This window comes from Beijerinckia indica subsp. indica ATCC 9039 (assembly GCF_000019845.1).
GTDB classification, from domain to species: domain Bacteria; phylum Pseudomonadota; class Alphaproteobacteria; order Rhizobiales; family Beijerinckiaceae; genus Beijerinckia; species Beijerinckia indica.
In genome coordinates this window covers 3,417,501-3,475,171 of record NC_010581.1, presented here as the reverse complement: position 1 = coordinate 3,475,171, position 57,671 = coordinate 3,417,501, and the positions used below count along the sequence as shown (strand labels likewise).

At 57.3% G+C, this 57,671-nt stretch carries 47 protein-coding genes, 2 tRNA genes and 2 rRNA genes (2 of these 51 cut by a window edge); 28 read left to right on the top strand and 23 right to left on the bottom strand.

Annotated elements, in window-relative coordinates; translation table 11 throughout:
* On the top strand, positions 1-222 hold the 3' portion of the coding sequence (locus BIND_RS15455) for an alpha-E domain-containing protein (RefSeq protein ID WP_012385962.1). Its footprint begins 738 nt before the window's first position; 222 of the gene's 960 nt are visible here — the last part of the coding sequence; the start codon falls outside the window, past its left edge; it ends in the stop codon at positions 220-222.
* A gap of 189 nt (positions 223-411) precedes the next feature.
* On the opposite strand, the gene BIND_RS15450 is transcribed toward BIND_RS15455, so the two are convergent.
* Both BIND_RS15450 and BIND_RS15445 read right to left on the bottom strand, forming a co-directional pair.
* A complete protein-coding gene (locus BIND_RS15450) occupies positions 412-1,086 on the bottom strand; it encodes a class I SAM-dependent methyltransferase (RefSeq protein ID WP_012385961.1) in 675 nt (224 codons plus the stop codon).
* A gap of 10 nt (positions 1,087-1,096) precedes the next feature.
* Positions 1,097-2,356, bottom strand: coding sequence for a BtaA family protein (locus BIND_RS15445; RefSeq protein WP_012385960.1), 1,260 nt, complete (start codon positions 2,354-2,356; stop codon positions 1,097-1,099).
* A 388-nt stretch (positions 2,357-2,744) separates the two neighbouring features.
* Between BIND_RS15445 and BIND_RS15440 the strand changes: the two genes are divergently transcribed.
* Positions 2,745-2,990 (top strand): septal ring lytic transglycosylase RlpA family protein, encoded by a 246-nt coding sequence (locus tag BIND_RS15440; RefSeq protein ID WP_341872306.1) that lies wholly within the window; start codon positions 2,745-2,747, stop codon positions 2,988-2,990.
* Positions 2,991-3,085: 95 nt separating this feature from the next.
* On the opposite strand, the gene dnaN is transcribed toward BIND_RS15440, so the two are convergent.
* The gene (dnaN, locus tag BIND_RS15435; RefSeq protein WP_012385958.1) at positions 3,086-4,201 is read right to left on the bottom strand and encodes a DNA polymerase III subunit beta; all 1,116 of its coding nucleotides are present in this window, start codon (positions 4,199-4,201) and stop codon (positions 3,086-3,088) included.
* A 216-nt stretch (positions 4,202-4,417) separates the two neighbouring features.
* On the opposite strand from dnaN, the gene BIND_RS15430 reads away from it, so the two are divergent.
* Together BIND_RS15430 and BIND_RS15425 are read left to right on the top strand one after the other, a co-directional pair.
* Positions 4,418-6,580 (top strand): transglycosylase domain-containing protein, encoded by a 2,163-nt coding sequence (locus BIND_RS15430; protein ID WP_012385957.1) that lies wholly within the window; start codon positions 4,418-4,420, stop codon positions 6,578-6,580.
* Complete coding sequence (locus BIND_RS15425) at positions 6,577-7,104, top strand: gluconokinase (protein ID WP_012385956.1); 528 nt, start codon at positions 6,577-6,579, stop codon at positions 7,102-7,104. The genes BIND_RS15430 and BIND_RS15425 overlap by 4 nt, the downstream gene beginning before the upstream one ends.
* Positions 7,105-7,534: 430 nt before the next feature.
* Here BIND_RS15425 and BIND_RS15420 read toward each other — a convergent pair whose 3' ends face one another.
* From BIND_RS15420 to BIND_RS15395, 5 genes are all read right to left on the bottom strand, one after another.
* Positions 7,535-8,278 (bottom strand): hypothetical protein, encoded by a 744-nt coding sequence (locus BIND_RS15420; RefSeq protein ID WP_012385955.1) that lies wholly within the window; start codon positions 8,276-8,278, stop codon positions 7,535-7,537.
* A gap of 1,024 nt (positions 8,279-9,302) precedes the next feature.
* Complete coding sequence (gene rplT, locus BIND_RS15410; protein ID WP_012385954.1) at positions 9,303-9,668, bottom strand: 50S ribosomal protein L20; 366 nt, start codon at positions 9,666-9,668, stop codon at positions 9,303-9,305.
* A 45-nt stretch (positions 9,669-9,713) separates the two neighbouring features.
* Positions 9,714-9,914 (bottom strand): 50S ribosomal protein L35, encoded by a 201-nt coding sequence (rpmI, locus tag BIND_RS15405; protein WP_012385953.1) that lies wholly within the window; start codon positions 9,912-9,914, stop codon positions 9,714-9,716.
* Positions 9,915-10,100: 186 nt separating this feature from the next.
* Positions 10,101-10,967 (bottom strand): C40 family peptidase, encoded by an 867-nt coding sequence (locus tag BIND_RS15400; protein ID WP_012385952.1) that lies wholly within the window; start codon positions 10,965-10,967, stop codon positions 10,101-10,103.
* Between the two features lie 13 nt (positions 10,968-10,980).
* A complete protein-coding gene (locus tag BIND_RS15395) occupies positions 10,981-12,456 on the bottom strand; it encodes a leucyl aminopeptidase family protein (protein ID WP_012385951.1) in 1,476 nt (491 codons plus the stop codon).
* Between the two features lie 712 nt (positions 12,457-13,168).
* Between BIND_RS15395 and BIND_RS15390 the strand changes: the two genes are divergently transcribed.
* A complete protein-coding gene (locus BIND_RS15390; RefSeq protein ID WP_012385950.1) occupies positions 13,169-14,203 on the top strand; it encodes a putative bifunctional lysylphosphatidylglycerol flippase/synthetase in 1,035 nt (344 codons plus the stop codon).
* 94 nt (positions 14,204-14,297) lie between these two features.
* Here the strand turns inward: BIND_RS15390 and sciP are convergent, their stop codons facing one another.
* Positions 14,298-14,573 carry a CtrA inhibitor SciP gene (gene sciP, locus BIND_RS15385; protein ID WP_012385949.1) on the bottom strand — a complete coding sequence of 92 codons (276 nt, stop codon included), beginning with the start codon at positions 14,571-14,573 and terminating at the stop codon, positions 14,298-14,300.
* A gap of 616 nt (positions 14,574-15,189) precedes the next feature.
* Here sciP and mnmA point away from each other — a divergent pair.
* The 4 genes from mnmA (at position 15,190) to BIND_RS15365 (ending at position 18,218) form a co-directional block, all read left to right on the top strand.
* Entirely contained in the window at positions 15,190-16,485 is a 1,296-nt protein-coding gene (mnmA, locus tag BIND_RS15380; RefSeq protein ID WP_012385948.1) for a tRNA 2-thiouridine(34) synthase MnmA, read from the top strand.
* Between the two features lie 2 nt (positions 16,486-16,487).
* Complete coding sequence (locus BIND_RS15375) at positions 16,488-17,177, top strand: class I SAM-dependent methyltransferase (RefSeq protein WP_012385947.1); 690 nt, start codon at positions 16,488-16,490, stop codon at positions 17,175-17,177.
* Between the two features lie 331 nt (positions 17,178-17,508).
* Entirely contained in the window at positions 17,509-17,718 is a 210-nt protein-coding gene (locus tag BIND_RS15370; RefSeq protein ID WP_012385946.1) for a cold-shock protein, read from the top strand.
* 269 nt (positions 17,719-17,987) lie between these two features.
* On the top strand, positions 17,988-18,218 hold the full coding sequence (locus BIND_RS15365; protein WP_012385945.1) for a hypothetical protein: 231 nt from the start codon (positions 17,988-17,990) through the stop codon (positions 18,216-18,218).
* 116 nt (positions 18,219-18,334) lie between these two features.
* Here BIND_RS15365 and BIND_RS15360 read toward each other — a convergent pair whose 3' ends face one another.
* From BIND_RS15360 to gltB, 3 genes are all read right to left on the bottom strand, one after another.
* A complete protein-coding gene (locus BIND_RS15360) occupies positions 18,335-19,261 on the bottom strand; it encodes a glycosyltransferase family 2 protein (RefSeq protein ID WP_012385944.1) in 927 nt (308 codons plus the stop codon).
* A gap of 272 nt (positions 19,262-19,533) precedes the next feature.
* Complete coding sequence (locus BIND_RS15355) at positions 19,534-20,952, bottom strand: glutamate synthase subunit beta (protein ID WP_012385943.1); 1,419 nt, start codon at positions 20,950-20,952, stop codon at positions 19,534-19,536.
* Positions 20,953-21,090: 138 nt separating this feature from the next.
* Complete coding sequence (gene gltB / locus BIND_RS15350) at positions 21,091-25,752, bottom strand: glutamate synthase large subunit (RefSeq protein ID WP_012385942.1); 4,662 nt, start codon at positions 25,750-25,752, stop codon at positions 21,091-21,093.
* A 417-nt stretch (positions 25,753-26,169) separates the two neighbouring features.
* On the opposite strand from gltB, the gene BIND_RS15340 reads away from it, so the two are divergent.
* From BIND_RS15340 to recO, 4 genes are read left to right on the top strand one after another with little or no spacing between them, the layout of a single operon-like run.
* Entirely contained in the window at positions 26,170-26,640 is a 471-nt protein-coding gene (locus BIND_RS15340; RefSeq protein ID WP_041778151.1) for a hypothetical protein, read from the top strand.
* Positions 26,641-26,697: 57 nt separating this feature from the next.
* A complete protein-coding gene (locus BIND_RS15335; protein WP_012385940.1) occupies positions 26,698-27,771 on the top strand; it encodes a threonine aldolase family protein in 1,074 nt (357 codons plus the stop codon).
* A gap of 27 nt (positions 27,772-27,798) precedes the next feature.
* A complete protein-coding gene (locus tag BIND_RS15330) occupies positions 27,799-28,773 on the top strand; it encodes a quinone oxidoreductase family protein (RefSeq protein ID WP_012385939.1) in 975 nt (324 codons plus the stop codon).
* A 16-nt stretch (positions 28,774-28,789) separates the two neighbouring features.
* Positions 28,790-29,542 (top strand): DNA repair protein RecO, encoded by a 753-nt coding sequence (gene recO, locus BIND_RS15325; protein ID WP_012385938.1) that lies wholly within the window; start codon positions 28,790-28,792, stop codon positions 29,540-29,542.
* Positions 29,543-29,641: 99 nt separating this feature from the next.
* Here recO and rpmG read toward each other — a convergent pair whose 3' ends face one another.
* The 5 genes from rpmG to BIND_RS15300 all read right to left on the bottom strand — a co-directional run bounded on the left by rpmG (position 29,642) and on the right by BIND_RS15300 (position 33,303).
* Positions 29,642-29,809 (bottom strand): 50S ribosomal protein L33, encoded by a 168-nt coding sequence (gene rpmG, locus BIND_RS15320; protein WP_012385937.1) that lies wholly within the window; start codon positions 29,807-29,809, stop codon positions 29,642-29,644.
* A 144-nt stretch (positions 29,810-29,953) separates the two neighbouring features.
* Positions 29,954-31,183 (bottom strand): MFS transporter, encoded by a 1,230-nt coding sequence (locus BIND_RS15315; protein WP_148210666.1) that lies wholly within the window; start codon positions 31,181-31,183, stop codon positions 29,954-29,956.
* Between the two features lie 231 nt (positions 31,184-31,414).
* Positions 31,415-31,864: a DUF983 domain-containing protein gene (locus tag BIND_RS15310; RefSeq protein ID WP_012385935.1), complete on the bottom strand. Its 450-nt coding sequence runs from the start codon at positions 31,862-31,864 to the stop codon at positions 31,415-31,417.
* Between the two features lie 254 nt (positions 31,865-32,118).
* Positions 32,119-32,910 carry a CbtA family protein gene (locus tag BIND_RS15305; protein ID WP_012385934.1) on the bottom strand — a complete coding sequence of 264 codons (792 nt, stop codon included), beginning with the start codon at positions 32,908-32,910 and terminating at the stop codon, positions 32,119-32,121.
* Between the two features lie 168 nt (positions 32,911-33,078).
* Positions 33,079-33,303 carry a CbtB domain-containing protein gene (locus tag BIND_RS15300; protein ID WP_012385933.1) on the bottom strand — a complete coding sequence of 75 codons (225 nt, stop codon included), beginning with the start codon at positions 33,301-33,303 and terminating at the stop codon, positions 33,079-33,081.
* Positions 33,304-34,084: 781 nt separating this feature from the next.
* On the opposite strand from BIND_RS15300, the gene BIND_RS15295 reads away from it, so the two are divergent.
* Both BIND_RS15295 and BIND_RS15290 read left to right on the top strand, forming a co-directional pair.
* A complete protein-coding gene (locus tag BIND_RS15295) occupies positions 34,085-34,684 on the top strand; it encodes a GyrI-like domain-containing protein (RefSeq protein ID WP_244395903.1) in 600 nt (199 codons plus the stop codon).
* Positions 34,685-34,955: 271 nt separating this feature from the next.
* Positions 34,956-35,453: an Hsp20 family protein gene (locus BIND_RS15290; RefSeq protein ID WP_012385931.1), complete on the top strand. Its 498-nt coding sequence runs from the start codon at positions 34,956-34,958 to the stop codon at positions 35,451-35,453.
* A gap of 160 nt (positions 35,454-35,613) precedes the next feature.
* Here the strand turns inward: BIND_RS15290 and BIND_RS15285 are convergent, their stop codons facing one another.
* The gene (locus BIND_RS15285) at positions 35,614-35,997 is read right to left on the bottom strand and encodes a PRC-barrel domain-containing protein (protein WP_012385930.1); all 384 of its coding nucleotides are present in this window, start codon (positions 35,995-35,997) and stop codon (positions 35,614-35,616) included.
* 191 nt (positions 35,998-36,188) lie between these two features.
* On the opposite strand from BIND_RS15285, the gene BIND_RS15280 reads away from it, so the two are divergent.
* From BIND_RS15280 to BIND_RS15265, 4 genes are all read left to right on the top strand, one after another.
* A complete protein-coding gene (locus BIND_RS15280) occupies positions 36,189-37,022 on the top strand; it encodes a universal stress protein (RefSeq protein WP_012385929.1) in 834 nt (277 codons plus the stop codon).
* A 294-nt stretch (positions 37,023-37,316) separates the two neighbouring features.
* Positions 37,317-38,300, top strand: coding sequence for a beta-ketoacyl-ACP synthase III (locus BIND_RS15275; protein ID WP_041778150.1), 984 nt, complete (start codon positions 37,317-37,319; stop codon positions 38,298-38,300).
* A 201-nt stretch (positions 38,301-38,501) separates the two neighbouring features.
* Positions 38,502-38,711, top strand: coding sequence for a hypothetical protein (locus BIND_RS15270; RefSeq protein WP_012385927.1), 210 nt, complete (start codon positions 38,502-38,504; stop codon positions 38,709-38,711).
* Positions 38,712-39,009: 298 nt separating this feature from the next.
* Positions 39,010-41,298, top strand: a complete 2,289-nt coding sequence (locus BIND_RS15265; protein ID WP_012385926.1) for an ATP-binding protein — start codon at positions 39,010-39,012, stop codon at positions 41,296-41,298.
* Positions 41,299-41,326: 28 nt separating this feature from the next.
* Here the strand turns inward: BIND_RS15265 and treS are convergent, their stop codons facing one another.
* From treS to BIND_RS21425, 3 genes are all read right to left on the bottom strand, one after another.
* Positions 41,327-44,611 (bottom strand): maltose alpha-D-glucosyltransferase, encoded by a 3,285-nt coding sequence (gene treS, locus BIND_RS15260; RefSeq protein ID WP_012385925.1) that lies wholly within the window; start codon positions 44,609-44,611, stop codon positions 41,327-41,329.
* Between the two features lie 242 nt (positions 44,612-44,853).
* Positions 44,854-46,383, bottom strand: coding sequence for an alpha,alpha-trehalose-phosphate synthase (UDP-forming) (locus tag BIND_RS15255; protein WP_012385924.1), 1,530 nt, complete (start codon positions 46,381-46,383; stop codon positions 44,854-44,856).
* 192 nt (positions 46,384-46,575) lie between these two features.
* Positions 46,576-46,764: a hypothetical protein gene (locus BIND_RS21425; RefSeq protein WP_148210665.1), complete on the bottom strand. Its 189-nt coding sequence runs from the start codon at positions 46,762-46,764 to the stop codon at positions 46,576-46,578.
* A gap of 705 nt (positions 46,765-47,469) precedes the next feature.
* Between BIND_RS21425 and BIND_RS15245 the strand changes: the two genes are divergently transcribed.
* Entirely contained in the window at positions 47,470-48,696 is a 1,227-nt protein-coding gene (locus tag BIND_RS15245) for an aminotransferase class I/II-fold pyridoxal phosphate-dependent enzyme (RefSeq protein WP_012385923.1), read from the top strand.
* A gap of 84 nt (positions 48,697-48,780) precedes the next feature.
* On the top strand, positions 48,781-49,911 hold the full coding sequence (locus BIND_RS15240; RefSeq protein ID WP_012385922.1) for a hypothetical protein: 1,131 nt from the start codon (positions 48,781-48,783) through the stop codon (positions 49,909-49,911).
* A gap of 41 nt (positions 49,912-49,952) precedes the next feature.
* Here BIND_RS15240 and BIND_RS15235 read toward each other — a convergent pair whose 3' ends face one another.
* Positions 49,953-50,432: a Fur family transcriptional regulator gene (locus BIND_RS15235; protein ID WP_012385921.1), complete on the bottom strand. Its 480-nt coding sequence runs from the start codon at positions 50,430-50,432 to the stop codon at positions 49,953-49,955.
* Positions 50,433-50,607: 175 nt separating this feature from the next.
* On the opposite strand from BIND_RS15235, the gene BIND_RS15230 reads away from it, so the two are divergent.
* Entirely contained in the window at positions 50,608-51,393 is a 786-nt protein-coding gene (locus BIND_RS15230; RefSeq protein WP_012385920.1) for a 3-hydroxybutyrate dehydrogenase, read from the top strand.
* Positions 51,394-51,639: 246 nt separating this feature from the next.
* Complete coding sequence (locus BIND_RS15225) at positions 51,640-52,704, top strand: patatin-like phospholipase family protein (RefSeq protein WP_012385919.1); 1,065 nt, start codon at positions 51,640-51,642, stop codon at positions 52,702-52,704.
* 143 nt (positions 52,705-52,847) lie between these two features.
* On the opposite strand, the gene BIND_RS15220 is transcribed toward BIND_RS15225, so the two are convergent.
* Positions 52,848-53,318 (bottom strand): GNAT family N-acetyltransferase, encoded by a 471-nt coding sequence (locus BIND_RS15220; RefSeq protein WP_012385918.1) that lies wholly within the window; start codon positions 53,316-53,318, stop codon positions 52,848-52,850.
* Between the two features lie 142 nt (positions 53,319-53,460).
* Between BIND_RS15220 and BIND_RS20820 the strand changes: the two genes are divergently transcribed.
* The 5 genes from BIND_RS20820 to BIND_RS15190 form a co-directional block, all read left to right on the top strand.
* Positions 53,461-54,404 (top strand): IS630 family transposase gene (locus tag BIND_RS20820; RefSeq protein WP_012385917.1). Its coding sequence is split into 2 segments (ribosomal slippage): positions 53,461-53,800 and positions 53,800-54,404, totalling 945 coding nucleotides; the frame shifts between segments, so codons are not numbered across the junction.
* Between the two features lie 804 nt (positions 54,405-55,208).
* A 16S ribosomal RNA gene (locus tag BIND_RS15205) occupies positions 55,209-56,695 on the top strand.
* 185 nt (positions 56,696-56,880) lie between these two features.
* Positions 56,881-56,957 (top strand) — tRNA-Ile (locus BIND_RS15200).
* A gap of 150 nt (positions 56,958-57,107) precedes the next feature.
* Positions 57,108-57,183 (top strand) — tRNA-Ala (locus BIND_RS15195).
* A gap of 409 nt (positions 57,184-57,592) precedes the next feature.
* A 23S ribosomal RNA gene (locus BIND_RS15190) occupies positions 57,593-57,671 on the top strand; it runs 2,725 nt beyond the window's last position.
* The 16S and 23S rRNA genes sit together here with 2 tRNA genes alongside, the layout of an rRNA operon.

The following is a 57,671-nucleotide window of genomic DNA, read 5'->3' as shown; positions in this document are numbered from 1 at the left end:
ATTTCTTGCTATGACAATATCTGTCATTTCCTCGATCAGATTTCTAGCGCCTATGGCCATAATGGGGCGGCCCAAAGGCAGGCGCATCTCGTGATGGAACGGCTATCGAAAGCGACGACCAAAGAGATTTTCCAGATGGGTCTGCATGAATTCATCACGGCTTTCGTCGAAGATAATAGTCTTCTTGGTCAGACGATCAGCGAGCAATATTTGTTCAATTAGAACATTGGCCGAAAAGCTAAGATCAAGGGTCGCGGATCGTGACCCATGGCCCCTTCCTTGTGTCTTCGCTTTTTCAGTGTGAGCGACAATTCAAGAGTGGCCCATCAGCGAGCGCGTTCTTTCTCTATTCTCGCATCGGTGACGCAGAGACCCATCACGGCGAAGGGCCTATAAGCTCTGAAACAGGGCTTATAGGCTGTTCGGTGAGCGATTGAACGCGGTGTTCTGTTGCAGCACGGCCTGGAAGGCATAGGAGCGCAATGGCCGCGAAAATTGACAGCCAAGGCCGCGCGTTCGGGCCAAAGCGCGCATGTCGTCTTCCAGCGTCAGGCGTGGTGTGACGGAGAACCAGGAAAGCCATTGGCGTAACGCCGCACCGAACCAGGAGGGCAGGCCCGCCTGATCACCGAAATCGACGACATGCAGCGAGCCGTTTTCGGTGAGGACGGAACAAGCACTGGCAAGCACGTCGCGCCAAGGCGGGATCATCGATAAAGCATAGGAGATGAACACCCGGTCGAAACGGGCGACACCGAAGAGGTGCAAGGGATCGAAGGCTGTGGCATCGGCCTGCGCGACCTCGATGCGCGAGGAGAATCCAGCCCGCCGGATCGATTGACGCGCCGAGACCAGCATCTCCTCGGAGACATCGAGGCCATAGCAGCGCGTATGCGGGAACATGCGCGCCGCCTTGATGAGATTGCGACCGGTGCCGCAGCCGATCTCCAGGATCGTGCCTTGATCGGGGGGAGCGAGACCGGCGATCATGCCGTCGCGGCCAAGAAGGTAGAATTTGCGGCTGGCGTCATAAATGTGACGCTGATGGCGATACATGCGATCCATCAGCGTCGCGGCTTCGGTCATGGCCATGCTGCTATGCTTTGCGTCGATAAAGATGGAAGCCGCCATAGATCGAGGATCTGTCGCGCGCGCCGAGGCTGCGGCAGAGCGTTTCATCATAATCGAAGGCGTCGAGGATTGAAGCCGGCACGCGGCCAGGCAGCAAGCGTTCATCCGCCGCGGTACGGAAGATGATGCGCGCGCCGGGGCGCGCGGTGCGCAGGATCTCGCCCCAGAGGGCGGTCAGATCCTCATCATTCATCCAATCCTGCGCATCGAGCAGCACATAACAGTCGAGGTTTTGCGCGGGGCGGGTGCGGAGAAAAACGGTCATCGATTCATGGCGAACATCGACGCGGTCAACACGTGTGTGCAATGCGTCGAAAGAGTCCGGCATCAGATACGGCGGCAGGCAGGCCTGCTTGATGGCCTGCGCCTTTGGCGGATAGCTGCGCGCAAAGGCCTGCCAGGCGAAATAATTGCTCTCAAGGTCGAAGTCACAGGTGAGCCGGCGTAGCCTTTCCTTCACGACATCTGCCATGCTGCCGCCGGGAAGATCACCCGACAAGGCTTTGTATTGGGATGGCGGGATACCGAGACCATAGAGCGAGGCTGGCTGTCGCAACAGCCAGCGAATGAAGGTTTTTTCAAACAAAGGCGCGAACAGGGTGTCGAACAATTCGCGCTGTTCATTGCGATCCTTTGCCGTCACGATTTTGCGTGGATCGCAGCCATAGAGCCGCGCGAGCCTGTGCGCGCCGCCGATAAAACAGCCGAGCAGGCCATGGCGGTAGAAATTATCGGTGAAATTATCGATGCGCTTCCGCCCCATGGGGCCGCGGCTATCCCAATAGGCTCTGGATTCGAGATCGAGATAAGGCCGGATCTTCTCGCGATAGGCAGTGGCATTGGCGCTTTTGTCCGCCTCTCCAAAAAAGGCGAAAAAGGCCGCGTGGTCCGGCAGATGCGCGAGGCCCGCAAGCTTCAGCCTGTTCAAGGCGATATGCGCGCCGTTGAGATCGACGGCGGTGATCTTGCGAGGATTAGCGGTCAGATAGGAGAGGACGTTGCAGCCGCCCGAGGCAATGGTGACGATATGATCGTCGGGGCGGATCGCCAGGGCTTCCATGTCGACCTGAGGGTCTTCCCAGATCTGCGGATAGACGAGTCCCCGGAAGACGAAAGTAAACAAATGCTCGAGCAGGCCGCCGCGCGAGAGAGTTTTGCTGCGGTGAACGGCCGTGCGAAGCCCGAGGGTTGTAGTCCGGCGAAGCGCATGGGGCGATGACGTCACAGGATTTCCGTATGTTCGATCATGATCGCCCCGGGTTAAGCGAACCACGTGACAAAAGCGTGACTGAAAAAGCGGAAAAAGCCAATCATGGCGAAATTGGCTGATCTTGGCCTTTACAGGCTGTGACTTTCGGGCAGTCTCGCTTTTAAGGAAGATCATCGTAGGCTTAAAATAATATTAACTAATATGCTGCAATGCACAAATATAGTGTTGTATGGATTTATAACACAATACATTGCCCTTTTATCATCATAGAGTGCTGTCAAAAGCCGCCTCCGCCCGAATGGTTGGGTCATTCCACATTCCAGATGGAGGCTTATTTTTGAGGAAACTTGTCATTTCTGCGGTATTTCTATTCACGGCTGCGAATATAGCTTACGCGGAAGGCTTGCACGGGAAAGCGTCTTATTATCATGCGCGTGGGGCTGTCGGCTGCGCGCATCGCACGTTGCCCTTCGGCACGCATGTGCGCGTCACCAATCTCGCCAATCAACGTGCGACGACGCTCGTGGTCAATGACCGGGGGCCCTATATCAAGGGGCGCGTGATCGATGTCTCGGTGAATGCTGCCGAGGCGCTCGGTTTCCGACATGCGGGCCTGGCGCCGGTCAAGGTCGATGTCCTGCCGAATTGAAGCAGTAACTAGTGAGATCACCGAAAACTCTATGGGGGAGCGCGCGGTGCCTGAGAGCCGTAGCCTCCCAAACGTCCGGTTTCGAGACCGCCTCTTTAGACTCGCATCGGCATCAAGACATAAAGAGCCGAGGCACCGTCGCGGTCGAGCACCAATGTCGGCGAACCGGGATCGGCGAATTTGAACAGGGCTGTATCGCTGTCGAGTTGTGCGGCAATGTCCAGCAGATAACGGGCGTTGAAACCGATGTCGATCGGTGCGGCATCATAATCGACTTCCAATTCCTCGACCGCCGAACCGGAATCCGGATTGGTGACGGAGAGCGTGAGCTTGCCCTCGGCGAGGGCGAGTTTCACCGCCCGTCCGCGTTCGGAGGAAATGGTGGAGACACGATCGACGGCATCTTGGAAGGGGCCGCGGTCCACGGTCAGGAATTTGTCATTGCCCGAGGGAATGACCCGCGCATAATCGGGGAACGTGCCATCAATGAGCTTTGAGGTCAGGACCACTTCGCCGAAAGTGAAGCGGATCTTGGTCGGCGACACTTCGAGCTTGACCTCCTGGGCCTGATCCTCGACGAGTTTCTGGACCTCGGCGACGGTTTTGCGGGGAATGATGATCCCCGGCATGCCGGAGGCGCCCTGCGGCGCGGGGATTTCGACCCGCGCCAGCCGATGCCCGTCGGTTGCGACAGCGCGCAGCATCACATGCCCTTCGACTTCCGTCGTATGCATGAAAATGCCGTTGAGATAATAGCGTGTCTCCTCGCTCGAAATCGCGAATTGAGTTTTGTCGATCAGCCGTTTGAGATCGCCCGCCTTGAGCGTGAAGGTCTGTTCGAACGTGCCAGCCGCAAGATCGGGAAAATCGCTTTCCGGCAGCGATTGCAGCGTGAAGCGCGAGCGCCCGGAGCGCAATTGCAGGGGGCCGGCCTCGGTCGTTTCCAGGGAGATCTGCGAGCCATCGGGCAATTTGCGCACGATGTCATAAAGAATATGGGCCGGCAAAGTGGTGCCGCCCTGCGTGCCCGTCTCAGCCGTGAGCCGCTCGGTCACTTCGAGATCGAGATCGGTCGCCTTCAGGAGCAGTCCGTCGCCGTCCGAATGAAGCAACACGTTGGAGAGGATCGGGATCGTATTGCGGCGCTCCACCACGCGATGCACATGGCCGAGCGCTTTCAACAGGGCCGCCCGTTCGAGAGTGACTTTCATCGTGGCCCCTTTAATCTTTAATAATGTGTGGTGATCATGGCGACATTACACCCGCCGGGGGCGCGACTTTGCCGTGGTGGCAGAGAAATCGCAAGAGCCGTTGCGTGGTTCCGCCCCCGTTTTTCCCAAGTTAACTGGCCTTTAATCAGCCATATTGAAATCTGACATCCGATGGTTCGGTGACGGAGCCGAAATCGAGATCCTTTCGCAGGCCGCATGACGAAAAGCGAGAAAGACCCCCAGCAGCGGTCGAAAAAGGCCCGGCGTCGCTCGCCCTTATGGCGGATTTTTTCGGCTTTTTGCGCCCTGGCGATCTGGGCCGGCGTCCTGGGCATCGGTATTATCGGTTATTATACCCTGAAAATGCCGCCGATCGATCAGCTTAGTGTGCCCAAACGTCCACCTAATATCGCTATTTTGAGCGAGACGGGGACCTTGATCGCTAATCGGGGCGACACGGGCGGGGCGACGATTCGCCTGGCCGATCTGCCACCCTATTTGCCGCGCGCCTTCGTTGCGATCGAAGATCGTCGTTTCTATCAACATTCCGGCATTGATCCGCTTGGTATTATACGCGCATTGTTCCGCAATGTCGCGGGCGGCGGGGCGATGCAAGGCGGCTCTACCTTGACACAGCAACTCGCCAAAAATCTGTTCCTGACCCAGGAAAGGACCATGGCGCGCAAGATCCAGGAGGTGATCCTGGCCGTCTGGCTCGAGCATAAATACAGCAAGGACCAATTGCTGGAACTTTATCTCAACCGCGTCTATTTCGGTTCCGGCGCCTATGGCGTCGAGGCGGCGGCGGAGAAATATTTCGGCCATCCGGCGAAGCTTGTCACCCTGCCGGAGGCGGCCATGCTGGCCGGGCTGATGAAGGCGCCAACCAAGCTCGCCCCAACGCATAATCCGCGCGGCGCGGCGGAGCGGGCCGCGCAAGTCGTCGCCGCCATGCGCGAGGAAGGGTTCATCACCGAATCGATGGCGCAACTCGCCCTCTTGCATCCGGCGCAGGTGCAGCGCAGCCAGGGGGCGGGCTCGTTCAATTATGCCGCCGATTATGCGATGGACCTGCTCGACGAGACGATTGGCACGATCGATCAGGATATTCTCGTGACGACGAGTATTAGCCTGCCTCTGCAGGCCGCCGCCGAAAAAGCCCTGACGGAGGAGCTTGACCGCAAAGGCGCGCGCTATGGGGTGGCGCAGGGCGCCATGGTCGCGCTCGCGCCCGATGGCGCGATCAAGGCTTTGGTTGGTGGCCGCAATTATGCCGAAAGCCAGTTCGATCGAGCAGCTTCCGCGCATCGTCAGCCGGGTTCATCCTTCAAGCCCTTCGTCTATCTCGCCGCGATGGAAGCAGGTCTGACGCCGGATACTGTCCGCGATGACGCGCCGATCAATATCAAGGGCTGGCAACCGGAAAATTATTCCCATGCCTATCAGGGGCCTGTCACCCTGACGCGGGCTTTGTCGCAATCTCTCAATACAGTGGCGGCACGGCTCGGGAATGAGGTCGGTCCCAAGGCGGTGATCCGTTTGGCGCATCGGCTCGGCATTGAATCGGACCTGCAAGCCAATGCCTCGCTGGCGCTCGGCACATCGGAAGTCACGCCGCTCGAAATCACCAGTGCCTATGTGCCCTTTGCCAATGGCGGCATTGGCGTGCAGCCGCATATCATTCTCAAGGTCAAGACCGCGAGCGGCCAATTACTCTACCAGCGCAAGGGCAGGAGCAATGGTCGGGTGATCGATGAGGCCTCCCTGTCTATGATGAACCGAATGATGCAGGAAACCCTGATCAGCGGCACGGCGCATGGGACAAGCGTGCCGGGCTGGCAGGCGGCGGGCAAGACCGGCACGAGCCAGGATTGGCGCGATGCCTGGTTCATCGGCTATACGAGCCATATGATTGCGGGGGTTTGGCTCGGCAATGACGATAATTCGCCGACGCGCAAGGCCTCGGGAGGCACATTGCCAGTGGAAATCTGGTCCCGTTTCATGAAGATCGCACATCAGAACCAGCCGCCGCAGCCGCTGCCCGGTGGCGTATGGCAAAGCCCGGCGATGCCACAAGTTCTGGCTCCCAATTCGGCTCCTCCGGGTGAGGCGGGGCTTGGCGCGCCGATTGCGGTTGGAGCAGCGCCGCCGGTCTCCGAGGCGCAAGACTCCGCGCCGCGCGCTCAAGCGCCGACTGCCTATGGGGCGCCAGCCGCGTCTTCTTCTTCCTCCTCATCCTCATGGGCTCCCGAGAATGACCTCAATGGAATGCTGCCGCCGGCGGCCATTCCGAACACTCAGGGGAATGCAGCCCGAGGAAGAGGGCGCCAGCCGCCGCAAACCGAACGTGGCCTGTTCGAAAGTCTGTTCGGCGGATGATCGTCTCCAGACAGCATCCTCATGCGATTATCGTTATGGGCGTGTCGGGCTCTGGCAAATCGACGCTCGGCACGCTTCTGGCGCAGGCCCTGCACGTTCCCTATCTCGAGGGGGATGATTTTCATTCGGCTGAGAACAAAGCCAAAATGGCTTCCGGCCATCCGCTCGATGACGCCGACCGTTGGCCCTGGCTTGATCATCTCGGCCAGACGCTTGGGCAGGAAGCCCGCGCCGCGGGCGCCGCAATTGCCTCCTGCTCAGCTTTGAAACATGCCTACCGGCAAAGGCTGGCGCAGGCAGCGCAACTGCCGTTGCAGATTGTGTTTCTCGATGGCGATCCCGCGATTTTGAGTCAGCGTATGCAGGCACGGCATCATTTCATGCCGGCAAGCCTGCTCGCCAGTCAATGCGCCACTCTGGAGCCGCCGGCACCCGGGGAACAGGCCTTGACTCTATCGATCGAGGAGCCTCCCGAGAAGCTTGTGGCGCAGGCTGTTGCCTGGTTGCAGGCGCTCGACGGCTGAATGGATCGGTGAAGGGACGCCAAGAAAACCGCGCCCGCTTTCGCGTTCTTCAGCCCATTCTTGTCCTGGCAAGAGGAACGGCACTTCTTCTGCGCGTTCGCCTCTCACGCGGAAAGAATTTTTCCAGCAATGATTGATCCCTCTCATCGAGGGATTGGTGTGCTCGAGAAGAATGGCGCGCAGGATATATAGGGCGATTATATGAAAGGATGTCCCTTTCATCACTCTTCATCCCCGATGATGATCGAGCCTTACCCCGCTTGGGGGAAGAAACATCATCCCTTTCGTCCGGTCAGGACGATGATGGAGCTTTGATCAGATACACCCTATCGACCCGCAAACCGATGCCGATCCAGAGACGGTTCAGGCGCCGTGCCTATCTTCATTATCCAGGCGAAACGATGAAACACGAGTGATCTGGGCGGTATGATCACCAGGCACAGGGATGCAAACGACGTTTCCAGCGCTGGCCGGGAGGAAGCTGCGAGGCATCATTCTGGCGGGAACGCCATGAGCGCGTCTTGCGGCAGGGCTCCAGGCTGATCGTATCTTCTGCATGGATCTCTCGCTGTGGCGTGGGAGCCGGCACATTGAGGGGTTTCTTACCGTGCAGAGGAGACTGCGGCGTCGCCGATCTCGGCTTCCTGGAAGGGGTAGGGGAGGCCGTAACAATCGGGGTCGCGGGGATGAAGGCCTTGTCTCCCTCCTCGATGTCTTCCGCCTCAATGAAAAGCCCTTTTGGACTGCGTTCTTCAGCGGCGGTCTGAAAATGGGGAGCCGGGGATTGTGTCCTGCGCCGGGTCTGTCTCGGGCGGGGTTCCGGCTCTATGACGGGCTCCGGGCTCGGAATGTCGACGAGACTGGGAAGAATCCGTGGCCCGGTGGCTGCCTTACCCCAAATCGCGTCAAAGGCCAGTTCTGGCGTCTTCTCGGAAAGGGGTTTCTCGTCCTTCGCCGGGAGCGTGAAGAAGTGTGAAAGGGGAGCGGCAGCTGCAGGTTGTGGCTGACCGGTCTGCAGAAAGGCGGGAATATGAAAATCATCGGCAGGATTGAGCTCGGACACAGAATAATCTGCGGCCCGCATGTCTGTTCTGGTCGGCTCCGAGACGGATAATTTCTCCGGGCGGCGCCGCCGTTTAACTTCTACAACGAAAGGTTTGTTTTGGCGTTTCATTGATGTTCCGAAAGGATGCAAGATGCTTGAAACCTTTGCCTTTTTCGAGAAACGCGCCCATCGCGTTCAAATAAGGCAAGGCCGTTTATTTAAATCAGGGGGAAGAGCATGGGTCTGTGGATCGAATTCGACGATCATACTCCCTAGCTTTGAAAATACAGTCCGATTGCTCAAAAGTCGTATTTGCTTTTGAGTCTGACACGCTCAGTTGATCCTTCAAGATCTGTAAAGTCATGACTGGATTTTCAAAGATGTGCCAAATCCGACATAATAATTTGAGAACCGCTATGGCAAACCAACAGCTGCCCTTGGCTGTTCTTTGCGGCCAAGTTGGATCATTGATTTCGGCGGTTTCTCTACCGAATCAGCTACATTCTTAATGTAGCGAATAATTCCTGGATCGAATAGCGGAATTTACTTGAATCGTGCCTCGTTTTACGAGCATAGCCAGCTTCAGACAAGGTTGGAAGAAAAGGACGTCTTGAAATGTCCAATGCCGTCGCCGATCCGCTCGACGTGTGGTGCCTGAGATCATTTCGTGATGATCATTTCAATGATCAATATGCCGTCTGAACTCTAGATACAGGATAAACGCATAAATGTGTCAATAAAAGTTAAATGCTCATTCGGAAAGAGCATTTTCGGAAAAGCACTCTTCACATTACCGGAGCGGAACGACGCATGCCAACCAGCTATAAGGTCTTCCTTCGCCTCGGCGTGAAGGGTAAGAAAATCTCACTTTACGGCGATAGCCACTTGATTATAGGAGCTTTTTTTCGAGGCCCCAATCAACAAGCCGACGTATCTTAGAGCTCGTACAGGACCACTTGTCCAGGGCCTTTGGCCAAACTCACCGTCCCAAGGTGATCGAGAAAATATCCATCACGTTACCGTGAGGCTTATGCCTCGAATGGGCCTGTTTGCTTTTCCATCCCTCAAATAAGCGCTGATCCTCGATTTCCAAGATCAGCGCCTTTATTCATTTTAATTGAGTAAAGCAGAGCTTTATTCTTTGGCTTATGGTTCAGCCAGCGGTCGCCAAAGCGCTTTTCGCCTGCTCAACGATCGCCTTGAAAGCTTCCGGCTGGCTGATGGCCAGTTCCGACAGAACCTTGCGATCGATTTCGACGCCCGCTTTGGCGAGGCCATCGATGAAGCGCGAATAGGTCAGGCCCAGTTCACGCACGGCGGCGTTGAGACGCTGAATCCAAAGCGCGCGAAACACGCGCTTCTTAACACGCCGGTCGCGGGTCGCATATTGCATGGACCGATCGACGGCGGCCTTGGCGGCGCGAATGGTATTTTTACGGCGGCCATAGAACCCTGTGGCGGCCTCGAGGGTCTTTTTATGTTTGGCGTGCGAAGTGACGCCACGCTTGACGCGTGCCATGAGAAATCTCTCTCAAATCGGGAAGGAAAAGCGGGGTGATAAGGCTTAGCCGTTCGGCAAGAAAAACCGGATGATTTTGTCGCCGTCGCTTTTGAACATCACATTGGTGCCGCGCAGATTGCGAATCTGCTTGTTGGTCCGTTTGATCATCCCATGGCGCTTGCCGGATTGGGCATAGATGACCTTGCCAGTCGCGGTGATTTTGAACCGCTTCTTGGCTCCCGATTTGGTTTTCAGCTTGGGCATTTGCTCGTCTCCTGGCGGTTTCCCGCCTTGTTGTTGATCGAGTGGATTTCATCCACTCCCGTCCGTTGCCGGACGAGCGAAAAACCGCCACGGCAGCCCTTACAGCCGGTCGGTTTGGTCGAGCTTATAAGACCCATCTGGGGGAGAAGGCAACCGTTTGCTCGCCTTAATGACCAGTTTATGACGTCATAATCTTCTAATGGCTGTGATCGGGCCATAGCTTTTTTCGAGAATGCGCGCGCGCGCCTTTGCGAGCGGTTCGCTCACGACCTGCATGTGATGGCCGTTGGCATGCAGTAATTCGGTCGCATCGCGCATGATGCCGACATGGCCTTTCCAGAAGATCAGGTCCCCACGCCGCAAGAAGGATGGGGACAGGGGACCAAGAGGATCATCGAGATCGAGCTGCGTGCCGAGATTTTGTTGTTGAAGATCCGTATCGCGGGGCGCGGCCACGCCGGTTTGCGCCAGAGCGAGTTGCACGAGCCCCGAACAATCGATGCCGAGGCTCGACTTGCCACCCCAAAGATAGGGCACATGCAAAAGCCGCTCGGCCACTGCGACGAAATCCTCCTCATGTTGCGCTTGCGGAACGAGATGTGCCGCAAACACAAAGCCAGCGGTTGCGAGCGCCAGGAAAGCGCCACGCTCACCGGAGACCACGACCCGAGCGCCGAGCGGCAATGCTCCGATCGGTGGATGTTTCATATCCGGTTCCGGATAGATAAAGGTGCGGTTCACACAGACTCGATGCGTTGGCGCGATGGTCCCTTCGGCGAGGGCAGTCATGGCGAGATAGCCGACATAGGAATCGTCCCCAAGCTGCACCCAGCCCCAGCCTTCGCGGTCTTCATAAAGCGTGACCTTCTCGCCATGGAGAGCGTGTGTCTCGATCGGGCTGTCTGGCCTCGGTGCGCGATGCAAGGCGGCCAGGCCTGCACCGATTCGCATCGGGCGGCCGGGGGCGAAAGTGTCCGCCGTGACGCGACCACGCAAATATTCGGCTGCGAGGTCGGTGCGCGCCGGTGTCAGACGGGGATCGAACTGGTGCATGGCGCCGTCACTCTCAGGGTGTCGGATCTTTGGCGTTTTCATCCGCGAAAGGGCCCGGCTCGGGCGGCTGAGGCGGAACATTCTGAAGCGCTTCGGTCAAGGATGGGGAGCTGAGGGAGAAACGCTCCTCGATCAGACTGAACAAAAGCCTTCCGACCTGAATCTCGGCGCCTTCTGGATGCCCCGGCTTGGCGGAAGGCGTCCAGGCGTAGAGGTCGAAATGGACCCAGGCCTTGGCCTTTTCGACGAAACGCTGGAGAAACAAGGCGGCGGTGATCGACCCGGCGAAGGAGCCGCTGGAGACATTGTTGAGATCGGCGACCTTGCTGTCGAGCAATTTGGCATAGGGAGGCCATAAAGGCAGGCGCCAGACCGGATCGGCGAGCGCTGTCCCATGCGCGGTGATGGCGTCAGCCAGGGCATCGTCCCCGGTATAGAAAGGGGGTAGGTCCGGGCCGAGCGCGACCCGCGCGGCGCCGGTCAGAGTAGCGAAATCAATCAGAAGATCGGGAGCTTCCTCGTCGGCCAGCGCCAGGGCGTCAGCCAGGACCAAGCGCCCTTCCGCATCCGTATTGCCGATCTCGATCGTCAGACCCTTGCGGCTCGGATAGATGTCTCCAGGACGGAAGGCATTGCCGGAAATGGCATTTTCCACGGCCGGAATGAGCACACGCAAGCGGATCGGCAGTTGCGCGTCCATGATCATGGCGGCCAGCGCCAAAGCCGTCGCCGCGCCTCCCATATCCTTTTTCATGAGCAGCATGGCGGAGCCGGGCTTGATATCGAGGCCGCCGGAATCAAAACAGACGCCCTTGCCGACAAGGGTCACCTTGGGTGCATCGGTGGGACCCCAGGCGAAATCGATGAGGCGTGGCGCTTTGTCGGAGGCGCGCCCGACGGCATGGATCAAAGGGAAATTGGTCTGCAGCAATTTTTCGCCGCGAATGATCGAGGATTTGGCCTTGTATCGGGTGGCCAATTGCAGAGCAGCTTCCTCGAGAGAATCAGGGCCAAGATCATTGGCTGGCGTGTTGATCAGGTCACGCCCGAGTGTCACAGCTTCGGCGATCCGTTCGACGCGGTCTGCATCGACGCCTTCCGGCGCGCAGAGTTCGGGCAGTTCGGCCCCTTGCGATTTGTATCGCGTGAACCGGTAGCTCGAAAGCAGCCAGGAAAGGGCGGCGAGGTCCGGCGTGTGCGGCGCATTGGCGAAACGATAGAGGCCCGCGGGCAGGAGAGAGACGAGCCGTCCGGGCAAAAACGGATCGGCTGTTGCCGCCGCCTTATTCTCCAGGCCGAACAGGACCCCTTCAAAAGCACCGGATGGTCCCGGATAGACGAGGCTGCGGCCGGCATGCGGCTCAAAGCCGCTCGCTTGGGCGAAGAGGCTCACATAAGGCGGCAAGGTCTCGCGGATTTGCGGCCAAGTCTCTGCGGTCACGAACCAGATGGGAAGCGCCTTGTCGGTGGCCTGACGCCGCAATGACATGGTCGAACTCCTTGAAGCATGGGAGCATCAAACCAAAAGCGAATCCCGCTTGAGATCCATTTTCGATTTGACACGGTAAGAGCGAAGGTCGTGAGGCACGGCCGTGGATCATTCTCGAATGTTCGCCATGCTTTTGAAAAGGCAAAAATCCGAGAATGAAATCGAGGGTTCACCTTGCGGCTCCGCAGCAGGAATGCCGAGGACGCCAGCCAGGCCGATCAGCCCATCGGATGGGATTTCGGTTAAGCAAGATCCAGGCGGAATGGATTTGTCGGAGCGATATCGGCAATCCCGATGTGTCCGAAAAGCGACCGGAGCGCATCTTATATCGTTCTCTATGTTCTCTGATCCAGAAGAGGCGTTCTTTTCGGTTGCGGGGCCAGGCGCGGAAGGGGCGTGCGACATCATGGTGTCATGTCAGAGACTCATACCTGCGTTAAGCAAATTTTGACAAGTTTGCTTCGATTTACAATTCTCAGCAGTATTGATTTTGTTTTGAAAAAGACGAAATCAGGCGGGGCTTTTGCAACGCAGGACTGTTGCAGTGCAATTATTCCGGTGTGGCGCCCGACACGCGCCTTTTTGGGGACTTACTTTAGCTTGCGGCGCGCCAAACCTTAGTGCAGGGATGTCAGAGTGAGTTGGGTGCCAAACTCGCCGAGTGCAGATCTCGCACGGGGTTTACGGCTACGGCCCGCTCATCCGGAGAATCATGAAGCGCATCCTCGAATTCGTCTGGCCGGTGACGGGCGTCTTGGCGGTCGTTGTTTCCCTCTGGCTACTGTACCAGGAATTTCATGGCAATGCGATTGGCACCCAGGTCCTGAACCAATTGAGGGCTCTTCCGCCGCATCAATATGCGCTGGCCTTTGTTGCGACATTGGTCGCTTATGCGGCCTTGGCCTGGTATGATCGAATCGCTTTGCGTCACCTCGGAGTGACGCATATTTCGCTGCTCTTCGTTTCGCTATGCTCCTTCACCACTTACGCCATTGCCCATAATATTGGAGCGACCGTCTTTTCAGGGGGCATGGTGCGTTATCGCGCCTATTCGACCCAAGGGCTCACAGCCGCGCAAGTGGCTGTGCTCGTCGCGCTTTGCTCCTTGACCTTCTTACTGGGAACGCTGCTACTCGGCGGGCTCGTCCTGGTTCTCGAGCCGGCGCAATTGCATCGGTTGGGAGGAATCTTGCCGGACGTTTTGACCGAATCGGTCCCGGCCCGCATCATTGGTGTTTTGTGTCTTTCCGTGGTCGGCCTTTATGCTGTGGGCTCGATTTTCCATTTCAAACCCTTGATCATTCGTGGTTTCCGCCTTGAATATCCGCGTCCTGGGGTCGCTCTACGGCAATTGCTGGCGGCGCCCCTGGAATTGCTGGGCGCCGCCGGGATCATTTATTTCGCTTTGCCGGAGGTCGGAAATCCCGGTTATTTTGTGGTGCTCGGCGTGTTCTTGGCCTCGTTCTCGGCGGCCTTGGCATCGAATGCCCCGGGTGGGCTGGGCGTGTTCGAGCTTTTATTCCTCAAAACCATGCCGGCCGTGCCGCAGGCTAAAGTCCTGGCGGCTCTGCTCGTATTCCGATTCTTCTATCTTTTGCTGCCCCTGGCGATTTCCCTCGTCATTGTTCTCCTTTTTGAACGCAATCGCTTGCACGAGGCTTTCGGCCGCACGCATGTCGGACAACCCGATCCAGAAAAGGATCATCCGGACGAGACGAGGCTTAATGGGGGAACCTTGGGCCGCTGAAGCGGCGCTCGCGGAGGAGAAGACGGGGAATTTGGCGGGGGAGCATGACCTGTCGCCGTGAGGGGAAGCGCGGGCGTGTCTCAGGCCGCGTCAGTCAGGTGCGATATTGTTGAATGCGGGTAGTGCGCAGTCCAGCCAGCCCATGCTGATCGATGGACATTTGCCAGGAAAGAAATTCGTCGACCGTCAAAGTATAGCGATTGCAGGCTTCTTCCAAAGAGAGCAGGCCGCCACGCACGGCCGCGACGACTTCCGCCTTGCGACGAATGACCCAGCGTTTGGTGGTGGTCGGAGGCAGATCGGCGATCGTCAAGGGGCTGCCGTCGGGGCCGGTAACATATTTGCTCCTTGGGCGCAGAGATTCCATCATAGTTCGAAACTCATAAGTCTGATCTTATCGTCTTGACCTTAGACAAAGCGATTTAAGAATTGACTAAGCGCGATACGCGCTTTTTCAAGAAAAGTGTTCGAAATATGTTGTTAATATTATCGAGTGCGGTGATCTTTTCTCAATTAAAGTTTCTTTCTGCTTAATATATGTTTCATTTTGACATCCAGGGTGCCCTTGGTTTTACCATTCAGAACGCCCTATGTGGTTTCTTTGTATCTTTTGGTGGGGAGCGACCGCCGGCCCAGGGTCAAGACGCCTATGTCAAAATTGCTGGGAATGGAACGATGTTTGCTCCACCTTTCCGTTGCATCGATCGGCTGGGACGCTATTTATAGAAATCATGTGAGAAAACGGTTGGAGCGTCGGGACCTTCAAGATGAAAGGGACCTGAAGCTCTCCCCTTTTGAAACCGCGTCAAATCTAACCCAGTATGGGACCGCTTCCGGATTTGATGCTCCAGCAATGGCCGACGGAGGGCGGGTTGATGGAAATCTGCAGCCGGACGATGAGTGACTCTTGCCTGCAGCCAATGGCGGACACGGGCACCGAAGAAACCTCTCGTCAGGGCGATGGCAAGGGTTTAGAGACCCAGTCCATGGAACTGGGGTCCTCGGATGTGACGAGTTCTGGCCTGGATCACGCTGGATTGAACAGTTTGGGGCTGCCAAAGCCGCCGGCTTTAACCCGCGTTGTCGTCGCAATGTCCGGCGGAGTCGATTCCTCCGTCGTCGCGGCGCTTCTCAAGCGGGAGGGCTATGAGGTCATTGGTGTGACCTTGCAGCTTTACGATCATGGCGAGGCCGTCCATCGCAAGGGGGCTTGTTGCGCCGGGCAGGATATTCAGGACGCCCGGCAGGTCGCAGATCAACTCGGCATTCCGCATTATGTCCTCGATTATGAGGAACGTTTCCGTCGCAAGGTCATCGATCCTTTCGCGCAGAGCTATGCGACCGGCGAAACGCCAATTCCCTGTGTCTCCTGCAATAGCGAGATCAAATTCGCCGATCTTTTCGAGACGGCGCAGCATCTTGGCGCCGATGTCCTGGCGACCGGCCATTATGTCTCTTCGAAGGCCGAGGCGGATGGGGGGCGTGCGCTCTATCGTTCGCTGGATTCAAGCCGCGATCAAAGCTACTTCCTCTTCGCCACGACCAATGCCCAGCTCGAACTCCTGCGCTTTCCACTCGGTGATCTCGCCAAACCGGATGTGCGGCAAATGGCACGCCAACTCGGTCTCGTCGTTGCCGACAAGGCGGATAGCCAGGACATTTGCTTCGTGCCGAGCGGCAAATATAGCGATGTGATCGAGCGTCTGTCGCCCGGCGCTGTCGTTCCGGGTGAGATTCTGCATGTCGACGGCCGGGTACTCGGGCGTCATTCTGGCGTCATTCATTATACAATCGGCCAGAGGCGTGGTCTTGGGCTCGGCGCCGTCGGCGCTGGCGCGGGTGAGCCGCTCTATGTCATTCGTCTCGATGCGGCCAAAGCGCAAGTGATTGTCGGTCCCCGTCAGGCGCTCGCCACGCGGCGCGTGCATTTGCGCGGCGTCAATTGGATTGGACCCGGGTCTCTCCAGGATATGGACGAACATGGTCTTGAAATTTTCGTCCAGGTCCGTTCCACACGGGCTCCGATTCCGGGGTTCCTCCATGCCCATGAATCGGAAATCTGGGTCGATTTCGCCCTCGATGAGGACGGTGTCTCGCCGGGCCAGGCTTGTGTCTTTTATGAGAATGATCAGCCGCGGGCACGCGTCCTTGGCGGTGGCTTCATCAGCGCGACGGAATCCGCGCTGCAAATGCGCGAAATGTTTCCCAAGCCGCCGAACGAAGACCTTCTCGATACGAACGAATCCTCGGATTTGGTTTCTCCCAAACGATCGGCTTGTTGATCATGGATGACAGGACGTCGAAAGACGCCCTGGCCGATGATTCCGCTCAAAACCAGAATTATGAAAACGCGCATGTCGAGGCGGCCTATGCCCGCTGGGCGCCGATCTATGATCTGGTTTTCGAGGCGGTCATGCGGCCGGGACGCAAGGCTGCTGCCGCGGCGATCCGTGGCGCGGCCGAACAGGGCGGCGCGATTCTCGATGTCGGTGTCGGAACCGGCCTCGAATTGCCGATGTTCGAGAAACGGGGCCATTATGTCGGCGTCGATCTCTCTTTGCCCATGCTGCGGCGCGCGCAGCAAAGGATTGCCGCTGACAATCTGAGTCATGTGGAAGGACTGGCGGTCATGGATGCGGCGCGGCTCGCTTTCGCCGATGCCGTGTTCGACAGGGTGGTTGCGCCCTATGTGCTGACTGTCCTCCCCGATCCTTGGGCGAGCCTTGATGAATTCCTGCGTGTCATCAAGCCCGGCGGGGAAATCGTGCTCGTCAATCATATTGGCGCAGAGCAGGGGCCTGTCGCCCTTGTCGAAGCTTGGCTCGGACGGCGCAGTGCTTCCCTCGGCTGGAAGCCGGAATTTCCCTGGTCGATCGTCGGGGATTGGATCGCCGCGCGCCCGTGCCGTTTGCTGGAGCGGAGAACCTTGCCGCCCCTTGGGCTGTTTACTTTGGCTCGGATCGAGAAGCTTTAATCATAGGCGTGGCCAATGCATTGAACACTATACTTCACCGGTATCCTATTATGGCGCTCTGGAGCCTTTTTTATACATTATGGCGGCACGGTTCTGCGCCGCAAGAACTTCAGCTTTGGCGTTATTACCTGCCGTTAGGCGGTTGCACCCAACTCCGAATTTCATAGGAGCAGACTGGTAATCGATCATATAAGGGCTATATGAAGATAATCGTTTCCTGTCGCGCAACGCTTTCAGACTTCTCGCTCCATGCGCGGATCTTTCAAGCCGAACTTTCAGACTCGATGGCAGCCGGGCTCATCCGGTAAAATCTCAAGCTAATGGATCTGAAATGGCTAACGGCACTGTTAAATGGTTTAATACCACAAAGGGTTATGGTTTCATTGCACCGCAAGACGGTAGCAAGGACGTTTTCGTTCACATCTCCGCAGTCGAACGCTCTCAGCTGCGTGAGCTTGTTGAAGGTCAAGTCGTCTCCTATGAACTTCAACGCGATCAGCGCTCCGGCAAGGAAAGCGCCGTCAATCTGAGAGCGGCTTAAGGGCGACTCTCTGGATATCAATCATGATTATCCCTTCATTACCTTTCGAGGTAAGGTTGTCCGTCTGACGACGAATGGTGCGGATGTACGGCTGAGCAATAATCACCTGATCGCAGCTTATGCACCGCATGACGGCTATCATCGGGCTCTCCTACCGGCTATCGGTGAGCACGTTCTTATCGAAATAGCTCCTGATGAAATGAAAGGCTGGCGCTTGGTGCGCCAGCCTTGATTTTTTGTTCGGCGGCTCGACCGCCTGGAGGCAAAGCATGAACATAGCCAATATGATTCCAACTCTTGATGACGTCGGCCTTGCCAACTTGCGAAGAAACGCATTGCGGCTGGAATCCGGTGACGCTGGGGCGCGGCAGATCGAGGCTGCGTGTCTGTTGCCCTTGATCGATGCCGAGATTGAGCGCCGATCAAAAAGTGTGAAGGCAACTCCGCAGCTCAAGAAAGCTTTGGTTCCAAAAGGTAAGCGCAAAGCGTATACAATTTAACCTTTATCCAGGTTCGCTGGCTTCGGCCGCATGAGCAATCGAGTAGAACATGCTTCACTTGAAAATGCTCTAGAGCGGTACTCTTTCAAGTTAATGCTGTAGTCGGTAAGTCGTTCTCAACGAGATGATTGTTTGGCTTGCAAGCGCCGGATGACATCCGGGCAATCCCCGAATTTACACCGTATAAAATCAAACATGCCCAGCAGTCTTGCGGCTCTGCGGCTGTTATCGTCCACACCCTTTTTCAGGCATGAGCGAGCTGTGTCTCGGACCGTCATGAGAAACAGAACAATTTGTTGGGAAAAGGTTCCGTGGAGACGGGAAAACAGCAAGGAATTCCGGATCATGAAATAGGTCTGGAGCGGTGAACCATTCCCCCCTGTCGAGGCACTCCCGAGGTGGTGAATGACGGCATCACGGACGACAAAAAGGGAAATACCTTTTTCGCGTGCCCTCACCGACCATTCCGTTTCATCGACATAGAGGAAAAACCGATCATCGAACAAACCGACATGCTGAAAGACCTTTGTCGGGACAAGCATGCCGGCCCCGAACAGAAAGTCGGTGGGAATAAGTTTGTTATTGAGAGCGCTTTTATTGTGCTTGTCCGAATACCAGAATGGCTGTCCAGAGCGGCTAATCGTTGAACTGCCAAAGAATTGATAGTCGCCAGAAGGCGAAAAACGCACAACGCAACTCACGGCTGCTCTATCGCCGAGTTTGCTCGCTTCCGATATCAATATTGAGAGTGTATTCTCATCAACAAGAGCATCATTGTTCAAAAGAAAAACATATTCGCTGTCGAGCTCGATGGCTCTTTTGATGCCGAGATTGCATCCGCCCGTCCAGCCCAGGTTTTTCGGGCTTGCGATGACCTCTACCCGTTCGCCGAGATTATGAAGATGGTCGAGTGAATCATCCGTTGAGGCATTATCGACGATGATGGCGTGCCATGATGTCAGTTGAGACCGCTCGAGGGATTGCAAGCAACGCAATGTGTCACGCCAGCCGTTCCAATTGATAAGAATAACAGCGACGTCCATCGAGAGCACTCCTCGTTACCTGCGGATATCGTCAAGCCCTTGCGACGAGTCTTTTATCATAGGTGCCGTTCTCGAATTTTTACGTTTTTGCAAGATCACGCAAATTCAGGGAAGCTTTTCGCCCGAAAGGAAAAGAAAAGCTTTCCAGAGCGCGAGAGATCCTTGGGATCGAAGGTATAGGCGCCCTGCGTCAAAGCATCAGCCCCAAAAGTGATGGCCACTTTTGGGGCTGATGCTTATGCCAGGAGACGCCGTTGACGACGTCGGGAGCCTCAACGCGGCAGGCTGGTTTCGCCCATCAGAAAGGCATCGACCGCATGCGCGGCCTGGCGCCCCTCGCGGATCGCCCAGACCACGAGCGATTGCCCGCGCCGCATATCACCGCAGGCGAAAACCTTGTCGATCGAAGTCTGGTAATGCACCGTATCGGCGGCGACATTGCCGCGTGGATCGAGCGTCACGCCGAGGTTGTGCAACAGGCCTTCCGAGATCGGTGCCACGAAGCCCATGGCCAGGAGGACGAGATCAGCCTTGATTTCGAAATCACTGCCCGCGATTGGCTGTAATTGATGATCGACCCGCACGCAGTGCAGGCCTTTGACCATGCCATCCTTGCCGATGAATTCGCGCGTCAACACGGCGAAATCGCGCACCGCGCCTTCTTCATGCGAAGAGGATGTGCGCAATTTCAACGGCCAGTCCGGCCAGGTGAGCAGCTTGTTTTCCTTCTCGGGCGGCTGCGGCATGATCTCGATCTGCGTGACCGAGAGGGCGCCTTGGCGGATCGACGTGCCGATGCAATCCGAACCGGTATCACCGCCGCCGATGACGACGACATGTTTGCCGGAGGCGAGAATTGGCTCGTTGCTGTGAATTTTCTCATGGCCGACGCGCCGGTTCTGCTGCGGCAGAAAATCCATGGCGAAATGGACGCCGCCGAGTTCGCGACCGGGAATCGGAAGGTCGCGCGGCTTTTCCGCGCCGCCAGCGAGCACCACCGCATCGTAATCGCGCGTGAGGCTTGCCGCGTCCAGATCGACGCCGACATTGATGCCAGGATGGAAGACGACGCCCTCGGCTGCCATCTGCTTCAACCTGCGGTCGATCAGATGCTTTTCCATCTTGAAGTCAGGAATGCCGTACCGCAACAGGCCGCCGAGCTTGGCGTGTTTTTCGTAAAGATGAACTTCATGGCCGGCGCGCGCGAGTTGCTGAGACGCCGCCATGCCGGCAGGGCCCGAGCCGATCACCGCGATTGTCTTGCCGGTCTTTTTCAGCGCCGGTTCCGGCGTGATCCAGCCTTCCGCAAAGGCCCTGTCGACGATCGCGCATTCGATCGTCTTGATCGTCACCGGGCTCTCGTTGAGGTTCAGCGTGCACGAGGCTTCACAGGGCGCGGGACAGACGCGGCCGGTAAATTCCGGGAAATTATTGGTCGAATGAAGATTGACGGCCGCTTCCCGCCAATCGGAATGATAGACGAGATCGTTCCAGTCAGGGATCTGATTATTGACCGGGCAGCCGTTATGGCAATAGGGGATGCCGCAATTCATGCAGCGCGCCGCCTGATCCTTGGTCGCTTCCTCGGATAGCGGGATCACGAATTCCCTGTAATGGCGAATGCGATCGGAGGCGGGCGCATAGCGCCGGTCCCGCCGGTCGATTTCCAGAAAACCCGTTACCTTGCCCATTCGAACCAGTCCATCCTAGAGGTCGTGCACGATCGCGCGGCATCGGCGCGATCTGCTCTAGACCAAAATCGGTTGCAGTGAAATCGACATTTCAGGCGCCAGCGCGAGGGAAGGCCGGCGCCTGTAGGGTTTCTCGGATCACAGCGCCGGCGAAGCCTGCCGCTGTTCCCCATATTGGCTGATCTGGTCCTGCAAGGCGCGCCGATATTCGACCGGCATGACTTTGCGGAACTTGGCCTTGTAGGCATCCCATTGATCGAGGATCTGGCGCGCGCGCGTCGAACCGGTGAAGGTCGCGTGATTCGAGATCAGGCGATGCAGGCGTTCGGCGTCGAAACGGGTCATGTCCCGCATGATATCGACACGGCCGTGCGCAAGCAGGTCACCGCCCTGATGATAGCTTTTCTGCATCAGATCCTCTTCCTCGGTGACCGGTTCGAGGTCCACCATGGAGAGATTGCAGCGCTTCTCGAAAGTGCCGTCCTCATCGAGCACATAAGCGATGCCGCCCGACATGCCGGCGGCGAAATTGCGGCCTGTCTTTCCGATGACGACGACAATTCCGCCGGTCATATATTCGCAGCCATGATCGCCGGTGCCCTCGACCACCGCGATCGCGCCGGAATTACGCACGGCGAAACGCTCGCCGGCGACGCCGCGGAAATAGCATTCGCCGGCAATCGCGCCATAAAGCACCGTATTGCCGATGATGATCGAGTCTTCCGGCACGATCCGCGTATTTTTCGGCGGATAGATCAGGATGCGGCCTCCGGACAGTCCTTTGCCAACATAATCATTGGCTTGCCCCTCGAGTTCGAGGGTGACGCCGGCGGCGAGCCAGGCCCCAAAGCTTTGTCCGGCCGTACCGGTCGCCTTGATATGGATCGTATTGTCCGGCAGGCCCGCATGGCCGAGGCGTTTGGCGATCTCGCCCGACAGCATGGCGCCGGTGGTGCGGTCGGTATTGTTGATCGCGACCTCGATGCCGACCGGGCTGCCGGTTTCGAGTGCCGGCTGCGCCGCCTCGATCAGCTTGCGGTCGAGCACCTTTTCCAGAGCATGATCCTGGCGTTCGGTGTGGTAGATGGCGTCGCCTGGAGCCGTCTGCGGCTTGTGGAACAGCTTCGAGAAATCGAGCCCCTTGCCCTTCCAATGCGCGATCGCCTCGGCCTTGTCGAGCATCTGCATCTGGCCGATCATTTCATTGAAGGTGCGATAGCCCATTTGCGCCATCAATTCGCGGACTTCCTCGGCGACGAAGAAGAAGAAATTGATGACATGCTCAGGCAGGCCGGTGAAACGCTTGCGCAGCACCGGGTCTTGCGTCGCAATCCCGACCGGACACGTGTTCAAATGGCATTTGCGCATCATGATGCAGCCGGCCGCGATCAGGGGCGCGGTGGCAAAGCCGAATTCATCGGCGCCGAGCAAAGCGCCGATGACGACATCGCGGCCCGTGCGCAAACCGCCATCGACCTGCACCGCGATGCGCGAGCGCAGGCGGTTCAGCACCAGGGTTTGATGTGTTTCAGCGAGCCCGATTTCCCAGGGGGAACCAGCATGCTTGATCGAGGTCAGGGGGGAGGCGCCGGTGCCACCCTCGAAGCCTGAAACCGTGACATGATCGGCTCGGCCCTTGGAAACGCCCGCCGCCACCGTGCCGACGCCAACCTCGGAGACGAGCTTGACCGAGACATCGGCTTCGGGGTTGACGTTTTTCAGGTCATAAATGAGCTGCGCCAGATCCTCGATCGAATAGATATCGTGATGCGGCGGCGGTGAGATCAGACCCACCCCTTGGGTGGAATGCCGGACCTTGGCGATGACCGCATCGACCTTATGACCGGGCAATTGGCCGCCCTCGCCAGGCTTTGCGCCTTGCGCCATCTTGATCTGGATCATGTCGGCATTGACGAGATATTCGGTCGTCACGCCGAACCGGCCGGAGGCGACTTGCTTGATCGCCGAGCGCATCGTGTCGCCGTTCGGCAGGCGCTTGAAGCGATCGCTTTCCTCACCGCCTTCGCCGGTGTTCGACTTGCCGCCGATCCGGTTCATCGCCAGCGCCAGAGTCGTATGCGCCTCGCGCGAGATCGAGCCAAAGGACATGGCGCCGGTGGCGAAACGCTTGACGATCGAGGCGGCGTCTTCGACCTCGTCGAGAGCGATCGGCGCGCGCCCATCCTCATCGGCGGATTTGACGCGGAACAAGCCGCGAATGGTCAAAGGCTGATGCTTCTGGTCATTCAGCAAAGCAGCATAGGCGCGATAGGTCTCGAGATGGTTGGAGCGCACCGCATGCTGCAGCAGGGAGACCGATTGGGGCGACCAGGAATGCGCCTCGCCGCGCGAGCGGAAAGCGTAATCACCGCCGACGTCGAGCGCATTGCGGTAGATCGGTGCGTCGCCGAAGGCATCCTTGTGACGGCGGACGGTTTCCGCCGCGACCTCGGAGAGCCCGATGCCGCCGATCCGCGTCGCCGTGCCGGTGAAATAATGCGCGACGAACGATTCAGCGAGGCCGATCGCATCGAAGATCTGCGCGCCGCAATAGGATTGATAGGTCGAAATGCCCATCTTAGACATGACCTTCAACAGGCCCTTGTCGATCGACTTGATATAGCGCTTGCAGGCTTCATAACCGTCGACTTCCTCGGGGAAATCTTCGGCCATGGCGGCGAGCGTCTCGAAGGCGAGATAGGGATTGATGGCTTCCGCGCCATAGCCTGCCAGCAAAGCGAAATGATGCACCTCACGAGCCTCACCGGTTTCAACGACGAGGCCGACCGACGTGCGCAGACCTTTGCGGATCAGATGATGATGCACGGCCGCGGTGGCGAGCAGGGCAGGGATCGGAATCCGGTCGGGGCCGACGAGGCGATCGGACAGGATGATGATGTTGAAGCCGTTGAGGACTGCCTGGTCGGCGCGGGCGCAAAGCTTTGTGAGGGCTTCTTCCATGCCGTCGGCACCCATGCTGGAGGCATAGGTAATGTCGAGCGTCTTGGAATCGAATGTTTCCTCGAAATGACCGATCGAGCGGATCTTTTCGAGATCGGCATTGGTGAGGATCGGCTGACGGACCTCCAGGCGCTTGCGCTTGGAATTGCCCTCATGGTCGAGAATATTCGGCCGGGGACCGATGAAGCTCACGAGGCTCATCACCAGATCCTCGCGGATCGGATCGATCGGCGGATTGGTGACCTGGGCGAAATTCTGCTTGAAATAAGTGAACAGCAGTTTCGGCTTGGACGACAGTGCCGAAATGGGCGTGTCGGTGCCCATCGAGCCCACAGCCTCCTGGCCGGTGACGGCCATGGGCGACATGAGCAGCGAAAGATCTTCCTGGCTATAGCCGAAAACCTGCTGGCGATCGAGCAATGAGACATCGGTGCGGGTCGAGCGTGGCTCGACCGGCTTCAGATCTTCCAGAACGATCTGGGTGCGCTGCAGCCATTCCGCATAGGGGTGCGACTGAGCCAGGGCATTCTTCATTTCGTCATCGGAGACGATGCGGCCTTCTTCCAGATCGACAAGCAGCATGCGGCCAGGCTGCAGGCGCCATTTCTGAATGATGCGTTCCTCGGGGATGGGGAGGACGCCCATTTCCGAGGCCATGACGACGAGGCCGTCATCGGTGACCAGATAGCGGGCGGGGCGCAGGCCATTACGGTCGAGCGTCGCGCCAATCTGGCGGCCATCGGTAAAGGCAACCGCCGCCGGCCCATCCCAGGGCTCCATCATGGCGGCATGATATTCGTAGAAGGCGCGCCGTCCCTCATCCATCAAGGGATTGCCGGCCCAGGCCTCGGGGATCAACATCATCATCGCATGGGCGAGCGAATAGCCGCCCTGGACGAGAAATTCGAGCGCATTGTCGAAACAGGCTGTATCGGACTGGCCCTCGTAGGAAATCGGCCAGAGCTTTGAAATATCGTTGCCGAACAGGCCCGAGGCGACGGATGCCTGGCGCGCCGCCATCCAATTGACGTTGCCGCGCAGCGTATTGATCTCGCCATTATGGGCGACGAGGCGATAGGGATGGGCGAGCGACCAGGTCGGGAATGTATTGGTCGAGAAACGCTGATGCACCAGCGAAATCGCCGATTGGAACAAGGGATCGCGCAGATCCTTGAAATAATCGCCGAGCTGGGTCGCGAGCAGCATGCCCTTATAGACGATGGTGCGCGAGGAGAGCGACACCGGGTAAAAGCCCAGCGGGCGCAGTTTTTCCTGCGTATAGACGGTGTTGGAAATCACCTTGCGGAGCAGGAACAGACGGCGTTCGAAATCATCTTGCGTCGCGATCTCCGGACCACGGCCGATGAAGATCTGGCGTGTCATGGGCTCCGTCGGCTTGACGCTTTCGCCAAGGCCGGACGGATCGACCGGCACATCGCGCCAGCCGAGAAAGATCTGGCCTTCTTCCTTGATGACCGTCTCGACGATGGCCTCGATCTCTTTGCGGCCTTCCGCATCGCGCGGCAAAAACAGATTGCCGACGGCATAGAAGCCGGGATCGGGCAAGGTGAAGCCGTTTTCGGCCGCTTTGGCGAGGAAGAAATCATGCGGCATCTGCACCAGCATGCCGCAACCATCACCTGCTTTGCGGTCGGCGCCGACGGCGCCGCGATGATCGAGATTGAGCAGGATTTGCAGGCCCATCTCGACGATATCATGCGATTTTTGATTATGCAGATTGGCGACGAAGCCGACACCGCAGGCATCATGTTCCAGCGTCGGCGAATAAAGTCCCTGAGCGGAGGGCAGACCAGGATCGGAAGGGAAAAGCTTGGTCATGGGGACATTCTATCCGGCAAAAGCGAATAAGACGAAGATGAAGACGGCGGGTCTCGACGATCAAAGCCCAATCTGGGGCCAGTATCCACCTTCATTGAAGCGCAACTCGTCGCGGTTCAATGAGGGCAAGTGGATACAGTTTAATATAGTGACGTATCGAGAATCTGTGATTCTCGATACTAGAGCATCGCTCGTTAAATGGGACGCATGAGCGATGCCCTATCTTTCTATTAACGCATCAAACCCAAAAGCGGTGCCCACTTTTGGGTTTGATGCTCCAGACGCGCAAAACCTTGGGCGGACGGCAGGTGAGAAATCGGGCAAGAGCGGCCGAAAAAGGACATGCGAAAACCGCGATAGTCTTTCCCGGCCCGGCATTCGGGCTCGACTTTCGAAAGGTTCGCGCGGCCTGGTCTCGTGCGCGACCTCTTGCAAGGCGTTACGTCATGTGTCGTCAATACCGGCTTTGAGCAATCTTTTCCCGTCCGGATCGGATTGCAAGCGGCGTGGAAATCCGACGATGGCCATTGGATTGATCTCTTGCAGATTTTTTCCTCGCGGAATTTATCTTTGCAAAAGGCTCATGGACCGATCATCGTCCGTATATGGCAGGCTCACGATCCCGGAGCCTTGTCTCATCACGGCACGCGACCATTGCAGATTTGTAACGCTGAGACAAGCGCCATGGCTGGATTCTTCTCGTCAAATCGAGAGATTCCGCTCAATTTTTTTGCATTTTTCAGGATTTTCTTGGTCGCAGTCACAAGGTTTGGCAAAAAATCTTCTGATTTTTCGAAAATCCATTGTTTTCTATTGTCTGTGCTCGGGACTGTGATTCCGGTGTGTGGCTTGGCTTTCTCTGTTTCCGCTTTTCGATCTTGGTCGTGACGGGCGACCTGATATAACCGAAAAGGGGCGGATCGGATCATAAAGCGGCGCGGTGCAATGGAATTTTCAAGCGATAATACGGCCGGGGCGAGCCAGCCCATTCTCGAGGCGATCATCGCGGCCAATGATGGTCATGCCGCCCCCTATGGAGCGGACACTCTAAGCCTTGAGGCCGAACGCCGTCTTGCCGTGGTTTTCGAGCATGAGCTTGCCTGTTTTCTGGTGCCGACCGGCACGGCCGCCAATGCTTTGGCGCTCGGCGCGCTCTGTCCGCCCTGGGGCGCTGTCTTCTGCCACGAGGACGCCCATGTGATTGCCGATGAATGCGGCGCGCCGGAAATGTTCACAGCCGGTGGCAAGCTTGTCGGCATCGAGGGCGTGCGTGCCAAGATCACACCGGAAGCCTTCACCGCCAAGCTCGCCGCTTTCCCGCGGGGGCCAGTCAGGCAGGTGCAGCCGGCGGCCTTGTCCCTGTCGCAAGTGACCGAAGCCGGCACGCTTTACCGACCAGCGGAAATCTCTGCCTTGAGCGAAATCGCTCATGCGGCGGGGCTTGCCGTGCATATGGATGGAGCCCGTTTCGCCAATGCGCTCGTCGCGCTTGGCTGCACGCCCGCCGAAATGACCTGGAAGGCGGGCATTGATGTGCTCTCCTTCGGCGCCACCAAGAATGGCGCTTGGGCCTGCGAGGCGGTCTTGTTCTTCGATCCCGAAAAAGCGCGCGACTTCATCTATCGCCGCAAGCGCGGTGGTCATACCGTCTCCAAAAGCCGGCTGCTGGGTGCGCAGATGACGGCTTATCTCGACCAGGATCATTGGCTGGACCTGGCGAGAATCGCCAATGCCCGTGCGCGCCGGCTTGCTGAAGGGATCGCGCGCATTCCGGGACTGCGGCTCGCCTGGCCCTGCGAGGCCAATGAGGTTTTCGTGGTTCTTTCCGAAGAGGTTGACAAGGTTTTGCAGAAGGCCGGGGGACATTATTATACTTGGGATAAGCCGGGCCTGATGGAGGGGCCGCCGGTCGGTCCCACGGAAGTCCTCGCGCGTCTCGTGACCTCCTTTGCGACCAAGGATGAGGCGATCGACCAATTCCTGGCTGTCGCGGCGGCGGCAGCACAGAAACATGCCTGAGCAACCCTGCCAAGGAAAGGCGAGGCGATGACGAAAGCCATTCTGGTGCATGAAGTGGGTGGGCCCGAGGTCATGCACCTTGAGGAGATCACTTTGCCGCCGCCCGGCGAAGCAGAGGTGCTGGTGCGCAATCGTGCCATCGGCGTCAATTTCATCGACACTTATTTCCGCCAGGGCCATTACAAGGCGCCAAGCCTGCCCTTCGTTCCAGGCAATGAGGCGGCCGGTGAGATTTTGGCTCTTGGGCCGGGTGTGACCCAATTCAAAATCGGCGACCGCGTTGCCTATGTCTCCGCGCTTGGCGGTTATGCCGAGGAGCGGATCGTTCCGGCTGATCGGCTCGTGAAACTGCCGAAATCCATTTCTTACGAAACAGCGGCGGCGATGATGTTGAAAGGCCTGACCGCGCAATATCTTCTGCGGCAGACTTTCAAGGTCAAGAAAGGCCATGTGATTCTCGTCCATGCGGCAGCGGGTGGCGTTGGCCTGTTGCTTTGCCAATGGGCGAATGCTTTGGGGGCCGAGGTGATCGGCACGGTCGGCTCGGACGAAAAAGCGAAACTCGCCAAAAAGGCCGGGGCGAAACATGTGATCCTTTATCGCGAGGAGGATTTCGTCGCCCGCGTCCAGGAATTGACGCGAGGAAAACTCTGCGACGTGGTTTATGATGGCGTCGGCAAGGCGACTTTTCCCGGCTCGCTTGATTGCCTGGCCCCGCTTGGCATGTTCGTCAGTTTCGGCTCCGCATCCGGGCCGATCGAGGCTTTCGACATAGGCCTTCTCGCCAGCAAGGGATCCCTGTTCGCGACCCGTCCGACGCTCAATACTTATACGGCACGCCCCAAAAATTACGCCAAAATGGCGAAGGATCTGTTTCGTGTCGTCAAGGATGGAACGGTCAAGATCGCCGTGCATGAAGTCGCGCCGCTCGCTGATGCCGTGCGGGTGCATCAAGCCTTGCAGGCGCGTGAAACCACCGGCGCGACGGTGCTGGTCCCGTGATCCTGGCTGAGCGACCATGGAATGGCATGATGAAGGACTGATCATCGGGCTCAGGCGCTACGGCGAGACGGGCGCCATTCTGGAGGTTTTTACACCGGCGCATGGACGCCATTTCGGGCTGGTGCGGGGCGGTTTCGGGCGTCGTCTGCGGGCCTTACTGCAACCCGGCAACCAAGCTGATTTCACCTGGCGCGCGCGGCTCGATCAACAGCTCGGGCTCCTTGCCGTGGAGCCGACGAAACTCATGACCACGCGGCTCTTTGCCAGTGGTCTCGCGCTTCAAGGTATGAATCTGATTGCCGCGCTATTGCGCCTTTTGCCCGAGCGCGACCCCCATCCAGAGCTCTATGCCGTGGTGCGGGTGCTCCTTGAGCATCTCGACGAGCCGGCTGTGGCGCCGATCCTCCTCGCACGTTTCGAACTCGCAATGCTGACGGAAACCGGCTTTGGGCTTGATCTTTCCGCTTGCGCGGCGACCGGCGCGACGCAGGAATTGATCTATGTCTCGCCGAAATCGGGCCGGGCCGTCTCGGCCAGGGCAGGCGCGCCCTATCACGACAAGCTGTTGGGCTTGCCGCCCTTTTTCCTGGATGGGAGCCTGTTGAAAAACCCCACTCTGGAAGAGGTCGAAGCCGGCTTCGCTCTAACGGGTCATTTTCTGATGCGCGACCTCTTTGGCCCGCGCGGTCAGACACTTCCGGATGCGCGCCATGCTTTTTTGGCGGAAACCGCCAAAACCTATCCGCGTGTCGCGCCACAGTGTTTTTGAAACCAGCGATCATGGATGTGATCGCTGCGAAGCGTTCTCAAGAAACGAAAATGCGAGACAGGAACCAAGAGGCGTTCATCACGGCCTCGGCCGTGAGAATTACTTGATCTTGGTTTCCTTGAACTCGACGTGCTTGCGCACGACGGGATCATATTTCTTGAACGAGAGCTTCTCGGTCTTGGTACGCGCGTTCTTCTTGGTCACGTAGAAATAGCCCGTGTCCGCGGTGGACAGGAGCTTGATCTTGATCATTGCGGCCTTGGCCATTGCCATATCCTCATGGGCGCGTTTTTCGGGCGCGGTGCCGGCCTGGGAATCGGAAGCCGTCCACAGCCAAGCGGAAAAAGAGAAAGCCGGACCATAAGGATCGGCCGGAACTTGTCAAGAAAGGAGCGACATAATCGTCATTTTTCAGTCGTGACCCCGGACGAGACACCAGGCGATAAAGCCGAGATACAGGGTGAAAAGCGCCCCAATGGTCAGAAAAAATCCATTTGGCATGAGAAGATCCATGCCATAGCCCATGAGCGGTGGGCCAGCCAGCATGCCCAGCGAATAAAGCATGACGAATGCGGCATTGGCGCTGGCGAGTTCCGCGCCTTTATATTGAGCGCCGAGATAAGCAAGCCCGATGGGATAAAGACTTCCCGCAACGCCGCCCCAGATGACGAGAAGCCCGCAGAACAGGTTCTGATGCGTGGGACCCACGAGCGGTAAGAGCAGTGCACCGCCAAGGCCGAGCAAGCTGATGATCAGCAACAGCTGGCGCCGCTCGAAACGGTCGGAGGCAAGGCCCAGAGGAATCTGGAAGAGGACATTGCCCAAGGCGAAAAAGCCCGCAAGTCGCGCTCCCATCGCTGGGCCAAGATTGGCCTGCAAGGCAAAAAGGGGGAGAAGGCCGAAGGCGGCCATCTCAATCATGCCATGCAGAAGACCTGCAAAACTGGCGACCGGCGCCCGCAGCAGAAACGACACGACGCCGCTCTCGGATGCTGTCTCGATCTCGGGAGCCGCGCGCGCACCGAGGAGAATGGGCAGGCTTGCCAATAAAAACAGGCCAATCGGGATCAGGAAAGGCAGAGTGCCTTCAGTGCCGACGCCGGAAAGGATGGCAGGGCCCGTGACGAAGCCGAGCGCGAGACTGGTCGCGTAGAGGCCCATGATGAAGCCACGCCGCTCAGGTGGCGCCAGTACATTGATCCAATATTCGCTGAGCACGAATTGCATGGTCAGGGCGCCGCCAAAAATGGCACGCAGGACAAGCCATGCCCAATAGGAACGGGTGACGGCAAAGGCGGCAAGGCAAAGTGCGCCAAGAAACAAGGAAAAAAACAGAACGGGGGTCAGGCCGAAGCGGCGGGCCAGCAAGGGGGCTAAGGGGGCGCCGACCAAGGTGGCGAGGCCCGCGGCAGCGGGATTGAGGCCGATGGCACGTGCCGAATAGCCCTGTTCACCGAGAAGCAAGGACAAGAGGCTCATGACGAGCGAAAGGCCGATGCCGACAATCGAGACGGAAGCAATGGCGGAGAGAAGCGCCATAGTGTTCCGCTTGGACAGAACCGCGTCCAGGGGAGACGAATCGGGGGGCTGAGGCTCACTCCAATGTCGTGGAGTGGCGGACGAATCCGGCACAATATCCATGCAAGCGAGCACAAGAGAGAAAAGAGAAAATACGCGCTATTTCAGGTTTTTTACGGCAAAAGCCATGCAACTTTTGCCCTCCTGATTTTTCACCTTTTCAGAGGCCTAGTATCAGGAATCATAGATTCCTGATACGTCGATCTAATAGCCGTATCCGGCTGTCATCATTGGCGGGCAACGACTCGTGCACCAATGATGACGGATACTGGGGGCTTTCCACGACCGTGCGTATTAAGGGCCTGGTTGTGGATCTGCTTTCTTATCGTCTTTATCCGCATTCTCGAAACCATGCATGCGGAACGCCCATTGATAGGCGACGAGCGCTCCCTTGATATGTGGCAGCAGCCACAGGGAGAGAAGAACGGTTACGGTTGGCCAGATCAGGATATGCAGCCAGATCGGCGAATCCGGCCAATAGGTCTCCCATGTGAGCATCATCGTGCCGACGACATGGGCGACAATGAAGATCGTCACATAGGGCGGGGCGTCGTCCGCGCGTTGGTGATAGAGCGCCTCACCGCAATTCGGGCAATAATCGTTCACCTTGAGATAGGCGTAAAACATTTTGCCGATGCCGCAATTGGGGCAACGCATGCGCAGGCCGCGTTTCAAGGCAGGCATGAGAGGACGCGGCGCTGGATCAGTGATCGGCGCTTCCTGAACCGCGGTGGTCGTTTGCATCTCTTTTGAAACTTCTTTTCAAAGGCGTCCAGCGGGAGGCCTGGACGAGACAGTTCGATTATCTCGCAAAATCGTTGCCTGTTGCGGAGAGAAACAAGCAATTTGCCAAAGATATAGGGAGTATTTCCTCTTTCGCACGGGCGTCAGACGCATGTCTGAAATGCTGAGATGAGTATAGCCTATCGGCTCGCCCATGGCGATGTGGCATATTCCCGCCACCTGGACAGTTTCGGGGAGGAGGGGAGGCTTGCCTTTCAGAAGGTGCGCAAGCGTCCGGCAGGCTGCGTCTCTTTTGCCCAGAGGCTCTCGGCCAGCGGTCCGAAGACAAAGCCGAGCGTGGCCCAAAGGACAAGCTGGATGCCGACGGCCGACAAGCGAAAATGCCAGAGAAGATCGGCGGAGAAACCGGCCGGAATTTCGTTGAAATCGGGCAAGATCCAGAAAACGAGGCCGAGACAAATTAGATAGAAGGCGGCACCGAGCAAGGCGGCGTTCCAGGCCCCGCATGTGGCGATCAAGCGGCGGGCAAGAGTGACGGCGCCGGTCAGGGCCGCGATGGATAAAGCGAGCATCAGGAAAAAGGCCGCTGTTCGCGGGCCGATGGTGGCGGCCTCGCCGACAGCGGGTGGATTGGCCGGATATTTCAGGCTGGGCACGAGCACCAGGGCGACAAAGCCGCCGAGCGCGAGAAGGACCGAATTGGCGCGTGCGTCCAGATGATCCACGCGGCCATGGAGGCAGGCAAAACCAAGCGCGAAGAACCCGCCGATCGCCGCGCCATAGATCACCAGACCGGTCAAAAGTCCGAGGCCGGCCTGAGTCTCACGCGAAACGATTTCCGTTATTTGAGCCTCGCCGGCCGCCTCGTGATGATGGCCGTGGTGATCATGCTCTTGCGCGGTGCCAGCATGATTGGCTTCGTTCTGATGTTCGAAGGCGATGGCGCGTTCGATCTGCGGTTCGCCGAAGAATTTCGCGCAGCCGAAGGCCAACAGGCCCGCGAAAAGACCCACGACCATGCCGCGCAAGAGCAGACGGGCGACCATTATCTCTCTGCCTTGATAAGAGGACTTAAAGCATCGCTCTTGAATCGGAGTGAATGAGCGATGCTGCAGAGCGCCATGAGTTCACATCCGTGAACCCCACAGCGTTGTGTGATGATCTGACCGAGCAAGTCCATGCATTCAGGCGATTCCGCCCGAATTCAGATCGCTTTAATGGCAGGGGAAAGACAGCAAATGGCGGCTGTCATGCACGAATTCATGGACGGAAGTGCCGTCGATCAGAGATGTCGCGCCTTGTTCGATCCCGACGAAATAAAGGGCCAGCAGAAGGACGAGCCCGGCAAAGAGCGCCCAGGGCAGAATCTGGCCGACGGGGATCGGCGCGGGCCGCGTGGCGGACAGGCGAGTGGTGTGCGAAAGAGCGAGATCAGACATGAAATCTCCCGGGAAAACGCGTCCCTCTGGGTGGATGTGACAGGGAGAGGGTCTGGCTCGCGGCAAGGGCAGATCCCATGCCGTTGACAGTGGCGCGACCGCGTCGGATTTGCACCGGCTTCCGCTTCCTATCAATTTTTGAAATTAGCGGTGAGGTGGGAGGCTTGTCAATCGGCCATAGGCTTTAAAATGTGACAGGCGAGATCATGGCGTGTCGTTCACGTCAAAAGGAAGAGTCCGAGCCGCATATGGTTGTCTTTTGATAGCATACATCGATGTCTCCGCGATCCCTGCGAAAACATGAGGCGGGTTTTGTAAAACTGTATATGTATGGGGCTGAATGATATCACTGATATTCGTGGATCTGACAAATGTCATGATGACCGTTACGGAATACGAGAGGATGACATTATTCGCCGGTTGATTCAGTTTCGGAAACCCGGGTGGATGATCGGCCATCAAGCGGGCCAGCGAAGACCGCGTTGCATTTCTTGACGCACTCTGTACTGATCGTTTTTTCGCCACGGACTTCTGCCATAGATCACGATTTACATCCTTGCTCGTCTGCCATGCGCCACAGCGCTCAACGCTCCTTTCAAAAGTTAACAAGCCATTGAGGAAACGGAGCTGTTCCGGTTTGCTCTCCGATGTTCTATAGCTGAGATGATGGTCGCGGTTGGCGTCGTTCAGGCGGGATCATCGCCATGCCAGGGAGCAAAAGATGGATTGCGATCGGATCAAGCTTTTTTGCCGCCGGGTTGCCTGTATCATGATCATGTCGATGGCCGTCCTCTGGGCCCAAGGGCCAGGACCGGTTTTGGCGGAAACCTCCTCCCCGACGACTGAAATTCCGGCGCCTGAGACGCCGGCCACACCGCCGCCCGCCGCTGATACGGGAACGCCAGGAAATGCCACGACGCAGGTGACGACGATCGAAATCCCGGCACGGCCCGTTCTTCTCCTCAGTGGGAGTTCGGATTGGGAAAAGGGGTTTGCGACGATCCGCGAAAAACTCGCCACGATCGAGACGGAACTCAAGACGGCGGGGCTGACGCAAGCGGGCCATCCGCTGGCGGTCTTCACCTCGACCGATGAAAACGGCTTCAAGTTCAGCGCCATGATTCCCATCACGGCCAAGCCGGAAGGGCTCGATCATCTCGGCAATGAGGTGAAGGTCGGCGATTCGCCGTCTGGCAAGGCGATCAAGTTCCAGCATCGCGATGCTTATGACACGATTGATTCGACCTATGATCTCATCACAGCCTATCTCGATGAAAAGGGACTCGAGGCGCAAAATCTCTTCATCGAGGAATATCTGACCGATACCAAGACGAGCGATGATACGAGCCTGGAAACCGATATTTATGTCTTCCTGAAATGAACTTTTGGAAAGGCACCGGGGCGGCGTTTCGACCGCCCCGTGAGGCGCAAGCGCTGCCATCATGAAGCTCAGCCGAACTTCGGTGAGCGCCCTTTGGTGGGCGTCATGGAATACGGAAATTTTGTGACATTGCCTCTTGCAGGCGTTTGGATAGACCCCAAATCTTTTGTTGCGCGGGCCACTCGAGGACGCGCTTCGAACTTAAGCCAGGGCCAGGGGCCGGCTTATGTCGACTTTCGTCATCCATATCGCTTCTTCAGGAGGATATTCCATGCGCCAGTTTGATCTCGCTCCGCTTTATCGTTCGACCATCGGGTTCGATCGCTTGTTCAACATGATCGACCAGGGGGTCAATCATGAGGGGGTGGGTGGCTATCCGCCTTACAATATCGAGCGCACCGGCGAGAATAATTACCGGATCACGCTTGCCGTAGCGGGCTTTGGTGAAAACGATCTGATGATTGAGACCAAGGAAAACGCTCTGCTGATCCGCGGCTCGAAGGAGAACCAGGAGCAGGCCTCTACACCCAAGGCCGAGACCCTTTACCAGGGCATTGCGGCCCGCGCCTTCGAGCGACGCTTCCAGCTCGCCGATCATGTTCATGTAACGGGCGCCACATTGGAAAACGGACTGCTGCACGTGGATCTGCTGCGTGAAATTCCCGAGGCTCAAAAGCCCCGCCATATTCCAATCGGGAAAGGCGGTGTGAACGGAACAACTGCTCCCAAGGTCGTGGAGCAAGTTGCAGAGCCGCAAAAAGCGGCCTGATCTTCCGGACCTCCGAAATGTTCGGAAAGGCGCCCTTTAAGGGCGCCTTTTTGTATAGGCGAAGCATCATGCATGTTCTGTTTCAGGTGAGGCTCAAAAAAGCCCCGGAAACCTGGTGGCTTCCGAGGCTGATCCTTGCGAGTCACGGCTGGCAGCGCCGTCAGAACGGGGTTATCACGCCATAATAATCGTTGATTCCGCGACCTTCCATCCGTGACCAATCGATCGTGCCCTCGCGGGGGATTTTCGGGGCATTTTCGAGCTTGGTCACGTCGAGATCCTCGAGTTCATAGGCATCGAGGTCCGGATTATAGGTCAGTTTCTGCCAGGGTATGGGATAATAATCCTCGCCTATGCCGAGGAAACCGCCGAAACTCATGACTGCGTAAGCGACCATGCCGGTTTTTTTATCGATCATTAGTCGGGCGATCTCCCCGATCCGGTCGCCATTCTTGCGCCGGACATCGGTTCCCTCCACCCTGTCGCTGGCGATCAGCGCATGGGTCTCCTCGGGAGGGGGATTCGTCTGGTTCGAATTCTCCATCATACGCTCCCTGAATTTTTGTCACGGCGCTTTCGGTGGCGTCATATCACGACGATGACTTGTATCTACCTTGCGAACGTTGGATCCTGGCATCGGTTCCCTGTGGTTCCCTGTTGCGCGAGACCCCAACCCGATGGTTCGTTTCCTCAGGGCTCGCAGACCCAGGCGTGGCCGGAAAGAAAGGAAAGGCGATGAAGGGAATCCTGCTGCCGATCGAGGATCATGTCTTGATGGATTCGGTCATGGAGACGACCCTTCTCCTAGCTCGTCAGTTCGGAAGCACGATAGAAGGGGCGGCGCTCGGACCCAATCTCGCCGAACTGGTCGCAGCGGATTTTTCGCTCAGTGGGGTCATTCTCGATGATCGCGCGCGCCGGGAGCTCTTCGAGGCCAGCCGACGGCGTTTCGACGCCTTCATGGCAGGACATCAGGTGCCGCGTCACACCGATGAGTCCACAGGGCTCTCTTGCGATTGGATGGGTGACACGCTCGTTTCCGATAATGGCATCGGCGAATATGCGCGGGTTTTCGACCTGGTGGTGGTCGGTCTCCCTGGAGCGGGCGCGGGGCAGCCCCGCCGTACGACCTTCGAGGCCGCCTTGTTCGAAAGCGGCCGACCGGTGCTCATCGCCACGAAAACGCCGCCGCCGACTCTTGGCGAAACCATCGTGATCGCCTGGAACGGCAATACGGATACGGCGCGCACCATTGCTTTCGCCATGCCGCTACTCCTGCGGGCGCAAGATGTCATCGTGATCTCGGTGCCGGGACTCAGGCTTCCGGGGCCCCCGGATGAAGCCGTGGTGCGTGGCTTGCGGCGTCACGGCATCAAGGCACGCACGCAGACCGCCCGTGCAGGCCAGGCTTCGTCTGGTCATGCCATACTCGAGGCCGCGACCGAACTCGGCGCCGATCTGCTCATCAAAGGGGGCTATACACAAAGCCGCCTGCGCCAGCTCATCTTTGGCGGTGTGACGAGCGAGATTCTCGCGGAGACCCATCTGCCCGTATTCATGGCTCATTGAATGGCGCCTTGAACGAGGGGCTGTGAACGAAGGGCTGTTAATCGCGCATTTGGCTTTGTGCAATAAAGTATAGCGCGTTCATTCACATTCAGGAACGATGCTGAAAGTCTTTATGATCGCATCAGCCAAAAAGAAGAGCCCACTTTTGAATTTGATGCTTTAGTCTTTGTCGATCGAATCTTCCCGGCCTTGCCTCGGGCGGGGGGATTTTATATCCAATGGCCCGTTCGTGTGGGCACAATAATATTCCTCCTGACGACCGGACCGCATGACCGGCCGGAAAGGCTCAACTCCTTGACCACTTCCTTGATTCTGGGAACGGGTGCCTATGCTCCCAAGAAAATCCTGAGTAACCAGGATCTTGAGCAGATGATCGCGACAACCGATCAATGGATCACCGAGCGAACCGGCATCAAGACACGCCATATCGCCGCTGAAGGGGAAACCACCTCCGATATGGCGGTTTGCGCGGCGCGGGAAGCTCTAGCGCTCGCTGGAACCAGCGCCGAGGAGCTCGACATGATCATCGTCGGCACGATTTCCGCCGACATGCCTTTGCCCTCCTGTGCTGTGCTTATTCAGGCCAAACTCGGTGCGCGCAATGCTTTCGCCTTCGATCTTTCGGCCGCTTGTGCCGGCTCGCTCTATGGCATGAGCATCGCCGATCAATTCATTCGCTCGGGCAAGGCACGCCGCGTTCTCGTCATCGGCGCCGAATTACTGAGCCGGCTCATCGACTGGAGTGATCGCAATACCTGTATCCTGTTTGGCGATGGGGCTGGTGCCGTGGTCATGGGACCCTGCGAGGATCCACAACGCGGGCTTTTATCCACGCATCTCCATACCGATGGCAGCACCGCCGATCTGTTGAAAATTCCAGGAGGCGGCAGCCTGCATCCGCAATCCGAGGAAGTGCTTGCGAACAAATGGCATAAGGTCGCCATGAACGGGCGGGAAATCTATAAATTCGCCGCCAAGGTGCTGCCGCTCGCTCTCAATGAAGCTCTGCAGGCCAATGGATTGCAGGCGAATGACGTGGATCATGTCATCGCGCATCAAGCCAATGCGCGTATTGTCGAAACCGTGCTGGAAAGGGTCGGTATTCCGCAGGAAAAATGCTGGCTCAATCTCGATCGTTACGGCAATACATCGAGTGCATCTCTACCCATTTCCCTCGACGAGGCCAATCGTGCCGGCCGTCTGCGGCCTGGTGACCTCATTGCCATGATGGCCATTGGCGCTGGTATGGCCTGGGGCAGCGCTCTGTTGCGCTGGTAGCGCCACCCTCTTCTCTCCACACCCTGTTTTCCTCCAAGGGGTGAGAGGGGGCGTGACATGATGGCGCGATGGGATGGGTCATCGCTGTGAAAACACGTGTTTTCAAGGTCTTGAGAAGGGTTTCTTGTTTCAGCCTGGCTTTGGGCGGATGCAACCAATCTCTTCATCGCGCGTTCATCTTTTGTCTCACAGGAGGTTTCCATGGCGCGTGAACAGATCCAGTCCCCCGAAAACCTTGCTCAGGCAACGGAGCAGAAAGAGGCATTTCCCCGGGACGAATATACCATGCCTGCTGCGGGACCCCATGCACGCCGTGATCTCGTCAATTTCGATGCGACGCCGGGGTGTGGTATTCTAACGGCCCTTGATGCAGGACAAAATGGTCCCGAGGTCGATAGCGGTGCTGGCTAAAGCTGTGGCCATAGGCGAGCCAGTCACCAACCGTTTTCATAAATCTTCCAAGGGGAACCTCGCGTTCCCCTTTATTTTGTCCGCCTCTCAGCCGATCCAGGAGCCCAATTCACCTCAAAAGAGATCTATTCCCTTCCAGGTGGAATGCTATAGACTGTTGTCATTATTTAATCGAATCAGAATTTTTTTATTAACTTGTTGATTTAATTTATTTTTGTCGCCGATGGAGAGCCTGGCCCTATTTGGCCCCGGTTTGGAAACAGCCGTCACATCTCCTGGAACATCTTAGAAGCTCAGGATGCCCCAGCTCGCCGTTTCGCCGTCCCGTTTCCGCCTGCCGCGGCATCTTACCCGCAAACCGGTTCCTCTTGTCCTGTTGCTTGGTGCGCTCGCGGCTCTGGTGCTGGTGACCGCCGCCGGCTTATCGCTTTCCACCTTGCGTGAACGCGATTTCAATGAAGCCCGCAATCATCTTGGCATGCTCAACCAGTTTCTCGTCGAGGAAACAGATCGGACAATGTCGACTGTGGATCTCGCCTTGACAAATGTCCGGCATGAGATTCTGTCGAGGGACAGTGTGGACGAGGCGAGCTTTCTCGCGAACGGCAGCGACAAGACGACTCGTGCCGTTCTGGTGGCCGCTCTGAAGGGCACGCCTTTCTTGCAGTCGATCGATTTAATTGCGGCCGATGGTCAGGTGATCAATTCCTCGGGCGGATCGCTGGGTGTCTTCCCACGCGAGGCGTCATCGGGCGATCAGAATAATGCCCAGGCGTTTCGCTCTGGCTGCGACGAAGATTTCGCCGAGCCATTCTTTATCGACAAGCCGGTTGAGAATCCCACGACCGGCACTATGACGATCCCGTTCTGCCGACATATCGACAGCCTGTCCGGGACCCGTCTTGGCACGCTCAGGGGCATGATCGATATCGCCTATTTCAAGGCTTTCTATCAAATCGTCCAGAAAGACCCCAATATTGCGGTCGGTCTCTGGCGGCGCGATGGCACCATGCTTTTGCAATATCCGCCGGCTTTCATTTTCTCTCTTTTGTTGAGAGATAAGGTATCTGCGGATGCGGAGATTCCTTCCGACGACGTGCCGCGTGCCATGACCATAAAGAATTCCGAGGCTGGACCCGCGCGGCTCGTCATCGTCGGAGCCACGCGGCAATTTCCCCTTGTCGTCACGATCAGTTTCACAAGCAGTCAGATCTATCTCGCCTGGTGGCGAACGGCGGTCATGGCGGCAATCGGGTGTCTCTTATGTTTCCTGCTGATCGGATTCGCGATCTGGTTGCTGACGCGGCAATTGACAGCCTATGAGGCTCTTGACCTCGCCATTGCCGAAAAGAGCGAAGCCATCGCCGCCCGCAACGAGGCCGAGGCGCAATTGCGGCAGGCGCAAAAGCTTGAGGCGATCGGCCAACTCACTGGCGGCATAGCCCATGATTTCAATAATCTTCTCACGGCGGTTCTCGGTAATCTCGAATTGCTCAGCCGGCATGTCGAGGGCGGAGACGCCAAGCTCCAGCGTTGGACCCGCAATGCACTCGAGGCGGCCAAACGGGGCGCCTCACTGACCGCGCGTCTCCTTGCCTTCTCGCGGCGTCAGCCGCTCGAGCCGCAGCCGGCCGATCTGTTCGCCATGCTCCAATCCATGAGCGATCTTCTGAGCCGGACACTCGGCGAGAATATTCAGATCGAGATGCGGATCACTGAACATCTCTGGCGGCCCTTCGTCGATATCAATCAGCTCGACAATGCGATTTTGAATATCTGCCTGAATGCGCGCGATGCCATGGAGGGACGCGGCAAGCTTGTCATCGCCGCTCGCAATGTCACGCGCGAGGAAACCAACAATGACATGACCGATGATGCTTTGTCGGCTGATATCATTAAGGGTGATTATGTTCTGATCGAGATCAGTGACAAGGGGCCTGGAATCGATAAAGCTGTGCTTGAACGGGTGTTCGAGCCCTTTTTCACGACGAAGCCCATCGGCCAGGGCACGGGGCTCGGCCTCAGCCAGGTTTATGGCTTTCTCAAGCAGAGCGGTGGCCATATCGAAATCGAAAGCGAGAAAGGGCAGGGGACGACAGTTCGCTTGTTTCTGCCGCGCGCCCGCGCCGATGCCGAGCAGGCGAATGCGTCGGAACCTTTGTCACTCGCCGAACCGGTCGGGCATCGCGAAACCTTGCTCATCGTGGAGGATGACGCGGAGGTCCGTGGCTATTCCGTCGAGATTCTCAGAAGCCTTGGTTATACGGTGCTTGTTGCCAAGCAAGCGAACGAGGCCTTGGCCTATCTGCACCAGTCGCGCGCAATCGATCTTCTGTTCACCGATATCGGCTTGCCCGGCATGAATGGCCGTGATCTTGCCGAGGCGGCGCGCATGCTGCGTCCCGGCCTGCCTGTTCTGTTCACCAGCGGTTATGCCCGCTCCGGCGTGCTCGATGAAGAGCACCTTGACCTCGGAATGCAACTGCTGCGTAAACCCTTCAGCCGCACTGAATTGGCCTGGCGTCTGCGCTTTTTGCTGGCGACGCGGCAGGCGGAGGGAAGCCGCAAAGGCGCCGAAGCGAGGTGAGCCGTAACGCCTGCCAAGGATCGCGTAATCACGCGAGCTCACTGGTCTCGTCGAGCAGGAGCAGGACGCCTTCGATCGGAAGAGCGATCCAGTCGGGTCGGTTGAGGGCTTCGTGATCGAGCGCAGAGAGAGCCTTCGACAGGAAAAACAGACGTAACAGGCGTATGCGGGTCGGTTGGTCCTTGATCCAGATCGCGCTATCGGTGGCCGCTTCCATATAGGCATCGATGAAGACCCGGGAGAAACGGAGGCGTTCCTTCGCAAGTTCGCTTGCGACTGTGGTGCCGGGAAGTTGTCTTGCCAGATCACGCCGCGCGGTTTCCACCGCATAAGCGAAGGAACGTACCATATCGGCGACATCGAGCAAGGGCGAGGCTTTGGTGCGTCGCTCTGCGATAGTCCGGGCCGAATTGGCCTCAAAATTGAGGATGACGACATCGTCCTTCACGACCAGTAATTGACCGAGATGATAATCGCCGTGAATGCGGATCTTAATCGCCCCCACGGGAGGCTGCGTCAGGCGTTCGATCAGCGCAAAACAGTCCTGTTGGCGATGCAGGAGAGCCATGCAAGCGTTGCTGGTTTCTTCTGTGACACTTGCTTGCCGCTTGAGACGTTCGAGATGGGTGAAAGCGCGCTCGGCGAGAGAGCGTGCACGCGCGGCCGCTGCCTCGACATCCTTGAAAGTCAAGGGTTCGGCCGCGAAAGCCTGATCGTCTGTCTCCACTGCCAGGGCCTTGTGTAATTCGGCGGTGCGTTGCCCAAGCCGGCGCATATGCGGAACATAGGTCGCAAAACTATCAGGTGGTGCGGTTTCCGATTGTGTCGAGGTCGGCGCCAGTGCCTGTGTTTCAAGCACACGCTTCAAGGCATGCAGTGTCCACCGCCAGGCGTCCCCCTGACTGCGAATGAAGCTCTGCAGAATTGCTAGGGCGGTCCGATTTCCTTCCTTGTCGACATATTCGATCGTGCCGAGCAAGGCGGGCATATTGGTGAAAAGCGCCGTGCTGGACAAAAACAGACTGGTCTCGATTTCCGGTTCTACTCCCTCGTGAAGACGGTGATTGATCTTGAGGATCAGCCGATTGGAGAGGGCCAGCGCAATCTTGTCGTCTTCAGTCTCTAGCCGATGTACGGAGAGCGCCGTAAGATCGGCTTCCGCGTCGAGGCGGTCGGCGAGGAGTTTGGTCGGCCGGAAGACGAAACGATTGCTCTTTGGTGTTGTCATGACAGCCTCGCTCCGCAAGGCATCGATCATCGCAATCGCAAAAGCGGGATTGACATCGGCGTCATAGAGCAGACCAGTCTCGGCCGCCCGACGCAGCACGGCGACACCATGGGTCAGCGCGTTTTCGTCCTCCGTGCCAGCTTCGGCGGCAAAGGGCGTGAAATAGGCTTGCGCGGAGCCATTATCGAAATCGACATCGAGGAGCGGCAGAATGAAACGGCCCTGGTGAACATTGCGCAGAATCGCGAAATCCCGCACGTTGACGGAACTGATCTTCCGCTCGCTATTATCGAACCAGGGCCGCGAGACGAGAAAACGCGGTGCGACAGTGCGCTCGAAAGCCGCCAATTCACGTCCGGCCAGAATGGTCTCCAGTTTCCCGGTCGCGACGAGGGTAAATAATTCAGGCGTCGGCCGTACCTTCATCTGATCGCGCAACGCCTCCACCGGTTCCAGGCGGAACCAGAAAAAACCATAAGCGGCCAGTGTCAGCAGATAGGGGGTGGTGCCGATCGGTGGAAACAGAACGCCGCCCATCAACTCGACCGGAACGGCATTTTTGAATTCGGCGAGATCGAGTTCCACGGCCTGTGCGGAGCCCGATACATTGACGACGCAGAGAAGTGTCTCGCCCTCATGGAGGCGCAGATAGGCAAGCACCCGGCGGTTCGATGGATACAGGAAACGCAAGCTGCCGCGTCCAAAGGCGGCATGGGAACGACGCACGGCAATCAGGCGCCGCGTCCAGTTCAACAGGCTGGTTGTGCTCGCAAGCTGCGCCTCGACATTGATGGCGCTATAGCCATAGATTGGGTCCTGGATGGCCGGCAGGAACAATTTGGCCGGATCGACGCGGCTAAAGCCGCCATTGCGATCGACCGACCATTGCATTGGCGTGCGCACGCCATCGCGATCGCCGAGATAGATATTGTCGCCCATACCGATCTCGTCGCCATAATAGAGCACGGGTGTGCCCGGCATGGAATGAAGCAGCGAGTTCAACAGTTCGATCTTGCGGCGATCATTGCCGAGCAGAGGGGCGAGCCGCCGCCTGATGCCGAGGTTGATGCGGGCACGCTGGTCTGCCGCATAGAAGGACCAGAGATAGTCACGCTCCTTGTCGGTGACCATGGCAAGTGTCATTTCGTCATGATTGCGCAGGAAGATCGCCCATTGCGCGCTTTCAGGAATATCGGGGGTCTGCCGCATGATGTCGGTGATGGGGTGCCGGTCTTCCTGAGCGAGGGCCATGTAGATTCTTGGCATGAGTGGGAAATGAAAGGCCATGTGGCATTCATCGCCATCGCCAAAATATTGTGCGGTCTCCTCTGGCCAGAGATTGGCTTCGGCGAGCAGCATGCGATCGCTGTAACGGGCATCGAGAGCGGCACGGATTTTTTTGATGATGGCATGGGTCTCAGGCAGATTTTCGCAATTCGTGCCTTCCCGTTCGATGAGATAGGGAATGGCATCGAGCCGTAATCCATCGACCCCCATATCGAGCCAGAACACCATAATGTCGAGCACGGCCTCGATGACGCGCGGATTGTCGAAATTAAGATCCGGCTGATGTGCATAGAAACGATGCCAGTAGAAAGCTTTTGCCTCGTCGTCCCAGGTCCAGTTGGATTTCTCAGTATCGAGAAAGACAATGCCCGCATCTTTGTAGCGGTGATCGTTTTCGGCGAAGACATAGAAATTGCGCGCGGCGGAACCGGGTTTTGCCGCCCGCGCGCGCTGGAACCAGGGATGCTGATCCGATGTATGATTGATGACGAGTTCCGTGATCACGCGCAGATCGCGTTCATGGGCCTCGCGCACGAAACGTCGGAAGTCGCGCAGCCCGCCATAGGCAGGATTGATCGTGCGATAATCCGAAATGTCATAACCGTCGTCGCGCAGGGGAGAGGGATAGAAGGGCATTAACCAGATCGCCGTCGCCCCGAGATCCTTGATGTAGTCGAGCTTGGCGGTCAGGCCCTTGAAATCGCCCATGCCATCATTGTCGTGATCGTAAAAGGATTTCACATGGAGCTGATAGATGATGGCGTCGCGATACCAGGATACGTCATTCCGATCGATCATGGAGGAGGCTCCAGCACGGGGCGAATTGCTCGTCCGCGCCGGCCCAGACGATCCGTCCGTGAGAGGCGGCGCGGTGACGACTTCAACCCAAAAGTGGAAAACCACTTTTGGGGCAAGAATTATACGCTATAACAAAGAGATAGAAAGAATTTTCGGATTCAGTTTCAACTGAATCCTCTAGAGAGTCGGATAGGGGTGATGGGCACCCCTTCTCTCTTGAGAAAGCCCTGAGATTTTATCTCTTAATGGCCGAGGCTCGGCCAGCGGCCGGGCCAGGTCGGGAGCGGATCGTCAAGAGGCGGCGGCAAGGCCGTTTCCTGCAAAATCTCGCCGCCAAGGGCGTCCATGTCGTCCGGCTCTCCCAGGGTGGCGAGGAAATGATCGGACCAATTCGCGACATCATGGGCATCGAGCCGTTCCATCATCGCGGCGTAACGATATTTGCGTTCCGCGATCGGCATGCTGAACGCTCGCGCGATGGTGGCGGCCATGCCGTCCGTGTCATGGGGATTGACGAGCAAGGCTCCATCCATTTCGACGGCGGCACCGGCGAATTGCGAGAGCACCAGAACGCCGGGGTCGTCGGGCGATTGCGCCGCGACATATTCCTTGGCGACGAGATTCATGCCATCGCGCAAAGGCGTGACGAGGCCGACGCGCGCCATGCGGTAAAGACCGGCAAGGACAGGGCGGCTCATTGTCTTATTGAGATAGGCCACGGGCGACCAGTCGACCTCGCCGAGCTTGCCGTTGACGCGGCCGACCTGTTCGGCCACGGCGCATTGCAATTGGGCATATTCGGGGACTTCGGAACGGGATTTCGGGGTAACCTGCAAAAGCGTGGTGCGGGCCTTGGCCGCTTGCGGCGAACGTTCGAGAAAGGTCCCGAAAGCCTCGATGCGTTGCGGCAATCCCTTCGTATAATCGAGCCGGTCGACGCCGATCGCGAGCGGGCGCCCATCATAGGCCGCCCTGGCCCGGCGGACGACGGGATTTTTCTCGGCGTTGCGGGCTTCTTCCGCGAAAGCTTGCGTATCGATGCTGATCGGGAAGGCGCCGATCTTGAAGATCCGGCCATTGGCCTTGCATCTGTGTTTGTCGAGGATTTGGCCGATTCCGGTCTGATCAAGGCCATGCCGGAAATTGGCGGCGTCATAGGGCGTCTGAAAACCGAGAAGATCATAGGCGGTCATGGCCCGCAAAAGGCGCTCGTAGGAAGGCATCGTCATGGCGATGTCGATAGCGGGCCAGGGAATATGGTGGAAGAACCCGATTCGATTGCCGGCGCCCAACTGCCGCAGGAATGAAGCCAGCGGTAAAAAATGGTAATCATGGACCCAGACGATATCGTTGGGTTGCAAAAGATCGACGAGGCCGCGGGCGAAATATTCATTGACGCGGAAATAGCCCGTCGCGTCGCGGGTGGAAATTTCGGCGAGATCGGTCCGGTAATGGCAGATTGGCCAGAGCACGCGATTGGCGAAGCCGTGGTAATATTCCTCCATGTCGCGCCGCGACAAGTCACAGACGGCATAGGTGATGGAACCGCTCACGCGCGGGTGGGGAGGCGCCTCAATGTCCTGGCTGATCTTGCCGGACCACCCGAACCATAGGCCCCCGCGTGTTTGCAAGGCTTCCTCGAGGGCGACCGCGAGGCCGCCGGCGTTCGGGGATCCCGTTGTGGGAACGCGGTTCGAAACCACGACCAGGCGAGCGGCGGGTTTTATCTTGGACAGCGCGGTCTGTTCACGCAGGAGTTCCAGGGCGACCATGAGTGCGATAACCTCCCTTTTGGCCGATTGGCTCGGCACGACCCGCGATTTCTTCTTGAATCTGTTCTTTCTCTGAAAACGGGCCTTTGAGATAAACGGATCGCGCGTCTTGCGATCCTCGAATTATTGATGTTTGCCTAGTAAACGCTTGAAAACCCCAATCGTTGCAGACCTTGGCCGTTCATAGTCAGATCAACAAAATGTCAAGGGAACATATCCAGGTAAAATAGAAGCAAGACCAGCAAAGAACGGGTTGATCCATTGGCCATGTCGATAGGGTACTATCTTTATTCCATAAGAATTTGGCAACAATACTGGTTTCACCGGCGTATCAGCGAAAATTTTGCCTAATTCTCGCCATGAATGCTCATTTTTGGCCATATAATGCCTTATCGCGATCTTGTTCCGGCGCTCCAGTCTGGATCGTTCCTGCGCGCAGGCGGTTCAACTCTGCGCGGTGATGTGCAAGAGGCAGATATGCGGTCGGTTCAAGAATATGTGGCGAAAAAACAGGATTGGCTTGTGTTTGTGCCAGAAAATCCCTGCGTTATGCGGCGTTTCGGCCCGTGTTTCTCGGAAAACCTAAGAGTTTTCCGTTGAAATGACGCTCTGTTTTGTTGCCGGTGGTCAATGTTGATTGACAATGGCTTCGGGCAAGGCAATTTTATCGGAGACTATTGACCACCATCTTTATTATGAATAGCTCCTTGTTACGGATTGTAAGGGGAATTGACTCGTCTCCAGAGGTTTTTATGCCTAAAGGATTGTTTCACATTGGGCGGTTGCGTGTCATGTGAGGCAGGCAATGCGGTCCTTGGATGCGGTTTATCGGCACTATGTTCTCGCGTGGGACAGGCTTGTTCAGTCGCCGATTGAAGATGAGTTATGTCCCTGACCGAAGCCTCCGGAGTGGAAAGCTTGCGAGGCGGTTTTTGAGTCTGGAATTGGAAATCGGCCGATGCCTCAGTCTTATGGTTCCATGAAGGCCGATGGCCGCAACATTGTTAATGGAATGCTTAAACTTCTCTGAGCTGATAGAGACCGTTCATCGAAGCCCTCGCGACCTCATTTCCGGACTGCCCATACGTGTCGAAATTCAACAGCCTCGCCGATTTTGCCACGAAGCGTTTCAGGCTTGCGGGAAAAGCCTATCTTGAAAACGGCGACCCTTTCTTCGCGCCCATAGACCGCCTGCGACACGAGGCGGAGGCCCGGGGCGATTATTTCGTCAGTTTCGCGAATTACGATTATCTTGGTCTTTCGACCCATCCGGCCATCAAATCCGCCTGTGCCGATGCGCTTGAGACCACGGGGGTCGGAGCTTTGGCCTCACGGCTCGTCGGCGGTGAACGGGCGGCTCATCATATTCTCGAGCAATCCCTGGCGGACTTTCTGCGGACCGACGCCGCGCTGACCTTGGTCAGCGGCTATCTGACCAATGTGACGACGATCGCCCATGTCATGGGGACTCGCGATGCGATCTTTATCGATGAATTGTCGCATAATAGCATCGTCAGCGGCGCCAAGAGCGCGGTCGCCGAAACCATCATTTTCCGCCACAATGATCTCGATCATCTCGATCACCTCCTGACGGAGAAGCGGGGGCAGTTTCGCAATGTCATGGTCATTGCGGAAAGTCTCTACAGCATGGACGGCGATATCGTCGATCTGCCGGCCCTGGTCGCCCTCAAGCGGAAACATAATGCTTGGCTTCTGATCGATGAAGCCCATTCGATCGGCGTGCTGGGCGCCGAGGGCCGTGGCATTTGCGAATATAGCGGCGTGGATCCCAACGAGATCGATCTCATCATCGGGACCTTGTCCAAGACGCTTGCCTCCTGTGGTGGCTTCATCGCCGGCAAGCAGGCGGTCATCGAATGGCTGCGTTATACATTGCCGGGCTTCGTCTATAGTGTCGGCTTGTCTCCGGTCATTTCAGCCGCCGCCCATATGGCCTTGCAATTGGTGCAAAAGGAAACGTGGCGCCTGGAAAGGTTGCGGCGCAACGCCGAGCTTTTCGTCGAGCTCGCGCATGAAGCCGGCCTCGATACGGGCCCGGCGATTGGGCGCGGCGTCATTCCGATCATGTTCCGTGACAGCCACGAAACTCTGGCCGCTTCCGCCTATCTCATGGAAAACGGCTTCTATGTGCCGCCGATCATCCAGATCGGTGTGCCGAAAGACCAGCCGCGCTTGCGCTTCTTCCTGTCCGCTTCGCATAGCGAGGCGGAGATTCGCGGCGTGATCTCCTTGCTCGGCCAGAACCTACCTGCGCAGGCTCCCGCCACTCATCCCATCAGCGCCGCTGGCTAAAACCATCAGATCGGCGATGGGTGTCTTGTTCGCAACCGAGTTTGCGCGCCATAACGTTCTCGCCATCCGCCGAAAGATGTGGGTATGATCGAGATCCTTCCCGTCGACGGGATTTTGCGTTTCCTGGCCTTTTGTCGTCTGCCGCGTCAGCTTTATCGTGGCAAGCCAGGCTTTGCAGCCTCGCTGGATGCCGAGCGCTGGACCCTCCACGCCAAGAAACTCAACCCGCATTTCAAACTCGTTGAATCGCAAGCTTGGCTTGCCCGCAAGGACGGGCAATGGGTCGGGCGCATCCAGGCGCAGGTCTATCATGAGGATTATGCACCGCGCGAGGCTTCGCGCGGGCAATTCGGCAGCCTCGATGCGATCGACGATCAAGCCGTGGTCGATGCTCTTCTGGAAACAGCGGAAAACTGGGTGAGACAACGGGGCCAGCAGGTGATGCATGGCCCCTTCTCGCCGTCCATCAATGGCGAATTGGGCTTGCTGATCGAGGGATTCCAGGCGACCCCCATGGTGTTGATGCCCTGGCACCCTCCTTATCTGCAAGCCTTGGTTGAGGCCCGTGGTTATCACAAGGCCCGTGATTTGATCTCCTACCGCTATGCGATCAGTGATGCGGAAAAGATCGACCGGCCAAGCGTCGCCGAGCGTCCCGAATGGCGAGACCGACTGCGCATCCGCGCTATTGATTTCAAAAATCTCGATGCTGAGGTCACGACCCTCGTCGATATTTTCAATGACGCCTGGGCCGAGAATTGGGGCTTCGTGCCGATGACCCATGCCGAATTGATGTCGAGCGCGGAAGCTCTGAAATATGTGACACCGGCCGAGGGGAGTTTCATCATCGAGCTTGATGGTGAGCCGCAGGCCTTTGGCGTGATCCTGCTCAATCTCTTCGAACTGACCGAAGGATTCGACGGTCGCTTGCTGCCATTCAATTTTGCCCGGCTCGCCTGGCGCTTGCGGAAACATGTCTATAAAACCGGCCGCCTCGCTTTGCTCGGCGTGCGGCGTGGTTTGCATCGGAAGACGGCGGGTGGCGCTGTCCTTTTCGCCTTTATCGAAGAAGCCAGAAGACGCAGCCGCAAACATGCGCTCGAACAGATCGAATTTGGCTGGGTGCTCGAGGATAATATGGCGATCCGCCGGCCGATCGAATGGGCTGGTTCCAAGATCGATAAGGTGCACCGCGTCTATGAGAAGGCGCTTTAAAACCTGTGTACGCTCAGGTGGCTCTTCCTTGGCCTATAGGCCTATGCCGATGCGCAATCGTGACAAAGCCCGGCGATCTCCATGATCCGCGTTCGTGGCCGGAAATGCTCTCTTGCCGCCAGGCTCGTCAAGCCCGCGCCGAGTTCGACTGAGCTGGCCTCGATCACTGATCCGCACTTTTCACAGATCAGAAAGACGATGGGTTCCTCCGCCGCGTGGCCATGGCGGCATGCCAGATAAGTGTTGCAGGAGGCGAGCCGGTGGACGAGCCCGTTTTCGAGCAGAAAATCGAGCGCTCGGTAGATTGAAATGGGTGCCGGCCGCTTGCCGGTCGTCTCGGCGATTTTCTCGATCATCTGATAAGCGCCGAGCGGCTTTTGCTCCTTGGCCAGAATGTCGAGAATGCGCTTGCGTCCTGGTGTCAGGCCAACGGCCTTGCGGACAGGATCGGGGGATGGAATCGGCGGCTGGTGAGCGTGCATGCGATCAGCATAGACGTAAAGTTCGGGCAAGGCGACCATGATTGGATCAGCTCGAGCGGCACTCTGACTTTCGTGCGAATCTCCTCAAAGGCGGAGCCTCTTTCGACGGACTAGGGCTTTTTCATTCTAACTGAAAGAATAGAACTGAGAGTAGTGGAGTCACGATAATAAGGCCTGAGTGTGAAGATCATTCGGCTTAAAATGGGGGGAATGAATGAGCTTGAAATCACGCAATGCCCTCGTCACCGGCTCGACAAGCGGTATTGGTCTTGCGATCGCCCGGACATTTGCGCGGGAAGGCGCCAATGTGACGATCAATGGCTTCGGTGATGCGGCGGCCATCGAAACCGAACGCGCTGCGATCGAGAAGGAATTCGGCGTCAAGGCCTTCTATTCGGATGCCGACATGACCAAGCCCGAGGCGATCCGCGCCATGGTCAAGGAAGCTAAGGAGAGACTGGGCTCTCTCGATATTCTTGTGAACAATGCCGGGATCCAGCACGTCTCGCCCATCGAGGATTTTCCGCTCGAGAAATGGGATCAGATCATAGCGATCAATCTTTCCGCGGCGTTTCATGGAATTGCTGCCGCCATTCCCGGCATGAAGGCGCGCCATTGGGGCCGCATTATCTCGACCGCTTCGGCCCATTCCCTGGTCGCCTCGCCGTTCAAATCCGCCTATGTCTCGGCTAAGCATGGCATTGTGGGGCTGACCCAAACAGCGGCGCTCGAACTCGCGACCTCGGGCATCACGGTCAATTGCATTTCGCCGGGCTATGTCTGGACACCGCTCGTCGAGAAGCAGATCCCCGACACGATGAAAGCCCGCAATCTCAGCCGTGACGAAGTCATCAATAACGTCATTCTAGCGGCACAGCCGACCAAACAATTCGTGACGGCCGACCAGGTTGCGTCCCTCGCCCTTTATCTTTGTTCGGATGCGGCGGCGCAGATCACGGGCTCCAATCTGGTGATCGATGGCGGGTGGACAGCGGCTTGATGTCAGACAGGTTTGAAGGCTGCGGAGTCCGTATGTTGGAGCAGGATCATGGGATTATGACAGAGGGGCGAAACGCCAAGAGTGTCCTTGTTGATGCCCCGTGCTTCTGGTTTGGGGCTCGGGCGGATCTTTGACAGACGTAGTAATATTAGAGTTTTTCGCCGAACGGGGCCACATTCGCCATAGAAGCGTTTGGGATCTCCGAAAAGCCAAGCCTTATGAGGCGACGAGAATTTGGGGGCAAAGATGCGTGGGTTTGAAATGGAGGAGAACGCTGCGGGTGGTGCGGGGCGAGAAAAGAAGAAGATTAATCTTGCCTTGCAAGGGGGAGGGTCGCACGGGGCCTTCACCTGGGGCGTGCTCGATGTCCTGCTCGCCGATGAACGCCTCGAAATCGAGGCGGTGACGGGGTCCAGCGCCGGGGCGATGAATGCGGTGGTCATGACGCAAGGATTCATCGAAAACGGGCGTGAGGGCGCGCGTAAAAAACTGAATGAATTTTGGCGCTCGATCAGCATGGAAGGGCAATTGTCGCCGCTGCAGCGCCAAGCCTTTCGTCTCTTTTTCACCGGCTGGCCGCTGCAGACACAAATTACCCGATGGTGGGCCGATGTCGTCACCCATTTCGCCAGCCCCTATGATTTCAATCCGCTGAATCTCAATCCCTTGCGCGATCACCTGTCGAAAATAGTCGATTTCCCGAGTGTGCGCGCCTTTCGTGATTATCGTCTGTTTGTCGGCGCGACCAATGTCCATACCAGCCAGATCCAGGTCTGGCATGGCGAGGAATTGCAAGTGGAGCATGTCTTGGCCTCCGCCTGTCTGCCCTTCATTTTCCAGGCGGTGGAAATCGATGGCGTGCCTTATTGGGACGGTGGCTATCGCGGAAATCCGGCCTTGTTCCCACTGTTTTACGGAACGGAATGTCCTGACATCGTCATCATTCAAATCACGCCGTTCATACGCCATACAACGCCGCAAACGGCGAGGGACATTCAGGATCGGCTGAATGAAATCACATTCAACGGCGCTTTAATGAGTGAGATGCGGGCCATCGATTTTGTCAATCGCTTGATCGATTCCGGTAAATTGTCGCGCAAGGATTATATGCGGCCCAACCTGCATTGCATCGATGGGAGCGCGCTTCTTGACGCTTTTTCCTCCACTACCAAGCTCGATTCTTCCTGGCATCTGATGGAGAAGCTCTACCAGTACGGGCGGCGTGCGGCGGAGGACTGGCTGGCCGCAACATTCGATTCGATCGGCGTGAAGGGCACACTCGACCTGCGTACGGCGTTCAGTGCGGCTTGAATGTCGGTTGTAGCGTGTCTTATGTCGGATCATGCCAAGTGCTGCGATGCGTGGCGCTTGGTCCCTGTCCCTTTCTGGAGTTTTTGCTTTGTCAAAGGCGTCGCGAAGAGTCCAGAATATTCTCTATGACGCTTTGTATGTGTTTAGGAAGGTTTGTGGAGCATTGACCAGCAGCGAAGCTTGTTCATCACTGTCCATTCGCCATTGATGACAAAACCCAGCGCTCCATAAAAGGCGAGATTCTGCTCATTGGCTGTTTCAAGATAAGCACTTAAACCGGCATGGTTCGCGCGAGCGATGCCGGCCTTGATGACAGCTCCACCACGTCCTTGCCCCTGCTGTGTCGGCAGGCATCCAGCGATGTGTAAATACCAGTGGGGTTCCATCGGATGATGAGAATCGCAAGCCGCATGATAGAGAAGGGCTCGCCCTAATGCGCCTTGAGTGACCTTCAGCCAGGGCCACGTATACTGAAGCGTTTCCAGAATCGAAGGCGTTTCATGTCCGGGCGCAGGCCAGAGAGCGGCTGCCTCACATTGATCTGTGACGAAGCAAACTCCCCTTTGTATGTCCGATTGATAGATTATGTTGAAACAGGTTGGCGCCCGCGCCAAACGTATCTCTGGATCTGGGAAGATAAAGGATAGAGCAGGGTCTTCATTAGAGCGGATTTCGAACGAATTGAATCACGTTGAGGATTCCCTTGAGACACGATTTCTGATTCAGAATCCGTGCTGGTGAAGGAGGCCGGCATGGATGGGCCACGCACTATCGATGGATTTGCGATCGCGCTTGTTGGCGGCGATTGATGGCGGGATGAGCTGCCGTGCGGCGGCGACGCGTTTTGGGGTAGCACCCTCGACGGCGATCCGCTGGCAGGCGCAGCGACGCGAGACCGGCGACTATTCGCCCAAACCCCAGGGCGGTGACATGCGGTCGCACCGGATCGAGGCGCGTCGGGCGGATATTCTAGCCGTTTGGGAAACGCGCAAGGACATCTCGCTCGAAGAATTGCGCCTGGTGCTGATCGAGATCGGGCTAACCGTCTCCGTGGCGGCTCTTCACCGCTTCTTCGTACGACACGGCATGACGCGCAAAAAAAGACTGGCCATGCAATCGAGCAAGATCGTCCCGACATCCTGAAGCAGCGGCGCCACTGGTTTGATGGCCAGCTCGATCTGGAGCCGGAACGCCTCGTGTTCATCGATGAAACATGGACCGCCACCAACATGACACGTAGCCACGGGCGCTGCGCGAAGGGCGAGCGTCTGCGCATGGGCTTCCCCCATGGCCATCGCAAGACCACCACGCTGGTAGCCGGGCTGCGCACCAGCGGCATGGTGGCGCCGATGGTCCTCGATGGGCCCATCAACGGCGACTGGTTCGAGGCCTATGTCACGCAGATCCTCGTGCCGGAATTGCGCCGTGGCGACATCGTCATCATGGACAATCTATCGAGCCATAAGCGCGTCTCGGTACGCGAGAGGATCGAGGCGGCAGGGGCTGCCTTGCTGTTCCTCCCGCCCTACAGCCCCGACTTCAACCCCATCGAGAAGGCCTTCGCCCGGCTCAAAGCCATGCTCAGAAAAATCGGCGAGCGCACCGTGAGTGGCCTCTGGAAGCTGATCGGAAAACTCGTCGACATCTTCCGGCTAGACGAATGCGCCAACTACTTCAGATCGTGCGGATATGATCCATAGTGATCGGTAAACGCTCTAAATGCAGCGGCAAGCATATGCGCGATTTTTGATTGGTCGCTCTCGCGAGCTTCCTGCATTGAGACATCTTGTTGCATCGCATGTCCCTTCAGCTTGTCCTGTTCCGGGCGGATTGTCAGTCTATGCGAGTCCAAGGGAGTTGAACGGGCTGTGACGATCTTCAGCCTATCCCATAGGTCGCGACCGGGCGAGAGGGGTGAAGGGTTCAGACCTTTCCAAAGCTTCCCCTTCGCGCCTCTTTGAGCCCCTCAACGACAGGTCTCGCACAACTCGCTGGAGGATCTTCAGGCGGGCAATTGGCCAGTCCGTTACGCTCACGCGTCAGCTCCCGTCCTTAATGCTTCATTAACCAAACGAGCGCGCGCCAGACCTCGCCAAACGGAATGAGACGAATTTTTGAAAAAAGTGGATTGACCTGGCCGGCGAGGGGGTCTTATAAGGCGTTCATCGACGGCGCCGCTGGATTGAGTGGCTGACGCGAGACACTTTTCCTGATTTTATCGGGTTTAGGCTGCCCTGGCTGAGAGGCTGGGTGGTTTGGTGTCTTTGGGTTAGGGAGTTTTTGCTTCTGCTGTTTTGGACTGTGCTGTTTGACAATTGAATCGGAAGAAAGAGAAACGTGGTCGGCGGGATCCTTGCGGTTCATCTCCGAGAGGGGATGGACGTATAGAGAACTCTGGCGGTCACGGAACAAGTTCATCGTGTTTTGAGCTGAGAAGCTTGAGGCAGGTGTGCTTGGGACTCGTCGAAATAGAGTAGTGACCAGCCGGCATTGAATTCTCGATTTAACTTGAGAGTTTGATCCTGGCTCAGAACGAACGCTGGCGGCAGGCCTAACACATGCAAGTCGAACGCCGTAGCAATACGGAGTGGCAGACGGGTGAGTAACACGTGGGAACATACCCTTTGGTTCGGAATAACTCAGGGAAACTTGGGCTAATACCGGATACGCCCTACGGGGGAAAGATTTATTGCCGAAGGATTGGCCCGCGTCTGATTAGCTAGTTGGTGAGGTAATGGCTCACCAAGGCGACGATCAGTAGCTGGTCTGAGAGGATGATCAGCCACATTGGGACTGAGACACGGCCCAAACTCCTACGGGAGGCAGCAGTGGGGAATATTGGACAATGGGCGCAAGCCTGATCCAGCCATGCCGCGTGAGTGATGAAGGCCTTAGGGTTGTAAAGCTCTTTTACCTGGGAAGATAATGACGGTACCAGGAGAATAAGCCCCGGCTAACTTCGTGCCAGCAGCCGCGGTAATACGAAGGGGGCTAGCGTTGTTCGGATTTACTGGGCGTAAAGCGCACGTAGGCGGATCTTTAAGTCAGGGGTGAAATCCCAAGGCTCAACCTTGGAACTGCCTTTGATACTGGGGATCTCGAGTCCGGGAGAGGTGAGTGGAACTGCGAGTGTAGAGGTGAAATTCGTAGATATTCGCAAGAACACCAGTGGCGAAGGCGGCTCACTGGCCCGGTACTGACGCTGAGGTGCGAAAGCGTGGGGAGCAAACAGGATTAGATACCCTGGTAGTCCACGCCGTAAACGATGGATGCTAGCCGTTAGGCAGCTTGCTGCTTAGTGGCGCAGTTAACGCTTTAAGCATCCCGCCTGGGGAGTACGGTCGCAAGATTAAAACTCAAAGGAATTGACGGGGGCCCGCACAAGCGGTGGAGCATGTGGTTTAATTCGAAGCAACGCGCAGAACCTTACCAACCTTTGACATGTCTCGTTTGGTTACCAGAGATGGTTTCCTTCAGTTAGGCTGGCGAGAACACAGGTGCTGCATGGCTGTCGTCAGCTCGTGTCGTGAGATGTTGGGTTAAGTCCCGCAACGAGCGCAACCCACGCCCTTAGTTGCCATCATTCAGTTGGGCACTCTAGGGGGACTGCCGGTGATAAGCCGAGAGGAAGGTGTGGATGACGTCAAGTCCTCATGGCCCTTACGGGTTGGGCTACACACGTGCTACAATGGCGGTGACAATGGGATGCGAAGGGGCGACCCTCAGCAAATCTCAAAAAGCCGTCTCAGTTCGGATTGTACTCTGCAACTCGAGTGCATGAAGTTGGAATCGCTAGTAATCGTAGATCAGAACGCTACGGTGAATACGTTCCCGGGCCTTGTACACACCGCCCGTCACACCATGGGAGTTGGTTCTACCCGAAGGCGTTTTGCTAACCGCAAGGGGGCAGGCGACCACGGTAGGGTCAGCGACTGGGGTGAAGTCGTAACAAGGTAGCCGTAGGGGAACCTGCGGCTGGATCACCTCCTTTCTAAGGATGATCCTTCAGGATTGGGATTTTCCCCATTCTATCGGATCACTTGGAACAAATGGCCAGTCAGGCCAAATTCGCGGGATTTCGCCGCCTTCGTTTCTCTTTCTTCCTGGACGAGCCCGCGCTACCTGCTTTGAATTCATAAATCTTATGGATTTGGCAGCTAGTGTGTTCAACGGTTCGGGCTTGTAGCTCAGTTGGTTAGAGCGCGCGCTTGATAAGCGTGAGGTCGGAAGTTCAAGTCTTCCCAGGCCCACCATTCTCAGCGAGCCTCTTTCTTCTTGCTGGGCAGCGAGCTTTTGAACGTTGGCCCCGGCGCCCAGCGCCGCAAGGCCGACCGGCCGCCGCACCTGATGGTGCGCAAGCCAAGTGGGCGGATGCCCACGCCGGCGCCTGAGGCAAGGTATAAGGGGCCATAGCTCAGTTGGGAGAGCGCGTGCTTTGCAAGCATGAGGTCGTCGGTTCGATCCCGTCTGGCTCCACCAGATGGGTGTATTGCCGTCGGCTTTGACTGCTTTATGCGCTTGGCTCTCTGATCCGTTTGATCAGGTTCGTCCGTTTTGACCGTTTCGCGGCTTCTACGAGAAGTACGCGGGTTGTCTTACATTGTGAAAAGGAAACATATCCGATTATGGCATCGGGTTTTGGCTCACTGGGTTTTGCTCAAGGGGTCTGAACTTGGATGACATAAGCGCTTCAGTCAGTGAACGGTGCGACCGCACGTTCTCGGATATGTTTGAAGCAAACTGGTCTTTTATGATCATGCTTTTTTCATTCTTGGATTGGGTTCGCGCCGTCAGGCGCGGCGCCCGTTCGGGCTTGCGGTGCTTTGCACCGTGTGCCGATCGTCCAGGAATGAGACCGCGCCGAGCGGTGGGCATTGATAATGAGAGCGATCAAGTGTCTTAAGGGTATCCGGTGGATGCCTTGGCGCTGAGAGGCGATGAAGGACGTGGTACGCTGCGATAAGTCA

Bases quoted from the DNA above. Each gene is read 5' to 3' on its own strand.
- BIND_RS15450 (WP_012385961.1), bottom strand. From the start codon at position 1,086: ATGACCGAAGCCGCGACGCTGATGGATCGCATGTATCGCCATCAGCGT.
- dnaN (WP_012385958.1), bottom strand. From the start codon at position 4,201: ATGAAAGTCACTCTCGAACGGGCGGCCCTGTTGAAAGCGCTCGGCCAT.
- BIND_RS15430 (WP_012385957.1), top strand. From the start codon at position 4,418: ATGACGAAAAGCGAGAAAGACCCCCAGCAGCGGTCGAAAAAGGCCCGG.
- BIND_RS15425 (WP_012385956.1), top strand. From the start codon at position 6,577: ATGATCGTCTCCAGACAGCATCCTCATGCGATTATCGTTATGGGCGTG.
- BIND_RS15420 (WP_012385955.1), bottom strand. From the start codon at position 8,278: ATGAAACGCCAAAACAAACCTTTCGTTGTAGAAGTTAAACGGCGGCGC.
- rplT (WP_012385954.1), bottom strand. From the start codon at position 9,668: ATGGCACGCGTCAAGCGTGGCGTCACTTCGCACGCCAAACATAAAAAG.
- rpmI (WP_012385953.1), bottom strand. From the start codon at position 9,914: ATGCCCAAGCTGAAAACCAAATCGGGAGCCAAGAAGCGGTTCAAAATC.
- BIND_RS15400 (WP_012385952.1), bottom strand. From the start codon at position 10,967: ATGCACCAGTTCGATCCCCGTCTGACACCGGCGCGCACCGACCTCGCA.
- BIND_RS15395 (WP_012385951.1), bottom strand. From the start codon at position 12,456: ATGTCATTGCGGCGTCAGGCCACCGACAAGGCGCTTCCCATCTGGTTC.
- BIND_RS15390 (WP_012385950.1), top strand. From the start codon at position 13,169: ATGAAGCGCATCCTCGAATTCGTCTGGCCGGTGACGGGCGTCTTGGCG.
- sciP (WP_012385949.1), bottom strand. From the start codon at position 14,573: ATGATGGAATCTCTGCGCCCAAGGAGCAAATATGTTACCGGCCCCGAC.
- mnmA (WP_012385948.1), top strand. From the start codon at position 15,190: ATGGAACTGGGGTCCTCGGATGTGACGAGTTCTGGCCTGGATCACGCT.
- BIND_RS15375 (WP_012385947.1), top strand. From the start codon at position 16,488: ATGGATGACAGGACGTCGAAAGACGCCCTGGCCGATGATTCCGCTCAA.
- BIND_RS15370 (WP_012385946.1), top strand. From the start codon at position 17,509: ATGGCTAACGGCACTGTTAAATGGTTTAATACCACAAAGGGTTATGGT.
- BIND_RS15365 (WP_012385945.1), top strand. From the start codon at position 17,988: ATGAACATAGCCAATATGATTCCAACTCTTGATGACGTCGGCCTTGCC.
- BIND_RS15360 (WP_012385944.1), bottom strand. From the start codon at position 19,261: ATGGACGTCGCTGTTATTCTTATCAATTGGAACGGCTGGCGTGACACA.
- BIND_RS15355 (WP_012385943.1), bottom strand. From the start codon at position 20,952: ATGGGCAAGGTAACGGGTTTTCTGGAAATCGACCGGCGGGACCGGCGC.
- gltB (WP_012385942.1), bottom strand. From the start codon at position 25,752: ATGACCAAGCTTTTCCCTTCCGATCCTGGTCTGCCCTCCGCTCAGGGA.
- BIND_RS15335 (WP_012385940.1), top strand. From the start codon at position 26,698: ATGGAATTTTCAAGCGATAATACGGCCGGGGCGAGCCAGCCCATTCTC.
- BIND_RS15330 (WP_012385939.1), top strand. From the start codon at position 27,799: ATGACGAAAGCCATTCTGGTGCATGAAGTGGGTGGGCCCGAGGTCATG.
- recO (WP_012385938.1), top strand. From the start codon at position 28,790: ATGGAATGGCATGATGAAGGACTGATCATCGGGCTCAGGCGCTACGGC.
- rpmG (WP_012385937.1), bottom strand. From the start codon at position 29,809: ATGGCCAAGGCCGCAATGATCAAGATCAAGCTCCTGTCCACCGCGGAC.
- BIND_RS15315 (WP_148210666.1), bottom strand. From the start codon at position 31,183: ATGGATATTGTGCCGGATTCGTCCGCCACTCCACGACATTGGAGTGAG.
- BIND_RS15310 (WP_012385935.1), bottom strand. From the start codon at position 31,864: ATGCAAACGACCACCGCGGTTCAGGAAGCGCCGATCACTGATCCAGCG.
- BIND_RS15305 (WP_012385934.1), bottom strand. From the start codon at position 32,910: ATGGTCGCCCGTCTGCTCTTGCGCGGCATGGTCGTGGGTCTTTTCGCG.
- BIND_RS15300 (WP_012385933.1), bottom strand. From the start codon at position 33,303: ATGTCTGATCTCGCTCTTTCGCACACCACTCGCCTGTCCGCCACGCGG.
- BIND_RS15295 (WP_244395903.1), top strand. From the start codon at position 34,085: ATGGCCGTCCTCTGGGCCCAAGGGCCAGGACCGGTTTTGGCGGAAACC.
- BIND_RS15290 (WP_012385931.1), top strand. From the start codon at position 34,956: ATGCGCCAGTTTGATCTCGCTCCGCTTTATCGTTCGACCATCGGGTTC.
- BIND_RS15285 (WP_012385930.1), bottom strand. From the start codon at position 35,997: ATGGAGAATTCGAACCAGACGAATCCCCCTCCCGAGGAGACCCATGCG.
- BIND_RS15280 (WP_012385929.1), top strand. From the start codon at position 36,189: ATGAAGGGAATCCTGCTGCCGATCGAGGATCATGTCTTGATGGATTCG.
- BIND_RS15270 (WP_012385927.1), top strand. From the start codon at position 38,502: ATGGCGCGTGAACAGATCCAGTCCCCCGAAAACCTTGCTCAGGCAACG.
- BIND_RS15265 (WP_012385926.1), top strand. From the start codon at position 39,010: ATGCCCCAGCTCGCCGTTTCGCCGTCCCGTTTCCGCCTGCCGCGGCAT.
- treS (WP_012385925.1), bottom strand. From the start codon at position 44,611: ATGATCGATCGGAATGACGTATCCTGGTATCGCGACGCCATCATCTAT.
- BIND_RS15255 (WP_012385924.1), bottom strand. From the start codon at position 46,383: ATGGTCGCCCTGGAACTCCTGCGTGAACAGACCGCGCTGTCCAAGATA.
- BIND_RS21425 (WP_148210665.1), bottom strand. From the start codon at position 46,764: ATGGCCAAAAATGAGCATTCATGGCGAGAATTAGGCAAAATTTTCGCT.
- BIND_RS15240 (WP_012385922.1), top strand. From the start codon at position 48,781: ATGATCGAGATCCTTCCCGTCGACGGGATTTTGCGTTTCCTGGCCTTT.
- BIND_RS15235 (WP_012385921.1), bottom strand. From the start codon at position 50,432: ATGGTCGCCTTGCCCGAACTTTACGTCTATGCTGATCGCATGCACGCT.
- BIND_RS15230 (WP_012385920.1), top strand. From the start codon at position 50,608: ATGAGCTTGAAATCACGCAATGCCCTCGTCACCGGCTCGACAAGCGGT.
- BIND_RS15225 (WP_012385919.1), top strand. From the start codon at position 51,640: ATGCGTGGGTTTGAAATGGAGGAGAACGCTGCGGGTGGTGCGGGGCGA.